This is a genomic window from Streptomyces sp. NPDC107517 (genome assembly GCF_055582645.1).
The window spans coordinates 173,015-226,982 of sequence record NZ_JBVJPM010000009.1; the positions used below are offsets into that span (position 1 = coordinate 173,015).

At 71.4% G+C, this 53,968-nt stretch carries 58 protein-coding genes and 1 pseudogene (2 of these 59 cut by a window edge); 21 read left to right on the forward strand and 38 right to left on the reverse strand.

The window, feature by feature from the left end:
- Window positions 1-323 carry the start of a xylulokinase gene (gene xylB / locus ACZ67T_RS21945; RefSeq protein WP_469986166.1) on the reverse strand. 1,117 nt of this gene lie to the left of the window's left edge, so the window shows 323 of its 1,440 coding nt (coding positions 1-323); the start codon lies at window positions 321-323; the stop codon falls past the left edge of the window.
- Between the two features lie 165 nt (window positions 324-488).
- Here xylB and xylA point away from each other — a divergent pair, with 165 nt between their 5' ends.
- Together xylA and ACZ67T_RS21955 are read left to right on the forward strand one after the other, a co-directional pair.
- Window positions 489-1,655 carry a xylose isomerase gene (gene xylA / locus ACZ67T_RS21950; protein ID WP_469986168.1) on the forward strand — a complete coding sequence of 389 codons (1,167 nt, stop codon included), beginning with the start codon at window positions 489-491 and terminating at the stop codon, window positions 1,653-1,655.
- Window positions 1,656-1,858: 203 nt separating this feature from the next.
- A complete protein-coding gene (locus ACZ67T_RS21955) occupies window positions 1,859-2,308 on the forward strand; it encodes a GNAT family N-acetyltransferase (protein ID WP_469986406.1) in 450 nt (149 codons plus the stop codon).
- A 31-nt stretch (window positions 2,309-2,339) separates the two neighbouring features.
- Here ACZ67T_RS21955 and ACZ67T_RS21960 read toward each other — a convergent pair whose 3' ends face one another.
- From ACZ67T_RS21960 to ACZ67T_RS21980, 5 genes are all read right to left on the reverse strand, one after another.
- Window positions 2,340-3,734, reverse strand: coding sequence for an NADP-dependent succinic semialdehyde dehydrogenase (locus ACZ67T_RS21960; protein ID WP_469986170.1), 1,395 nt, complete (start codon window positions 3,732-3,734; stop codon window positions 2,340-2,342).
- A 91-nt stretch (window positions 3,735-3,825) separates the two neighbouring features.
- A complete protein-coding gene (locus ACZ67T_RS21965; RefSeq protein ID WP_469986171.1) occupies window positions 3,826-4,290 on the reverse strand; it encodes an NUDIX hydrolase in 465 nt (154 codons plus the stop codon).
- A 183-nt stretch (window positions 4,291-4,473) separates the two neighbouring features.
- On the reverse strand, window positions 4,474-5,760 hold the full coding sequence (locus ACZ67T_RS21970) for a cation:proton antiporter (protein WP_469986172.1): 1,287 nt from the start codon (window positions 5,758-5,760) through the stop codon (window positions 4,474-4,476).
- A 4-nt stretch (window positions 5,761-5,764) separates the two neighbouring features.
- On the reverse strand, window positions 5,765-6,250 hold the full coding sequence (locus ACZ67T_RS21975) for a cation:proton antiporter regulatory subunit (RefSeq protein WP_234374240.1): 486 nt from the start codon (window positions 6,248-6,250) through the stop codon (window positions 5,765-5,767).
- Window positions 6,251-6,356: 106 nt separating this feature from the next.
- Complete coding sequence (locus tag ACZ67T_RS21980) at window positions 6,357-7,898, reverse strand: ATP-dependent DNA ligase (RefSeq protein WP_469986173.1); 1,542 nt, start codon at window positions 7,896-7,898, stop codon at window positions 6,357-6,359.
- A gap of 195 nt (window positions 7,899-8,093) precedes the next feature.
- Here ACZ67T_RS21980 and ACZ67T_RS21985 point away from each other — a divergent pair, with 195 nt between their 5' ends.
- From ACZ67T_RS21985 to ACZ67T_RS21995, 3 genes are all read left to right on the forward strand, one after another.
- Window positions 8,094-8,177 carry a putative leader peptide gene (locus tag ACZ67T_RS21985; protein WP_469986408.1) on the forward strand — a complete coding sequence of 28 codons (84 nt, stop codon included), beginning with the start codon at window positions 8,094-8,096 and terminating at the stop codon, window positions 8,175-8,177.
- Between the two features lie 234 nt (window positions 8,178-8,411).
- Entirely contained in the window at window positions 8,412-8,972 is a 561-nt protein-coding gene (gene ssuE, locus ACZ67T_RS21990) for an NADPH-dependent FMN reductase (RefSeq protein ID WP_469986174.1), read from the forward strand.
- A 69-nt stretch (window positions 8,973-9,041) separates the two neighbouring features.
- Window positions 9,042-10,187, forward strand: a complete 1,146-nt coding sequence (locus ACZ67T_RS21995) for an LLM class flavin-dependent oxidoreductase (RefSeq protein WP_469986176.1) — start codon at window positions 9,042-9,044, stop codon at window positions 10,185-10,187.
- 40 nt (window positions 10,188-10,227) lie between these two features.
- Here ACZ67T_RS21995 and ACZ67T_RS22000 read toward each other — a convergent pair whose 3' ends face one another.
- Together ACZ67T_RS22000 and ACZ67T_RS22005 are read right to left on the reverse strand one after the other, a co-directional pair.
- Window positions 10,228-11,751: an MFS transporter gene (locus tag ACZ67T_RS22000; RefSeq protein ID WP_469986177.1), complete on the reverse strand. Its 1,524-nt coding sequence runs from the start codon at window positions 11,749-11,751 to the stop codon at window positions 10,228-10,230.
- 174 nt (window positions 11,752-11,925) lie between these two features.
- Window positions 11,926-12,417 carry a glutathione peroxidase gene (locus ACZ67T_RS22005; protein WP_469986179.1) on the reverse strand — a complete coding sequence of 164 codons (492 nt, stop codon included), beginning with the start codon at window positions 12,415-12,417 and terminating at the stop codon, window positions 11,926-11,928.
- A 117-nt stretch (window positions 12,418-12,534) separates the two neighbouring features.
- Here ACZ67T_RS22005 and ACZ67T_RS22010 point away from each other — a divergent pair, with 117 nt between their 5' ends.
- On the forward strand, window positions 12,535-13,620 hold the full coding sequence (locus ACZ67T_RS22010; protein ID WP_469986410.1) for an S-(hydroxymethyl)mycothiol dehydrogenase: 1,086 nt from the start codon (window positions 12,535-12,537) through the stop codon (window positions 13,618-13,620).
- Window positions 13,620-14,252: an MBL fold metallo-hydrolase gene (locus ACZ67T_RS22015; RefSeq protein ID WP_469986181.1), complete on the forward strand. Its 633-nt coding sequence runs from the start codon at window positions 13,620-13,622 to the stop codon at window positions 14,250-14,252. Before ACZ67T_RS22010 ends, ACZ67T_RS22015 begins: the two co-directional genes overlap by 1 nt.
- An 83-nt stretch (window positions 14,253-14,335) precedes the next feature.
- Here ACZ67T_RS22015 and ACZ67T_RS22020 read toward each other — a convergent pair whose 3' ends face one another.
- The 3 genes from ACZ67T_RS22020 to ACZ67T_RS22030 form a co-directional block, all read right to left on the reverse strand.
- A complete protein-coding gene (locus ACZ67T_RS22020) occupies window positions 14,336-14,737 on the reverse strand; it encodes an ATP-binding protein (RefSeq protein WP_469986183.1) in 402 nt (133 codons plus the stop codon).
- A 5-nt stretch (window positions 14,738-14,742) separates the two neighbouring features.
- Complete coding sequence (locus tag ACZ67T_RS22025) at window positions 14,743-15,273, reverse strand: VanZ family protein (protein WP_469986411.1); 531 nt, start codon at window positions 15,271-15,273, stop codon at window positions 14,743-14,745.
- A 224-nt stretch (window positions 15,274-15,497) separates the two neighbouring features.
- Complete coding sequence (locus ACZ67T_RS22030; protein ID WP_469986184.1) at window positions 15,498-15,782, reverse strand: hypothetical protein; 285 nt, start codon at window positions 15,780-15,782, stop codon at window positions 15,498-15,500.
- A 145-nt stretch (window positions 15,783-15,927) separates the two neighbouring features.
- Between ACZ67T_RS22030 and ACZ67T_RS22035 the strand changes: the two genes are divergently transcribed.
- Entirely contained in the window at window positions 15,928-16,623 is a 696-nt protein-coding gene (locus ACZ67T_RS22035; RefSeq protein ID WP_469986185.1) for a DUF2470 domain-containing protein, read from the forward strand.
- Here ACZ67T_RS22035 and ACZ67T_RS22040 read toward each other — a convergent pair.
- Together ACZ67T_RS22040 and ACZ67T_RS22045 are read right to left on the reverse strand one after the other, a co-directional pair.
- Entirely contained in the window at window positions 16,604-16,903 is a 300-nt protein-coding gene (locus tag ACZ67T_RS22040) for a hypothetical protein (RefSeq protein WP_469986187.1), read from the reverse strand. The genes ACZ67T_RS22035 and ACZ67T_RS22040 overlap by 20 nt on opposite strands.
- Window positions 16,904-16,966: 63 nt before the next feature.
- Complete coding sequence (locus ACZ67T_RS22045) at window positions 16,967-18,055, reverse strand: acyltransferase family protein (RefSeq protein ID WP_469986188.1); 1,089 nt, start codon at window positions 18,053-18,055, stop codon at window positions 16,967-16,969.
- Window positions 18,056-18,162: 107 nt separating this feature from the next.
- On the opposite strand from ACZ67T_RS22045, the gene ACZ67T_RS22050 reads away from it, so the two are divergent.
- Entirely contained in the window at window positions 18,163-18,450 is a 288-nt protein-coding gene (locus ACZ67T_RS22050; protein WP_469986190.1) for a hypothetical protein, read from the forward strand.
- A 5-nt stretch (window positions 18,451-18,455) separates the two neighbouring features.
- Window positions 18,456-18,767, forward strand: coding sequence for an amidohydrolase family protein (locus tag ACZ67T_RS22055; protein ID WP_469986191.1), 312 nt, complete (start codon window positions 18,456-18,458; stop codon window positions 18,765-18,767).
- On the opposite strand, the gene ACZ67T_RS22060 is transcribed toward ACZ67T_RS22055, so the two are convergent.
- The 5 genes from ACZ67T_RS22060 to ACZ67T_RS22080 form a co-directional block, all read right to left on the reverse strand.
- The gene (locus ACZ67T_RS22060) at window positions 18,752-19,543 is read right to left on the reverse strand and encodes an SDR family NAD(P)-dependent oxidoreductase (protein ID WP_469986193.1); all 792 of its coding nucleotides are present in this window, start codon (window positions 19,541-19,543) and stop codon (window positions 18,752-18,754) included. The genes ACZ67T_RS22055 and ACZ67T_RS22060 overlap by 16 nt on opposite strands.
- Before the next feature lie 8 nt (window positions 19,544-19,551).
- A complete protein-coding gene (locus tag ACZ67T_RS22065; RefSeq protein ID WP_469986195.1) occupies window positions 19,552-20,214 on the reverse strand; it encodes a TetR/AcrR family transcriptional regulator in 663 nt (220 codons plus the stop codon).
- A 70-nt stretch (window positions 20,215-20,284) separates the two neighbouring features.
- A complete protein-coding gene (locus tag ACZ67T_RS22070) occupies window positions 20,285-21,307 on the reverse strand; it encodes a PhlD (protein WP_469986413.1) in 1,023 nt (340 codons plus the stop codon).
- Window positions 21,308-21,377: 70 nt separating this feature from the next.
- Window positions 21,378-22,223 carry an MmyB family transcriptional regulator gene (locus tag ACZ67T_RS22075; protein ID WP_469986197.1) on the reverse strand — a complete coding sequence of 282 codons (846 nt, stop codon included), beginning with the start codon at window positions 22,221-22,223 and terminating at the stop codon, window positions 21,378-21,380.
- A 511-nt stretch (window positions 22,224-22,734) separates the two neighbouring features.
- Entirely contained in the window at window positions 22,735-23,784 is a 1,050-nt protein-coding gene (locus ACZ67T_RS22080) for a hypothetical protein (RefSeq protein ID WP_469986198.1), read from the reverse strand.
- Window positions 23,785-24,013: 229 nt separating this feature from the next.
- On the opposite strand from ACZ67T_RS22080, the gene ACZ67T_RS22085 reads away from it, so the two are divergent.
- Entirely contained in the window at window positions 24,014-25,237 is a 1,224-nt protein-coding gene (locus ACZ67T_RS22085; protein WP_469986200.1) for an RNA-guided endonuclease InsQ/TnpB family protein, read from the forward strand.
- A gap of 115 nt (window positions 25,238-25,352) precedes the next feature.
- Here ACZ67T_RS22085 and ACZ67T_RS22090 read toward each other — a convergent pair whose 3' ends face one another.
- The gene (locus ACZ67T_RS22090; RefSeq protein WP_469986201.1) at window positions 25,353-26,564 is read right to left on the reverse strand and encodes a DUF4032 domain-containing protein; all 1,212 of its coding nucleotides are present in this window, start codon (window positions 26,562-26,564) and stop codon (window positions 25,353-25,355) included.
- 212 nt (window positions 26,565-26,776) lie between these two features.
- On the opposite strand from ACZ67T_RS22090, the pseudogene ACZ67T_RS22095 reads away from it, so the two are divergent.
- Window positions 26,777-27,641, forward strand: a pseudogene (locus ACZ67T_RS22095) (aminoglycoside phosphotransferase family protein).
- Here ACZ67T_RS22095 and ACZ67T_RS22100 read toward each other — a convergent pair.
- A complete protein-coding gene (locus ACZ67T_RS22100; protein ID WP_469986203.1) occupies window positions 27,609-28,535 on the reverse strand; it encodes a Gfo/Idh/MocA family protein in 927 nt (308 codons plus the stop codon). The pseudogene ACZ67T_RS22095 and the gene ACZ67T_RS22100 overlap by 33 nt on opposite strands.
- A complete protein-coding gene (locus ACZ67T_RS22105; protein WP_469986414.1) occupies window positions 28,532-29,458 on the reverse strand; it encodes a DMT family transporter in 927 nt (308 codons plus the stop codon). The genes ACZ67T_RS22100 and ACZ67T_RS22105 overlap by 4 nt, the downstream gene beginning before the upstream one ends.
- A gap of 127 nt (window positions 29,459-29,585) precedes the next feature.
- Here ACZ67T_RS22105 and ACZ67T_RS22110 point away from each other — a divergent pair, with 127 nt between their 5' ends.
- The 4 genes from ACZ67T_RS22110 (at window position 29,586) to ACZ67T_RS22125 (ending at window position 33,589) form a co-directional block, all read left to right on the forward strand.
- Window positions 29,586-30,479 carry a LysR substrate-binding domain-containing protein gene (locus tag ACZ67T_RS22110; protein WP_469986204.1) on the forward strand — a complete coding sequence of 298 codons (894 nt, stop codon included), beginning with the start codon at window positions 29,586-29,588 and terminating at the stop codon, window positions 30,477-30,479.
- A 212-nt stretch (window positions 30,480-30,691) separates the two neighbouring features.
- Window positions 30,692-32,161 carry an MFS transporter gene (locus ACZ67T_RS22115; RefSeq protein WP_469986205.1) on the forward strand — a complete coding sequence of 490 codons (1,470 nt, stop codon included), beginning with the start codon at window positions 30,692-30,694 and terminating at the stop codon, window positions 32,159-32,161.
- Between the two features lie 4 nt (window positions 32,162-32,165).
- Window positions 32,166-32,804, forward strand: coding sequence for a TetR/AcrR family transcriptional regulator (locus ACZ67T_RS22120; protein ID WP_469986207.1), 639 nt, complete (start codon window positions 32,166-32,168; stop codon window positions 32,802-32,804).
- Window positions 32,801-33,589, forward strand: a complete 789-nt coding sequence (locus tag ACZ67T_RS22125) for a nucleotidyltransferase domain-containing protein (protein WP_469986208.1) — start codon at window positions 32,801-32,803, stop codon at window positions 33,587-33,589. The genes ACZ67T_RS22120 and ACZ67T_RS22125 overlap by 4 nt, the downstream gene beginning before the upstream one ends.
- Window positions 33,590-33,647: 58 nt before the next feature.
- On the opposite strand, the gene ACZ67T_RS22130 is transcribed toward ACZ67T_RS22125, so the two are convergent.
- The 4 genes from ACZ67T_RS22130 to ACZ67T_RS22145 all read right to left on the reverse strand — a co-directional run bounded on the left by ACZ67T_RS22130 (window position 33,648) and on the right by ACZ67T_RS22145 (window position 37,726).
- Complete coding sequence (locus ACZ67T_RS22130) at window positions 33,648-34,427, reverse strand: arylamine N-acetyltransferase family protein (protein WP_469986209.1); 780 nt, start codon at window positions 34,425-34,427, stop codon at window positions 33,648-33,650.
- Window positions 34,428-34,536: 109 nt separating this feature from the next.
- Window positions 34,537-35,787: a cytochrome P450 family protein gene (locus ACZ67T_RS22135; RefSeq protein ID WP_469986210.1), complete on the reverse strand. Its 1,251-nt coding sequence runs from the start codon at window positions 35,785-35,787 to the stop codon at window positions 34,537-34,539.
- A 109-nt stretch (window positions 35,788-35,896) separates the two neighbouring features.
- Entirely contained in the window at window positions 35,897-36,127 is a 231-nt protein-coding gene (locus tag ACZ67T_RS22140) for a hypothetical protein (RefSeq protein WP_469986211.1), read from the reverse strand.
- Between the two features lie 117 nt (window positions 36,128-36,244).
- Complete coding sequence (locus ACZ67T_RS22145) at window positions 36,245-37,726, reverse strand: cytochrome P450 (RefSeq protein WP_469986213.1); 1,482 nt, start codon at window positions 37,724-37,726, stop codon at window positions 36,245-36,247.
- Between the two features lie 124 nt (window positions 37,727-37,850).
- Between ACZ67T_RS22145 and ACZ67T_RS22150 the strand changes: the two genes are divergently transcribed.
- Window positions 37,851-38,459, forward strand: coding sequence for a TetR/AcrR family transcriptional regulator (locus ACZ67T_RS22150; RefSeq protein WP_469986215.1), 609 nt, complete (start codon window positions 37,851-37,853; stop codon window positions 38,457-38,459).
- Window positions 38,460-38,478: 19 nt separating this feature from the next.
- On the opposite strand, the gene ACZ67T_RS22155 is transcribed toward ACZ67T_RS22150, so the two are convergent.
- The 3 genes from ACZ67T_RS22155 to ACZ67T_RS22165 all read right to left on the reverse strand — a co-directional run bounded on the left by ACZ67T_RS22155 (window position 38,479) and on the right by ACZ67T_RS22165 (window position 41,767).
- The gene (locus tag ACZ67T_RS22155; RefSeq protein ID WP_469986216.1) at window positions 38,479-39,948 is read right to left on the reverse strand and encodes a SulP family inorganic anion transporter; all 1,470 of its coding nucleotides are present in this window, start codon (window positions 39,946-39,948) and stop codon (window positions 38,479-38,481) included.
- Window positions 39,949-40,070: 122 nt separating this feature from the next.
- On the reverse strand, window positions 40,071-40,448 hold the full coding sequence (locus tag ACZ67T_RS22160) for a hypothetical protein (RefSeq protein WP_469986217.1): 378 nt from the start codon (window positions 40,446-40,448) through the stop codon (window positions 40,071-40,073).
- A gap of 149 nt (window positions 40,449-40,597) precedes the next feature.
- Window positions 40,598-41,767 (reverse strand): serine hydrolase domain-containing protein, encoded by a 1,170-nt coding sequence (locus tag ACZ67T_RS22165; RefSeq protein WP_469986218.1) that lies wholly within the window; start codon window positions 41,765-41,767, stop codon window positions 40,598-40,600.
- A 182-nt stretch (window positions 41,768-41,949) separates the two neighbouring features.
- Between ACZ67T_RS22165 and ACZ67T_RS22170 the strand changes: the two genes are divergently transcribed.
- Both ACZ67T_RS22170 and ACZ67T_RS22175 read left to right on the forward strand, forming a co-directional pair.
- Window positions 41,950-42,396 carry a MarR family winged helix-turn-helix transcriptional regulator gene (locus ACZ67T_RS22170; RefSeq protein ID WP_469986220.1) on the forward strand — a complete coding sequence of 149 codons (447 nt, stop codon included), beginning with the start codon at window positions 41,950-41,952 and terminating at the stop codon, window positions 42,394-42,396.
- Window positions 42,397-42,502: 106 nt separating this feature from the next.
- Entirely contained in the window at window positions 42,503-42,904 is a 402-nt protein-coding gene (locus tag ACZ67T_RS22175) for a hypothetical protein (RefSeq protein WP_469986222.1), read from the forward strand.
- A 62-nt stretch (window positions 42,905-42,966) separates the two neighbouring features.
- Here the strand turns inward: ACZ67T_RS22175 and ACZ67T_RS22180 are convergent, their stop codons facing one another.
- Together ACZ67T_RS22180 and ACZ67T_RS22185 are read right to left on the reverse strand one after the other, a co-directional pair.
- A complete protein-coding gene (locus tag ACZ67T_RS22180) occupies window positions 42,967-43,599 on the reverse strand; it encodes an LUD domain-containing protein (protein WP_469986223.1) in 633 nt (210 codons plus the stop codon).
- Window positions 43,596-44,063 (reverse strand): nuclear transport factor 2 family protein, encoded by a 468-nt coding sequence (locus tag ACZ67T_RS22185; protein ID WP_469986225.1) that lies wholly within the window; start codon window positions 44,061-44,063, stop codon window positions 43,596-43,598. Before ACZ67T_RS22185 ends, ACZ67T_RS22180 begins: the two co-directional genes overlap by 4 nt.
- 145 nt (window positions 44,064-44,208) lie before the next feature.
- Between ACZ67T_RS22185 and sigJ the strand changes: the two genes are divergently transcribed.
- Window positions 44,209-45,192 carry an RNA polymerase sigma factor SigJ gene (sigJ, locus tag ACZ67T_RS22190; RefSeq protein WP_469986226.1) on the forward strand — a complete coding sequence of 328 codons (984 nt, stop codon included), beginning with the start codon at window positions 44,209-44,211 and terminating at the stop codon, window positions 45,190-45,192.
- Here sigJ and ACZ67T_RS22195 read toward each other — a convergent pair.
- The 7 genes from ACZ67T_RS22195 to ACZ67T_RS22225 form a co-directional block, all read right to left on the reverse strand.
- On the reverse strand, window positions 45,154-46,638 hold the full coding sequence (locus tag ACZ67T_RS22195) for a sialate:H+ symport family MFS transporter (protein ID WP_469986228.1): 1,485 nt from the start codon (window positions 46,636-46,638) through the stop codon (window positions 45,154-45,156). The genes sigJ and ACZ67T_RS22195 overlap by 39 nt on opposite strands.
- A 94-nt stretch (window positions 46,639-46,732) precedes the next feature.
- Window positions 46,733-47,422, reverse strand: a complete 690-nt coding sequence (locus ACZ67T_RS22200; protein WP_469986230.1) for an N-acetylmannosamine-6-phosphate 2-epimerase — start codon at window positions 47,420-47,422, stop codon at window positions 46,733-46,735.
- Between the two features lie 22 nt (window positions 47,423-47,444).
- The gene (locus ACZ67T_RS22205) at window positions 47,445-48,374 is read right to left on the reverse strand and encodes an ROK family protein (protein WP_469986232.1); all 930 of its coding nucleotides are present in this window, start codon (window positions 48,372-48,374) and stop codon (window positions 47,445-47,447) included.
- Window positions 48,371-49,330 (reverse strand): dihydrodipicolinate synthase family protein, encoded by a 960-nt coding sequence (locus tag ACZ67T_RS22210; protein WP_469986233.1) that lies wholly within the window; start codon window positions 49,328-49,330, stop codon window positions 48,371-48,373. The genes ACZ67T_RS22205 and ACZ67T_RS22210 overlap by 4 nt, the downstream gene beginning before the upstream one ends.
- A gap of 517 nt (window positions 49,331-49,847) precedes the next feature.
- On the reverse strand, window positions 49,848-50,570 hold the full coding sequence (locus ACZ67T_RS22215; protein ID WP_469986235.1) for a FadR/GntR family transcriptional regulator: 723 nt from the start codon (window positions 50,568-50,570) through the stop codon (window positions 49,848-49,850).
- Window positions 50,571-50,682: 112 nt separating this feature from the next.
- Window positions 50,683-51,108, reverse strand: coding sequence for a nuclear transport factor 2 family protein (locus ACZ67T_RS22220; protein ID WP_469986236.1), 426 nt, complete (start codon window positions 51,106-51,108; stop codon window positions 50,683-50,685).
- Between the two features lie 29 nt (window positions 51,109-51,137).
- Window positions 51,138-51,962: a slipin family protein gene (locus tag ACZ67T_RS22225; protein ID WP_469986238.1), complete on the reverse strand. Its 825-nt coding sequence runs from the start codon at window positions 51,960-51,962 to the stop codon at window positions 51,138-51,140.
- Window positions 51,963-52,386: 424 nt separating this feature from the next.
- Here ACZ67T_RS22225 and ACZ67T_RS22230 point away from each other — a divergent pair, with 424 nt between their 5' ends.
- Window positions 52,387-53,202 carry a putative protein N(5)-glutamine methyltransferase gene (locus ACZ67T_RS22230; RefSeq protein WP_469986240.1) on the forward strand — a complete coding sequence of 272 codons (816 nt, stop codon included), beginning with the start codon at window positions 52,387-52,389 and terminating at the stop codon, window positions 53,200-53,202.
- Between the two features lie 46 nt (window positions 53,203-53,248).
- Here ACZ67T_RS22230 and ACZ67T_RS22235 read toward each other — a convergent pair whose 3' ends face one another.
- Window positions 53,249-53,968, reverse strand: the 3' portion of a protein-coding gene (locus ACZ67T_RS22235; RefSeq protein ID WP_469986416.1) for a PHP domain-containing protein. It continues 330 nt past the right edge of the window; the window shows 720 of its 1,050 coding nt (coding positions 331-1,050); its start codon lies beyond the right edge, outside the window — the gene reads right to left on this strand; it ends in the stop codon at window positions 53,249-53,251.

Below are 53,968 nucleotides of genomic sequence, written 5' to 3' on the forward strand. Positions count from 1 at the left end.
TGGGGCGCCGAGCGCACGTCGTTCCAGAGCAGCGCGGGACGTACCGGCCGACCCGCGGCGTCCAGGGTGACCAGTCCGTGCTGCTGACCGCCGACCGACACCGCGGAGGCCCGGTGGGCCGCTTCACCGCACTGGCGCAGCGCCTCGCACAGGGCGGTCCACCACTGCTCGGGGTCGCTCTCGCGGCCCTGGCCCGCGCTGACCGTGTGCGGCGCCTGCCCGCTCGCCACGACCGCGCCCGTGGCGGCGTCGACGACCAGGGCCTTCGTGGACTGCGTGGAGCTGTCCACCCCGACGACGAGTGGTCCATCGGCTGATGACATGCGGCTCTCCCGTTCCCGACAAGACGATTCCGTGGCTGTCCGAGGTGCATGTGCGACAGAGCGTTCACCCATGCTCTCCCGAGATGCCTCTTCCCAGCGACGTGTCCGCATACTAATTTGTAAAGTGCCATGACGAAATAGGCATGACTGACGAGGAGCCGCGACATGACGTACCGACCCACCCCCGACGACAAGTTCAGCTTCGGCCTGTGGACCGTCGGCTGGCAGGGGCGCGACCCGTTCGGCGACGCCACCCGCGCCGCCCTCGACCCGGCCGAGTCCGTGCGGCGTCTGGCCGACCTCGGCGCCTACGGAGTGACGTTCCACGACGACGACCTGATCCCCTTCGGGGCCTCGGACACCGAGCGCGAGTCGCACGTCAAGCGCTTCCGGCAGGCCCTCGACGCCACCGGCCTGATCGTCCCGATGGCCACCACGAACCTCTTCACGCACCCCGTCTTCAAGGACGGAGCGTTCACCGCGAACGACCGGGACGTGCGCCGGTACGCCCTGCGCAAGACCATCCGCAACATCGATCTCGCCGTCGAACTCGGCGCGAAGACGTACGTCGCCTGGGGCGGCCGCGAGGGCGCCGAGTCCGGCGCGGCCAAGGACGTACGCGCCGCGCTCGACCGGATGAAGGAGGCCTTCGACCTGCTCGGCGAGTACGTCGTTGAGCAGGGCTACGACCTGAAGTTCGCGATCGAGCCGAAGCCGAACGAGCCGCGCGGCGACATCCTCCTGCCCACCGTCGGCCACGCCCTCGCCTTCATCGAGCGCCTGGAGCGGCCCGAGATGTACGGCGTGAACCCGGAAGTGGGCCACGAGCAGATGGCGGGGCTCAACTTCGCGCACGGCATCGCCCAGGCACTGTGGGCGGGCAAGCTCTTCCACATCGACCTCAACGGCCAGACGGGCATCAAGTACGACCAGGACCTCCGCTTCGGCGCGGGCGACCTGCGCTCGGCGTTCTGGCTGGTCGACCTGCTGGAGACCGCCGGGTACGAGGGGCCGCGGCACTTCGACTTCAAGCCGCCGCGCACCGAGGACTACGACGGCGTGTGGGCGTCGGCCGAGGGATGCATGCGCAACTACCTGATCCTGCGCGAGCGTGCGGCCGCGTTCCGGGCCGACCCGGAGGTTCAGGAGGCGCTGCGCGCCTCGCGCCTCGACGAGCTGGTGCAGCCGACGGCGGCCGACGGCCTGTCGGGGCTGCTCGCCGACGAGTCCGCCTTCGAGGGCTTCGACGTGGAGGCGGCCGCCGCCCGCGGCATGGCCTTCGAGCGCCTCGACCAGCTGGCGATGGACCACCTGCTGGCGGCCCGCGGCTGACCGTCACGCGCGCGTAGTGCCCGGTTCGGCCCTCGCCAACTCCCGTGCGGGGGCCGAACCTCAGCCGTCACCCCAGGGCGGCGCACCGCGAGGCGCGTGGCCTCTGTGATACTTCGGCGATGGACATACGCACGATGGAGTACGCGGAACCACCTGGTCAGGAGGGTTTCGAGGCGTGTCGGCCGCCCGGCGTCCGGTGGGAGCTGAGGGCTGCCGGGCCCGCCGACGTGGAGCCGATCGCCGAGCTGCGTGCCGTTGTCATGCGACCGGACCTGGTACGCCTCGGCCGCTACGACGAGCACCGGGTCCGACAGCGGCTGCGCGACACCTTCTCCGAGCGGTACACCTGCGTCGTCCTGGCCGACGGCGCGTTCGCGGGCAGCGTCACGATGCGCCCGGCGCAGTCCGGGGGCCAGTGGATCGAGCACTTCTACCTCGCCCCGGAACAGCAGGGCCGGGGTCTCGGCACGGCCGTCCTGCGCGCACTGCTCGACCGGGCCGACGCGGCGGGCGAGACCGTACGCTTGGACGTCGTCCAGGGCAGCGCGGCCCGCCGCCTCTACGAGCGCCACGGCTTCACCCTCGAATCGGAGGACCCGATCGACGTGTTCATGGTGCGTGCCCCACGGGCCGTGCCACAGGCCCGCCCCTGATCCCTGGCGTCAAGGGCATGACGCGGACGGTTCAGGCCCCGACCCACACCGTGGTCATGTTGCAGAACTCGCGGATCCCGTGGGCCGAGAGCTCCCTGCCGTAGCCGGAGCGCTTGACGCCGCCGAACGGGAAGGCCGGGTGTGAGGCTGTCATCCCGTTGACGTAGACGCCGCCCGCCTCGATGTCGCGGGCGAAGCGGTCGATCTCCGCCGCGTCATGCGTCCACACGTTGGAACTCAGCCCGAACGGTGTGTCGTTGGCCAGGGCCACGGCCTCGTCCAGGTCGCCGACGCGGTACAGCGTGGCGACCGGGCCGAAGGTCTCCTCGCGGTGGATGCGCATGTCTTCCGTGATGTCGGTGACGACCGTCGGCTCGTAGTACCAACCGCTCTTGGCGTACGCCTCGGGGCGCCGGCCGCCGCACAGCACCGTCGCGCCGCACTCCACGGCATCGTCCACGAGTTCTTCCAGGTCGGCGCGGCCCTGCTCGCTGGCGAGCGGCCCGACGTCGGTGTTCTCGTCCATCGGGTCGCCCACCCGCAGGGCCCGCATCCCGGAGACGAACAGCTCGGCGAACTCGTCGTACACGTCCGCGTGCACGATGAACCGCTTCGCCGCGATGCACGACTGTCCGTTGTTCTGGGCCCGCGCCGTCACAGCGACCTTCGCGGCCTTCGCCACGTCGGCCGACGGCAGCACGACGAACGGGTCGCTGCCGCCCAGCTCGAGGACTGTCTTCTTGACCTCGTCGCCCGCGATCGAGGCGACGGAACGTCCCGCCGGCTCGCTGCCGGTCAGCGTCGCCGCCACGACCCGCTCATCGCGGAGTACGCCCTCGACCGCCCGCGAGCCGATGAGCAGCGTCTGGAAACACCCGTCGGGGAACCCGGCCCTGCGGAACAGGTCCTGGAGGTAGAGCGCGGTCTGCGGCACGTTCGACGCGTGCTTGAGCAGTCCCACGTTTCCTGCCATCAGGGCGGGCGCGGCGAACCGTACGACCTGCCACAGCGGGAAGTTCCACGGCATGACGGCGAGGACGATGCCCAGCGGCCGGTAGCGCACGTGGGCGCTGACCGCGCCGGAGTCCTCCACGTCCCGGGCCGAGGGGTGCTCGTCGGCGAGGAGCCCCTGAGCGTGCTCCGCGTACCAGCGCATGGCCTTCGCGCACTTCGCGGCCTCCGCGCGGGCCGCCACGACGGGCTTGCCCATCTCGGTGGTCATGACGCGTGCGATGTCGTCGCGGTCCGCGTCGAGCAGGTCCGCGGCGGTCTGGAGCAGCCGGGCCCGTTCGAAGAACGTGGTGGTGCGGTAGGTGCGGAACGTGCCGGCGGCGAGCAGGAGCCGGTGCTCGATCTCTTCGTCGGTCAGGGCGTCGTACGTCTTGAGCGTCTCGCCGTTCGCGGGGTTGACCGTCGCGATGGGCATGGGGGTGACCTCCTCTGCGCGGTGCTTCGACCTTGCCGCGCCACGTCGCGCCGCGCAACGCGGACGGACCGTGTACCCGGTGGCGCGGCCGTCAGACGTGCTCGGCGAGCCGGTCGAGGAAGACGGTCTGCGCCTGCACCACCAGGGGACGCGCCGTGTCGAGCCCGAGCCAGGCCGCGCGGTCCAGCTCGGGGAACTCGGCCATGCGACCCGAGCCCTTCGGCCACTCCATCGTGAACGTGCCGGGCACGAATCCGTCCAGGTCGAGGTCACCTTCCACGGCCCACACGGTGACGTGCTTGCCGCCGGACTGCACGATGTCGCCGAGCGGCACGGGCGTGCCGTCGGGCGGTGCGAGGCCCAGTTCCTCCCGGAACTCCCTGCGCGCCGCCGCCCACGGCTCCTCGTCGTCCTCGTACTCGCCCTTCGGCACGGTCCACGCCCCGGCCTCGCGCCGCTCCCAGAACGGGCCGCCCATGTGTCCGAGCAGCACCTCCGTACCGGCTGCCGTGCGCCGGAACAGGAGCAGGCCCGCGCTCTGCTTCTTGTACGCCATGGGACCAGTGTCGGCGCGCTGCATCCGTGCGGCCCTCCGAGTACGGGGAGGGGGCGCCGCGCCGGTGGAGCGCGAAGGTCACGAGGAGGCCGACCGCGAAGAACAGCGCCGCCCCCGCCCCAAGCTGAAGCCCCCCGCTCCGGGCGGCGACCGGGATGGCCGACGACCGGGCGGGTGGCCGGATCAGGACGAGGAGTTCGAGGCCCGCCCGGACTGCGCCTCCGCCTCGGGGACGACCGGATCCTGCGCGTCCCGCGGGGCGGGCACGATCGCCGGGCCCGCGGTGGCGGCGGCGGCCGGTGCGTCGCCGCGCTGTCGCCACCGCGACACGCGCACGGCCACTGGCTCGGTGAAGCGCGCCGTCAGCGGTCCGACGATGACGAGGATCAGGACGTACGCGGTCGCGAGCGGACCGAGCCTGGGCTCGATTCCGGCCGTGACCGCCAGGCCCGCGATGACGATGGAGAACTCGCCGCGCGCCACGAGAGCGCCGCCGGCACGCCAGCGGCCCTTGACGGAGATCTTCGCCCGCCGCGCCGCCCAGTAACCGGTCGCGATCTTCGTGCAGGCCGTGACGACCGCGAGAGCGAGCGCCGGGAGCAGGACCGGCGGAATGCTCGCCGGGTCGGTGTGCAGGCCGAAGAAGACGAAGAACACGGCGGCGAACAGGTCGCGCAGCGGCAGCAGCAGCGAGTGGGCGCCCTCGGCGACCTCACCGGACAGCGCGATGCCGACGAGGAACGCGCCGACCGCCGCCGACACCTGGAGCTGCTGCGCGATCCCCGCGACCAGGATCGTCAGGCCGAGCACCACCAGGAGCAGCTTCTCCGGGTCGTCGCTGGAGACGAACCGGGAGATGAGCCTCCCGTAGCGCACGGCGAGGAACAGGACGAGGCCCGCCGCACCGAGCGCGATGGCCAGGGTGACACCGCCCGCCGCCCAGCCGACACCGGCGAGCAGAGCCGTGATGATCGGCAGATAGACGGCCATCGCCAGGTCCTCGAGGACCAGGATGCTGAGGATCACCGGGGTCTCCCGGTTGCCGACCCGGCCGAGGTCGCCGAGCACCTTGGCGATCACGCCCGACGACGAGATCCACGTGACACCGGCGAGGACGACGGCCGCCACCGGGCCCCAGCCCATCAGCAGCGCGGCCGCGGCGCCCGGCAGCGCGTTGAACGCGCAGTCGACGAGGCCGGCCGGGTACTGCGTCTTGAGGTTGCTGACGAGATCGCTGGCCGTGTACTCCAGGCCCAGCATCAGCAGCAGCAGAATGACGCCGATCTCGGCGCCGATCGCCACGAACTCCTCGCTCGCGCCGAGCGGGAGCAGCCCACCCTCGCCGAATGCGAGGCCCGCCAGGAGGTAGAGGGGGATGGGTGAGAACCGGAACCGCCCGGCGAATCTGCCCAGGAGGCCGAGCGCGAGGATGATCGCCCCGAATTCGATGAGGAACACCGCGGAGTGCATCCGATCACTCCCTTCCGAGTATCGTCGCCGCCGCTTCCACACCCTCGCGGGTGCCGATGACGATCACGGTGTCCCCGCCGGCGAGCCGGAAGTCGGGGGTGGGCGACGGGATCGCCTCGGCGCGCCGCAGCACGGCCACGATCGAGGCGCCCGTCTCCGTGCGCAGCTGCGTCTCGCCGAGCAGGCGCCCGTTCCAGTGCGAGGTCGCGCCGATCTCGATGCGCTCGGCGACGAGGCCCAGATCGGTGGTGTGCAGCAGGTTCGGGCTGTGGTGGGACGGCATCAGCGCGTCGATCAGCGCGGCCGCCTCACCGGACGTCAGCTTCAGCGACAGGTCGCAGGCGTCCGGGTCGTCGGTCCGGTAGGCGCTCAGGGTGCGCCCGCCGTCCCGGTGCGCGACCACCGACACCTGGCGTTGGTCGCGGGTGGTCAGGTCGTACCGGAAGCCGATCCCCGGCAGTGGCGTGCGGCTCAGACGTGAAGCGGGCACAGCTCTCCCCTTGTCCGTGCTTGTCCTGGGTGATGCATGGCGCCTGCAGGTATCGGCGCCATGTGTCACCCTATCGGCCCCAATATTTGGCAAAGAAACGGTCTTGTCACGAGGCCTGGTGCGCGGCGAGCACCGTCTCGACCGTGTCCGCGTCCTCGGCCGTCTTGTCCTCGCGGTACCGCACCACGCGCGCGAAGCGCAGCGTGACGCCGGCCGGGTAACGGGTGGACTTCTGCAGGCCGTCGTAGGCGATCTCCACGACCAACTCGGGCCGCACCGTGACGACATGTCCGTCGTCGCTCGTGGCCAGCTCCCGCAGCCGCTCCGTCTGCCAGGCGAGCAGCACGTCCGTGAGCCCCTTGAACGTCTTGCCCAGCATCGCGAAGGAGCCGTCCGGCCTGCGCGCACCGAGGTGCAGATTCGACAGCCTGCCCGTCCGCCGGCCGTGCCCCCACTCCGCCGCGAGCACCACCAGGTCCAGCGTGTGCACGGGCTTCACCTTCAGCCAGGACGCGCCGCGCCGCCCGGCGCTGTACGGGGCGTCCAGCCCCTTCACAACAACGCCCTCATGGCCGCGCCGCAGGGCGTCGGCGAAGAATCCGTCGGCCGCCGCACGGGCCGCCGTGTCCTCCCCGTCCGGAACGACGAGGTGGCGCACCCGCATCACCTTCGGCACCAGCCGCGCCAGGCGCGCGTGCCGCTCGGCGAACGGCAGATCGAGCAGTTCGTCCCCGCCCGCGTACAAGACGTCGAAGAACACCGGAACCACGGGTACGGACCCGGTGGCCGTCACCACGTCCACCCGCGAACCCACACGGCCCGCGATCTCCTGGAACGGGCGCGGCCGGCCCTCCCCGTCGAGCGCGATGACCTCTCCGTCGAGGATGAAGCGGTCTCCGTCGAGCCCGGCGGCCACGGCCGTGACCTCGGGCAGCCGGTCGGTGATGTCGTCGAGCGTGCGCGTGTAGACGCGTACGACGTCGCCGTCGCGATGGACCTGTACGCGGATGCCGTCCAGCTTCTCCTCCACCGCGCACGCCCCGAGCTTGTCCACGGCCTCCCCGACCGAGGACGCGCTGTGCGCCAGCATCGGGAACACCGGGCGACCGACGGTCGGTCGGAACTCGCCCAGCGCGTCCGGGCCCTCGGCCAGCAGGGCCTGCGCCACCACCGGGAGCGACCCGGTCAGCATCACCGCGCGCCGCACCTCCTCCGGCGGCGCGCCGGTCGCCTGCGCCAGCCCCTCCAGAGCCACCGCGTCGAGCGCCCCCTGCCGCACCTCGCCGGTGAGCAGACCGAACAGGAACCGCTGCTCGTCCTCGGTCGCGGCGCCCATCAACTCCCCGACGAGACGGGTCCGTTCGGCCAGTGACCCGGACCCTGCCACATCGCCGAGGGCGGTCAGCGCGGCGTCGACGTCCTGGACCGTCAGCCCGGGCTGCGCGGCCGGCGCCACCGGGTCGCGCAGCACCCGCCACCCGATGCCGAGACGTCCCTGCGGGAGGCGTCCCGCCAGGTAAGGGATCACGATCGGTACGTCGTCCGGCTCCGCCGCCCGGAAGAGCTCGGCGAGCAGCGCGATCTTCCGCGACCGCGCCCTGGTGGCCGCGACCTCCTGGGACACCTGTGCGAGCCGGGAGAACAGCATGCAGCCATCGTGCACCGGGTCGCGGTGCGGCGCATGAGGGTACGGGTCCCGCCGATGAACAGCACTCACCAAGGCATTCCCGAAAGGGACTCGCCCTTCGTGTCTATTCCCTCTCATCGGAAATCCGTTCCGCGATGCGAGACCGGCACGGAGATTTCTTGACTGGCGCGACGTGCCCCTGGTTGGATCGGCGGCATGAACGCGAGACTGGACCTCACGCGGCGACGCCACGTCGACCTCGCGCGCGTCTCCAGCTCCTTCTGTTGCCGCGCCCTCTGACGAGCCACGCGCGCCCCGGCGACCAGGCCGCCTCCGCGGCGGCCGCCGACGTCGAACTTCCACCGTGCCGATCGAATTCCGCACGCCTTCCCACCGCACCGCACTGAATCGCACCGTGTATTCGGCATGCGTGAATTCCTGAATTTCGGCACTCCTGAGTTTCACGCGTTCGCGCCTTTCGCGATGCCCGCATTCCACGTGCGCGTGCCGAATTCCAGTACGAAGGGTCCCGTCATGGCCACTGTCCTCTCCATTTCCGGAAGTCCCTCCGCCGCCTCCCGCACGGCGCGACTCCTGCGCCACCTCGACGCGCGGCTCGCGGCGCAGGGCCACGACGTCATAGCGCTCGACGTCCGCACCCTGCCCGCCGAGGCCCTCCTCGGCGCGGACTTCACCCACCCGGCCATCGTCGAGGCGACCGAGCTCCTCGCCCGCGCCGACGGGGTCGTCGTCGCGACACCCGTCTACAAGGCCGCGTACTCCGGGCTCCTCAAGGCGCTCCTCGACCTGCTTCCGCAGTACGGACTCGACGGCAAGACCGTGCTGCCGCTCGCCACCGGCGGCACCACCGCCCATGTCCTCGCCCTCGACTACGCGCTGCGGCCCGTCCTCAACTCCATGGGCGCCGACCACATCGTCCAGGGGTGGTTCACCCTCGACAAGGACATCACCGTCGCCCCGGACGGCACGGTCGGCGTCGCGCCGGGGTCGGCCGAGGCGCTCGACCGCGTCGTCGACCAGTTCTCCGGCGCGCTCACGCGCACCGCGAGGCCCCTGCTCGCCGCGGCGAGCTGACCCGTCAACTGCCGCCCACTCAGGGCCTGTTGACAGCCTCTTGCAGTCCCTCGCGATCGGAGCCCGCCCGTGTCCCTCACCTTCCACTGGTTCCTGCCGACCAACGGCGACGGCCGCCACGTCGTCGGCGGTGGTCACGGCACACCCGTGACCGCGGCGGGCGGTGACCGGCCCCCGTCCATCGGCTATCTCACACAGATCGCCCGCGCCGCCGAGGACCTCGGCTTCGTCGGCGCGCTGACCCCCACTGGCGCCTGGTGCGAGGACGCGTGGCTGACCACCGCCATGCTCAGCCAGCAGACCGAGCGCCTGAAGTTCCTCGTGGCGTTCCGGCCCGGCTCCGTCTCGCCCACGCTCGCCGCGCAGATGGCGTCCACGTACCAGCGCCAGACCGGCGGCAGGCTTCTGCTGAACGTCGTGACGGGCGGCGAGAGCCGTGAGCAGCGCGCCTACGGAGATTTCCTCGACAAGGAATCCCGGTACACGCGCACCGGTGAATTCCTGGAGATCGTCCGGGGGTTGTGGGCCGGCGACACCGTCGATCTCGCGGGCGAACACCTCCAGGTGCAGGACGCCCGGCTCGCCCGGCTGCCCGACCCGGTTCCCGAGGTGTACTTCGGAGGCTCCTCGCCCGTCGCGGGGGAGATCGCGGCCCGGCACAGCGACGTCTACCTCACCTGGGGCGAGCCGCCCGCCCAGGTCGCCGAGAAGATCGCCTGGATCCGCGGCCTCGCCGAGAAGGAGGGACGCACCGTCCGCTTCGGGATCCGGCTGCATGTCATCACGCGCGACACTGCCGAGCAGGCCTGGGCGGAGGCCGACCGGCTGCTCCAAGGCTTCGACCCGGCCACCGTCAGATCGGTCCAGGAGGGGCTGGCGCGCAGCGAGTCCGAGGGCCAGCAGCGCATGCTGGCCCTGCACGGCGGAAGCTCCGACCGCCTGGAGATCCACCCGAACCTGTGGGCCGGCATCGGCCTCGTGCGCGGCGGCGCCGGAACCGCGCTGGTCGGCAGCCATGACGAGGTCGCCGACCGCGTCGAGGAGTACCACGGCCTTGGCATCGACGAGTTCGTACTCTCCGGATACCCGCATCTGGAGGAGGCGTACTGGTTCGGGGAGGGCGTCCTGCCACGGCTGCGAGCCCGCGGGCTCTGGACACACCCGCACCAGGAAGCGGCAGCCCCGGCGGCACCCCAGGTGCCGTTCGGGAGCTGAGCCGAGGCCGGGCCGCCATGCCCCGCCGCGCGGCGGCGAGCTACGGGATCTTCCCCGGGCCCCGCTTGCGCGGCCCGGGCTCCAACGCCGGTGCCGCCACGCCCAGATGCGAGCGGCACTGCGGCTTCGGAGCCTCCTCCAGCCGCGTCCGGACCGCCGCCGGACGAATGAACACGAAGGCTGTCGCCGACCCCAGCGCGAACAGCAGGGCGCACCCTATCGCCGCCCGGTGGAACGACGTGTTGACGGAGCCCGGCTGCGTGTACGCGTCCCCGGACAGACCGACCGCCAGCGGCAGCGCCGCCACCACCAGGAGCTGCGCGATCCGGGCCGCCGTGTTGTTGACGCCGCTGGCGAGCCCGGCGCGGCCCGGCTCGACCGACGCCAGGACCGTGGCCGTCAGAGGCGCGACGAACACGCTCATGCCCAGGCCGAGGACCGCCACCGCGGGCAGGACATCGGCCACGTACGACGAGCCGGGCTCGATCCGCAGCATGAGGAGCACGCCCACCGCCGCGATCAGCGGCCCGGCGACCAGCGGCGGCGTCGGCCCCACACGGCGCGCGAGATCGCCCGCACGGGGGGAGAGCAGCAGCATCAGGACGGTGATCGGCAGCGTCGCCACACCGGCCTCCAGCGCGCTGTAGCCGAGCGCGATCTGGAGCTGTACGGGCAGCAGGAACAGCATGCCGCCGATCCCCGCGTACAGGCACAGCGTCATCGCGTTGGCCGCGCTGAACAGCCGCGAGCGGAACAGTGAGGGCGGCAGCATCGGGTTCGCGCGCCGGTGCTCCAGGGCGACGAAGGCGACGCCGGCGGCGACACCGAGCACGGCGGGCAGCGCCGTCGACACGGCGGACGCGCCACCGGACGACCCGATGAGCGCGTAACTGACGCCCACCAGGCACAGGGCGGCGAGCATGGCCCCCGCCATGTCGAAGCGGGTCCCGGCGACCTCGGCCTCACGGCTCTCCGGGACGTGCCGCACCGCGATCAGCAGCACGACCACGGCCAGCGGCACATTGATGAGGAAGATCCACCGCCACCCGGGGCCGTCGATCAGATACCCGCCGAGGAACGGTCCGAGCGCCCCCGCCACACCCGTGAGCCCCGACCAGGCGCCCACGGCCCGCGACTGGTCCTCGGGGCAGAACGAGGACCGTACGAGGGCCAGCGACCCGGGGGTGAGGAGCGCACCGCCCACTCCTTGCAACGCGCGGGCTGCGATGAGTACACCCTGGTCGGGGGCGAGCCCGCACAGCGCCGACGCGATCGCGAACCAGGCCACGCCGAGCACGAGAGCACGCCGCCGCCCGATCCGGTCGCCGAGCGCGCCGCCCCACAGGAGCAGGGCGGACAGCGTCAGCATGTAGGCGTTCACGACCCACTGGAGGCTCGACAGGGAGGCGTCGAGGTCGCGGCCGATGGTCGGCAGGGCGACATTGACCACCGTGCCGTCGAGCATCGCCATCCCGGAGGCCAGGACGACACAGGCGAGGATCCAGCGACCCCTGGCGGAGGAGAGCCGGATTCCGGGGGTGGACTCGACGGGTTCGGGCGTCATCGCTGCCATTGTCGTGGACGCGGGGGAGCGGCGCGAGGCCGCGCCGCGGGCGAGCCGTTCCGCCGCGCCGCCATCGCGCCCGGCCCGCTCGGCCACGGAGCCCTCGACACACCCCGCGCCGACTGCTCGGAGCGGGGCATGACGGAGGCCGGCGAGCGGAGTACCGCGTCACCGCTACTTGGGAAGGTTGGCCTCGATCGCGGCGAGCACCTCGGGCGCGTCCGGCACGACCTGCGGCGAGAAGCGGGCGACGACCTCGCCCTCGGGGGAGAGCACGAACTTCTCGAAGTTCCAGCGGATGTCCCCGTCGTGGCCCTCCGCGTCCGCCGTGGTGACCAGTCGCTCGTACAGGGGGTGGCGCGCGTCGCCGTTCACCTCGACCTTCTCGGTCATCGGGAACGTCACGCCGTACGTCGCCGAGCAGAACTCGGCGATCTCCTCGGCGCTGCCGGGCTCCTGGCCCATGAACTGGTTGCAGGGGACCCCGAGCACGCTGAAGCCGCGGCCCGCGTACTCGGCGTGGAGCTGCTCCAGGGCCGCGTACTGCGGGGTGAGGCCGCACTTCGAGGCCACATTGACGATGAGGACGGCCTTGCCCTCGTACTGGGGGAGGTCGGCCGGGCCGCCCTGGAGGGCGGCGATCTCGACATTCTCGTAGACAGACATGCTCCGGATGCTAGCGACCCGTGCGGTCGCGCTCCTCGTCACCCCGGCCCCGGATCGGGGGCCCGTCTGTGAAGATGGCGAAGAACGATGCGACGAGCGAGTGGAGGGCTGATCGTCATGGCGCAGCAGGTGCGAGGCGTGATCGCGCGGGCCAAGGGAGAGCCGGTGCGGATCGAGACGATCGTCGTGCCGGATCCGGGGCCCGGGGAGGCCGTGGTCAAGATCCAGGCGTGCGGGGTCTGTCATACAGACCTGCACTACCGGGAGGGCGGCATCAACGACGAGTTCCCGTTCCTGCTCGGTCATGAGGCGGCCGGTGTCGTCGAGACGGTCGGTGAAGGCGTCACCGAGGTCGCGCCGGGCGACTTCGTGATCCTCAACTGGCGTGCCGTGTGCGGCCAGTGCCGCGCCTGCCTGCGCGGGCGCCCCCAGTACTGCTTCGACACGCACAACGCGAAGCAGAAGATGACGCTCCTCGACGGCACGGAGCTCTCGCCCGCGCTCGGGATCGGCGCGTTCGCCGACAAGACGCTCGTCGCCGCAGGGCAGTGCACCAAGGTCGACCCGGAGGCGTCGCCCGCCGCAGCGGGTCTGCTCGGCTGCGGCGTCATGGCCGGTCTCGGCGCCGCCCTCAACACCGGCAACGTGGGCCGTGGCGACTCCGTCGCCGTCATCGGCTGCGGCGGGGTCGGCGCGGCGGCCGTGACCGGCGCCCACCTCGCCGGTGCCGGGAAGATCATCGCCATCGACATCGACGACACGAAGCTGGCGACGGCCAGGAAGCTCGGCGCCACGCACACCGTCAACTCCCGCTCCACCGACCCGGTCGAGGCCGTACGCGAGCTGACCGGAGGGTTCGGCGCCGACGTCGTCATCGAGGCGGTCGGCCGCCCGGAGACCTACAAGCAGGCCTTCTACGCCCGCGACCTCGCCGGAACCGTCGTCCTCGTCGGCGTCCCCACGCCCGAGATGCAGCTCGAACTGCCTCTGCTCGACGTGTTCGGGCGCGGCGGCGCGCTCAAGTCGTCCTGGTACGGCGACTGTCTGCCCTCGCGCGACTTCCCGATGCTGATCGACCTCTACCGGCAGGGCCGGCTCGACCTCGACACGTTCGTGACCGAGACGATCGCCCTGGAGGACGTGGAGAAGGCGTTCGAGCGAATGCACCACGGCGACGTGCTGCGCTCGGTGGTGATCTTCTGATGGCGGGCGCGCGCATCGAACACCTCGTCACGTCCGGCACGTTCTCCCTCGACGGGGGCACTTGGGACGTCGACAACAACGTATGGATCGTCGGCGACGACAGCGAGGTCGTCGTGATCGACGCGGCGCACGACGCCGACGCGATCGCCGAGGCCGTGGGCGACCGGCGCCTCGTCGCCGTCGTGTGCACCCACGCGCACGACGACCACATCGACGCGGCACCCGCGCTCGCCGAGCGCACCGGGGCGCCCATCCTCCTGCACCCCGCGGACACGGAGCTGTGGAAGCAGAAGCACCCCGACCGCACGCCTGACGGAGAACTCGCCGACGGTCAGCAACTTGCCGTGGCGGGCGTGGAGTTGACCGTGCTGCACACGCCGGGGCACTGCCACGGCGCGGTCAGCCTGTACGCGCCGGAACTCGGCGCCGTCTTCACGGGGGACACCCTGTTCGCGGGTGGCCCGGGTGCGACGGGGCGGTCGTTCAGCGACTTCCCCACCATCGTCGAGTCGATCAGGGAGCGGCTCCTCACGCTGCCGCCGGAGACCGTCGTACGGACGGGGCACGGCGACAGCACGACGATCGGGGCGGAGGCGCCCCACCTGGAGGAGTGGATCGCCAGGGGGCACTGAGCCGGGCGATCAGGCCGGATGATCCGGCCGGTCGATCACGCCGGGCGGCAGACGGAGCGCTGCCGCCCGGAAGGGCCCGGTCATCAGGGGTGGGCGAGTACGGCGCGAACCGTCTTTCCGCCGTAGGGGTCGCTCACCACGCACATACGGCGCGACAGCGCGTCGACGAGCGAGATGCCGCGGCCCGACTCCGCGGAGACCGAATGCGGCCTGAGGCGCGGGTGGTGCGGGCTGTCGTCGTGGACCGAGACAGTCAGCTCGTCCGCGTCGAGGCACAGACTCATCCGGCAGTGACTGCCCTTGATCCGGGTGGCGTTGGCGACCAGCTCCGAGACGACGAGCACCGCGTCGTGTGCGCCGCCGGGGCTCCGTCCCGCAAGAAAGTCCTGGGTGAGGCGGCGGGCCCAGCGGGCCGAGCCCGAGCCCTGCGGCAACAGGTACTCCACGCGTGCGGGTCGCCGTACGGCGCGCTTGAGCGCACGCATGACGATCACTTCCTTCCGTTGCCTGTGGCGCCGGGTGTTCCCCGGTAACGAGCCCCATTCCCCGGGAACCTGATCGCCAAGCGGCTACGGCCCGACGGCTGTGCGAGGGCGTGGTAGCTGTGCCCGATGCGGCGCCCGAGCAGGAAGTAGGCGATCAGGGCGCCCGTCGTATTCAGGATCACGTCGTCCACATCGAAGGCGCGCCCCTCGACGATCGCGCCCTGCGCCAGCTCCACGAGCGCCATCACGAGCACCGTCACCGCGAGCACCCGCATCATGCGGCCCTTGCGCGCCACAAGCACCGGAAGCAGCAGCCCGAAGGGCGCGCCGAGCAGCAGATTCCCGCCGATCTGCTTGCATGCGCCGAGGAACGTGTACGACTCGGCGTACTGGCGCAGGGAGTGCCCCGGCCGCATGTTGGACCCCGCGACGTCCGCCGACGCCGGGGACGGCGTCAGGGTCAGCCGGGCGAGGACCGCGGAGAAGGCCACGAGCGCCAAGAAGGCGAAGCCGGCGATGAGCGCCCGGGCGAGGATCCGCCCCCACGGCACCGGCTTACGTGTCGCCGGCTTGCGTGCCACCGGCTTCCGTGGCACCCGCTTTCTCGCCACCTGCTTCTGTGCCGCGCCCTTGCGTTCCGCGCCCTTGCGTTCCTGGCCCTTGCGTTCCTGGCCCTTTCTCCGACGTGCCGCAGTCTTTGGGGTCATGGAGGCCGGTTGCCCTCGCGCGCCCCGGCCAATCCGGCTCGGGGCCGTTCGCGTCAGCTCGTCGTCCCCGGAGGATGCGTCAGGGAGTCCAGGAAGCGCTGCAGCGCGGGCGGTCCCTCGCCGCAGCGGCCGCGCTCGACGTGCGGTATCGACAGCTTCCCCAGGCGCAGGTCCTGGGCCTCCATGGCCTGCGCCAAGTGCAGTCGTTCCAGGGCACGTTCGGCGGCTGTCTGACGTACGTACTCGACCACCGTCACGCCCAGGTGGTCCGCGTGCGAGCGGACCGCGTCGTACTCGTCCGGCGTGAAGAGGTCCCGCAGAAGGGCAGTACCGTCCATGGCGGCATGATGCCGCTCCCGGCCGACCCGTGTGGGCGTATGGCATATTCACCGCCCGATCGCGTGGCGTTCGGCGCCATCGCGCGTACTGGCCTCCTCCGCAAATCTCCGATAACTTAGGCAAGGCTTACCTAAGGAGATTCGGATGGGTGTCCGACAGATCAGTACCGCCGCTCCCACCGCGGCGGCACGCGCGCGATCCATGCTCGCCACCGCCTGGTCGTGCGAAGTGACGACGGACATCGGGCGGGAGGACCTCGTCGGATCCCATCGCGTCACCGATGAGGGCGAGGTACGGATCCAGCCGCCGGCCGACAGCCTCCTGTCCGCGGCCGTGCTCTGCGCGCCCCGCGGTGAGCCGACCGCGCTCATCGAGTTCGCGGACGCCGCGCCGGTACCCGTCAGGGACCGGATCCGCGCACGTCTGTGGCTGTCCGGGACGCTCGAACCCGACGGCGAGCAGTTCGTGCTCAGGCCCGTCCGCGCCGTGCTCCAGACGCGTACCGGCCGCACGGGCATCGATCTCGACGAACTCGCCGAGACCGCGCCCGACCCACTCACCGCGGCGGAACCCCGCCTGCTCACCCATCTCGCCGACTGCCACCCCGAAGCCGTCGAGCAGCTCACCCGGCTCGTCGACGTGGACAGCCTGCACGGCGTCGTCCGGGTCCAGCCCCTGGCTGTCGACCGGCACGGACTCACCCTCCGGCTCGAACGCATCCGCGGCCAGGCCGACGTGCGCCTCCCGTTCCACACGCCCGCCGACGACCTGGGACAGCTGAACGAGCGCATGCACGCCCTGCTTTCGTCCGCGCAGGCGGTCAGCCGCCGTCGCAGGTGAGGTCGGCGGCGCGCATGAATCCGAGGGGCGCGCCGTTGTCCGTGCGCGAGACCCGCCACAGCTCGTCCGCGCCCTGCCGCGTGCCGTTGACCGGGACGCCCGGGTCCAGATGGCCGACGATGTCCGTCCACGGGTTGTTGCCCGCGTAGATCGGGGCGTCCTCATGCGTCGCGAAACACGTGCCGCCCGCGTGCGCCGTGCCGCCGAGCACGGGCACCGAGGCGAGCAGCAGGGCCGCGGTCAGCAGCAGGCGGAAGCGGCGGAAGCGGGTGCGGATCACGAGGGGTGCCTCTCTGGGGGCCGGCTGAAAGTCCGCCTGAAAGGTGAGGCGACCCGGCACAGGCTAGGGGCGCAGGACACGCTCGCCGGGGACGCCGGTCACCGGCGGTTCGGCTTCCCGTACCGGTTCCGTACGCCGGAACGCCCATGGCACGCGAGGCTCCACGGCGAACCGGAAGACCCACCGCACGGGAGCCGTACACAGAAGAGTGATGACGGTGACCGCCGTGGCCGTCACCGCCAGCTCGCCCGCCGGAGTGTGCAGCCATGGGTGGTCGTACCAGCCCCAGAAGCGCGACGACTTGATGAGGAAGCCGTGCAGCAGGTACGCGTACAGCGTTCCCGTGCCCAGTGTCGTGAACAGTGTCTTCCGTCCTGGCACCCAGGCCAGGAAGCAGGCGCTGAGGACGACGGCGAGGGCGAACAGGGCCGGGGTCGTGACCAGTCCCGCCCAAGCGGGGGCGCCGAGGCCGGTGACGCTGCCCCGGTGGTAGAACCAGCCCGCGTCGAACCAGGGCGCCACCGCGTACGCGGCGATCAGCGCCGCGGCCGCCACGGGCAGCGCCCACAGCCGGGCCCGCCGTGTGCGCAGCCGCTCGAAGTGCTCGGGCCGCAGTGTCAGCCCGAGGACGAAGAACGGCAGGAAACCCACCACCCGTTGGAGCCCAAGGTCACCGCCCGCGTCGGGCGCCGTCGACATGAACACGGCCAGCGCCAGGGCGACGGGCACCGGGTGACGCAGTTGCAGCCAGAGGGGCGTGGTGAGCCGCCAGATGAACAGCGCGACCAGGAACCACATCAGATACCAGGGGTCGAGCAGGCTGATCGGATATTCCGGATCGTCCTGCGCCCACCGGTAGAACAGCGTGTACCCGACCTCGAACAGCACGTACGGCACCACGACCCCGCCGACAAGGCGGCGCAGCCGGCCGGGCGCCATGTCGAAACTCCGGGAGAAATAGCCGGAGATGAGAGCGAACGCCGGCATGTGGAAGGCGTACACGCCGAGATACACCGCCGTCACGGTGCGGCTCCCGTACGTCAGTGGTTCCCACGCGTGCCCGCATGCCACGAGCACGATCGTCAGGTATTTCGCATTGTCGAAGTACGGGTCCCGTGCTCCCTGGGTGCCCGGTCCCTGCCGCCTGTCCATCGTTCCCCTTGAGCCCCTCGCGGTGCATGACCCATGGTGCCCTGCCCGAAAGGAACCGTTTCATGACACACTCCCGGGTGCCCTTTCCGACCCTTCGGAAGGTCAGGATGAGCCGCAGAAGGCTGATCACGGCGGCGCGCGTGATGGCCGGTCGCGGCGGTCGCTGTGTCGAGGACGGTGCCGTTCTCACGGACGGCGACGCCGTGGTCGCGGCCGGGAGACGCTCCGACGTCGAGGCCTTGGCGGACGAGCGGGACGAGCGCATCGCGCTGCCGGGCACCACCGTGCTCCCCGGACTCGTAGGCGCACACGTCCACCTCGTCTTCGACGCGGGTACGGACCCGGTCGGGCCGTGTTCGGGGCCCAGCGCGCCGAGAGGCCGTTCGGCCAGGTGAGGACCATGGCGGAACGCGGGGTTCGGCTCATCGCCGGTACCGACGCGGGGGTGCAGCGCGCCGGGTTCGACGGCCTGAGCCGGAACCTGACGTTCTTCGAGCACATCGGGATGCCGGTGTCGTGCGTCATCGACATGGCCACCACGGAGGCCGCCGACGCGCTGGGCGTCGGCGGCCGTGCGGGTCTCCTCGCCCCGGGGCGCCCGGCAGACCTGACCGCCGTGGGCGGCGACCCGCGCGCCGGCCTCGAGGCTCTCCCGGAGCTGGGGTTCGTCATGAGCCGAGGAGAGCTGATCCCGCCTCAGCGCGCGGTGTAGGCGCCGTCCACGAGGTGGTAGCTGCCGTGCACGAAGGAGGCGCGGTCGGAGAGCAGGAACGCGATCAGTTCGGCGACCTCCTCGGCGTGACCGAGGCGGCCCGCCGGGTGCAGCGCCGTCAGCGCGTCGTACGCGTCCTGGTCCATCTGCCGCAGCAGCGGGGTGTCGATGAAGCCGGGGCCGACCGCGTTCACGCGGATGCCCTTCGCCGCGTACTCGGTGGCCGCGGTCTTCGTCAGGCCGACGACACCGTGCTTCGCGGCGACGTAGGCGGGGGAGCCGGCGAAGCCGACCGAGCCGAGGATCGACGCGACGTTCACGATGGCGCCGCCCTTGCCGGACGCCTCGATGGCGGGCAGTTCGTGGCGCATCGAGTAGAAGACGCCGTCGAGGTTCGTGCGGACGACGCGGTTCCAGACATCGATGTCGTATGCGCCGGTGGGGGCGCTCTCGCCACCGATCCCGGCATTGTTGACGGCCAGTTCGAGGCCGCCGAAGGTGTCGACGGAGAACTTCACCGCGGCCTCGACCGACTCCGGCTTCGTGACGTCCACGGCGACGGCCGCGGCGATGATGCCCTCGGCCTTCAGCTCGGCGGCGGCCTTCTCGGCGCCGTCGGCGTTGTGGTCGGCGATCACGACGTTCGCGCCGCCACGGCCCAGGCGGCGGGCGGTGGCGAGACCGATGCCGGAGGCGGAGCCGGTGACAAGGGCGGTCCTGCCGGCGAACTCGGTCGCGTAGTCGCTGACGGGTGCCGGGGTGTTCGTACTGCTCATGGTGCTGTTCACTCTCTGGTTGAGATGTGGGGGGCCGACGCGAGGGCGGCCTCCCCGGTCAGGGCGTCGTAGGCCTGCCCCACCAGGTCTGCGAGATCTGTGTCGTGCCCGCCGCCGCGGGCCCACTGGCGCAGGGCGGCGGTGAGCACGCCGGCCGCGGCGCCGACGACGACGGCCGGGCGCAGATCCCGGTCCCGGTCGGTGCCGAGCCGGTCGGCGATGATGCGCACGGACTCGTCCTGGGCGTCCACCCGCAGGCGTTCGTACGCGGCGAAGAGCGCCGGCTCCGTGTCGAGGGCCGCGAGCAGGGCCCGCATGTGCGGCCTGTGGTGCGGTGCGGACGGCTCCGCCAGCCACTGCTCGACGGCTCTGCGGTAGGCGAGCATCGGGGGCTCGCTCGCGGGGCGCGCGCGCAGGGCCGCGTTGATCCGGTCCGCGTCGCTGCGGGTGAAGTCGAGGGCGGCGTCCTCCTTGCCGCCGAAGTGGCGGCTGAAGGTGCGGCGCGTGACGTCGGCGCGGTCGGCGATGGCCTCCACGGTGACGGCGCCCAGACCCCGCTCCAGCACGAGCCCGACGGCCGCGGCGGCGAGCGCTTCCCGGGTCTGCCGGGCCTTGCGCTGCCGACGGTCCTCGACGGGTTCTGTGAGGGGAGCGGGGTCCTTCGCCTTCATGTCTTCGAGCGTACACCAATGATGTCCCAATGGGACATGTGTCTCGATGAGACACGAAGGGTGGAGTGTGTCAGGCGTGCCAGTGGCCGTGGAGGGCGGCGGTGGTGAAGCCGGGCCCGTAGGCGACGGCGACGCCTTTGGTTCCGGCGGCGGGAGGCGCGGTGTGGGTGCGCTCCAGGACCCGGAGAATGCTGACGCCACCGAGGTTGCCCTCCTCGGAGAGCGTGTCCGTGGAGTGCCGGGCGTCCTGGGGAGTGAGGCCGAGGGCGGTGGCGGTGTCGGTGATGATGCGGGGACTGCCGGGGTGGATGACGGCGAAGCCCGGAGCGCGGGTGCCTACCCAGTTCCGGAGCACGGGCAGTACGTCGTCTGTGGCCGCGAGGGCCTTTTTGGTGGAGTCGAAGTGCAGACCGTCGGCGTCGATCCGGCCGCTGTACCGGTCGAGGCTGTCCGGCAGGATGTACTCGAAACTGTCGTCGATCGCGAGACCGGGCACCAGCGGCTCACCGCTGACGACGGTCGCTGCGGCCGAGTCGCCGAACAACGACTTGTAGATCATCGATTCGAGGCTGGTGTCGTTGTGGTTGTACACGCTGGAGATCGTCTCCGCCGCCACCACCAGGACCTTGCTCCCGGGGCGTGCCGCGACTAGGTCGGCCGCCCGGATGAGGGCTTGGATGCCACCCGAGCAGGCCAATGTCGTGAGCGCGATGCGGCGTACGGTCGGCCGTAGCCCGAGGCGGGCGATGAGATGGGCGTCGAGGTTGGGGACGGACCAGCCCGTGGAATGGGTGGTGACGATGGCATCGATGTCTTCGTGCGCCACGCCTGAGCTGTCAAGAGCCGTCAGTGCGGCCTGTTCCGCCATGGCGAGGGCATCATCGAAGGCCGCCTCGGCGCGCTCGCGTACTCCGGCCGAACCCGAGACCGTAGGCGAGTCCAGGGGGCGGGTGAAGTACCGCGTGCGCACTCCGCAGTTGGCGAGGACGCGCAGGATCACCGTGAGTCGGGGGTGGCCCGGGTGGCGGTTGCGGATGTCGTCGGTTATGTCCTCCGTGGTCACCTTGTGAGCTCCGAGGACGGTTCGGGGCATCGAGACGAAAGCGGGCACGGTGTCTCCCACAGGGCTGGGTCGGGATGTGGGGGGTGCCGCACAAGGTACTTCACCCGGCTTCGCTCGGCCCGAGTGGACGGTGCCGGAGCATCGGCGTACGCATGTGGGAGCGGCGTGTGCCGGGGTGGAAGACGAGGATGATGAGTCGAGCGCCCGGAGCGGTCATGGGCTGCGCCGCGCACATCGTCAACCAGCCGGGACCATGTACCGCGTGCATGAGAGGGCGTTCGTCCCCGTCCGGATGGATGGAGGCGCCGCCAGACTCGTAGATGGGCGTGGCCTGGGGGTCTGCGAGAACCTCCTTCTCGATCTGGCGCAACGTTTCGTCGTGCGGCCTGGAAACGAGGGCCGCACGAAGTTGCGGCATCACCAGCGGAGCCCAGGCCGTGTGCCAGTTCGTCAAGGACTTACGGCCGTCTGGATCCAGGAGCATCCAGCGCATCGTGTTCTCCGGTACCCGACTGCCGGGGAAGAGGTCGGCGAAGGCCTGGTTCCAAGCGAGGAGATCCCAGGACGCGTCCGTTACGTACGCCATGTGGCCGATGCTGTCGACCGCCTCCTGCCACACCCCGGGCACCTCCTTTCCGGAGGAGGGGTGGAGCGGCCCCGGTGGGTCCCGGAGTAGCGCGTACCGGCAAAGAAGCACCCATTCCTGCTCGTTGAGGCCGAAGAGCTGGGCGACGTCGTGCAGCAGTTCCGTCGGCGGGTTTGGGTAACTCCCCGATTCCAGCCGGTGATACGTCCCCAGGGTGCGGTGGAGCAGTTGGTCCACCTGGTGCTGGGAGAGGCCAGGGGCGCGCCGGCCCTGGCCCGTGGGGCGGGTGAACCCGTGGGATTCGGGGGCTATCAGGGCGCGCCGTTCACGGAGCAGGGCGCGGAGCGCCGTCTTGTTCATGGTGGGTAATCCCTTGAGGTCCACGCCGAGTTGAGCGAGTGCAGTCTAATTACTCCTATCACCTTTGGTAATAAACATTGCCCGAAGAAAACGATCAGCCGGGGGGTCATGATGGAACCCGTGGGGTCGGCGACCTGCTGGTTTGAACGCCAGGGGCCGCGCGGCCACGCCGATGGGACACCTGGACCGGGACACTCGAAAATGGCTGAATTTCCCGGTGTTGGGTATCCATCGAACCCTCGGATCCGTTTCGGGAACAGTGCCAGGCCAGTTGTCATCTTCCGATCCATGTGACCGGAAAGTGCATCGCTTGGCCCAGTTCGGGCACTCCTCCCGGCCAGATCAAGGGCTCACTGGCTGCGGCCGGTGCCGTCACTCGCCATTACGTAGCGGCCACGGTACCGGCCGCCCGCGCACGCCCAACTGCGCAGGCCCAGCCGCGCAACAGCTGCCGCGTACGCGGGCCGGCCGCAGGGCGGGGCCGGTGAACCGACCCCGCCGCACAGCGCACTCACCAGTCTCCGTCCTCCACCGGCTTGCCCGCGTCCCCCAGAGGCTTGACCTGGTGCGCGCCCGGCGCCTGCCACGGCTCGTGGTCGTCGCCGAGCCACTCACCCGCGGGCTTCACCGCCCCCAGCGTGTCCGTCGGCGCGAGGTCCTCCGCGCTCTCGTCGTAGTAGTCGAACCAGGGCAGTCCCGCCCTCGTGTACGCGGCCCGGTCCACCGGCGACGGCGGCGGCTCCTCGCCCGTGATGCGGTGCCAGTCCGGCGGCGTCACGAGGTGCACGAACACCCGGCCCGCGGCCGTTTCGGCCCAGTCGGACGCGGGCCGGTCGTCCCGGAACACCTGCTGGCGCATCGTGCCGCCCGCGCCCAGACCCATCGAACGCGCCGCCTGAGCCTGCGGTGCGGCACCCGGAGCGGCCGGCATCGGCGCCGCCCCGTAACCGCCGGACGGCCCCATCCACTGCATGCCTCCGGGAGCAGGCGGCACCGCTCGCGCGGCAGCCTCCCGCTTACGGGCCTCCTCCGCGCGCCAGGCCCCCAGCGCGGGCTCGCTCAGAGTGAAGGCCTGGAGCTGGATCCCGCCCCAGGTCTCCTCGCCCGTGACCTGGCCCTCGACCGTGGCACCGAGCCCCAGGGGCAGCGCCACGAACTGCCGTACCGTGCCCTTCCCGGACTTGATGCCGTCGAGCCACGGCTGACGAGGCAGCACCACGTAGTTCTGCGGATCCCGGGACAGCCGGCTGCTCCACGGCAGCCCCGATATGGCGCACACCTTGCCCACGCCCACCTGGAGCGCGGCCGGTTCGTCCGTTCCCGCGAAGCTCAGCCACATCGCCTCGCGCAGATACATCGGCAGCATCACTCCGCCACGCGCCCGCCACTGAGGCGGCACCGAGTCCGCGTAGTCCTCGACCCGCCGCACGGGGAACTCGCCGAGCCCCGGCGGCAGCGGATGCGTTCCGGTCTCCGGCAGGCGCAGCGTGCGCACGAACCGCACCCGCGCACCGCCCGGCAGAACCAGACTGTTCCCGTCGACCCGCACACTCCCGGTCATGATCGTCTCCCCTCGTCGGCGCGTCTTCCTCGGTGCTACCGGGATTCATTCGCAGTGCTCCGGCCTTCACGGCTCTGCTGAGGAGGCCGGGGGTAAAGCGAATCCTATGGTTGCAACGCGGAGCGTCGGGGTGGCGTTCCAGCGGAGCTGGACCCTGCTTCGTGACGGTGATGGATCGCTCGCATGTTCCCGGTGACGACGTGGGTTCGACTTGCCTAGTGTGATCGTCATGCAGCTCCGGTACGCCTTCAGGTTGTACCCCGACGCCGCTCAGCAGGCCGCGCTGGCCCGGGCGTTCGGGTGTGCCCGTGTCGTGTTCAACGACGCGGTCCGCGCCCGGGAAGACGCCCGTAAGGCCGGGCAGCCGTTCCCCACGGCCGGCGAGCTGTCCACTCGCCTGATCACTCAGGCGAAGCAGACCGCTGCGCGGTCCTGGCTGGGTGAGGTCTCCGCCGTCGTCCTCCAGCAGTCACTGCGGGACGTCGAGACCGCCTACCGCAACTTCTTCGCCTCCCTCAAGGGCACACGCAAGGGACCAAAGATCGGCCGTCCGCGCTTCAAGTCCCGCAAGGACACACGGCAGTCGATCCGGTTCACCGCCAACGCCCGCTGGAGCATCACCGGCAGCGGCCGTCTGAACCTGCCGAAGATCGGGGCGGTGAAGGTGAAGTGGTCCCGCACGCTGCCCGCCACCCCCACCTCCGTCACCGTCGTCAAGGACGCGGCCGGGCGGTACTTCGCCTCCTTCGTCATCGACACCGACCCCACCGCCGACCAGGCGCGGATGCCCGCAACCGACCGCACCATCGGCATCGACCTCGGCCTCACCCACTTCGCGGTCCTGTCCGACAGCACGAAAATCGACTCCCCACGGTTCCTGCGCCGCGCGGAGAAGAAACTGAAGAAGGCCCAACGCGAGCTGTCCCGCAAACAGAAAGGAAGCAAGAACCGGGCCAAGGCCCGCCTGCGGGTCGCCCGCGCCCACGCCAAGGTCACCGACGCACGCCGCGAGTTCCACCACCAGCTCTCCACGCGACTGATCTGCGAGAACCAAGGGATCGCCGTGGAAGACCTGTCGGTGGCAGGACTGGCCCGCACGAAGCTGGCCAAGTCCGTGCACGATGCCGGCTGGTCCTCGTTCCTCAGCATGCTGGAGTACAAGGCGGAGCGGTACGGTCGGACGCTGGTCAAGATCGGCCGGTTCGAACCGACCTCCCAGACCTGCTCCGCCTGCGGCGTCAAGGACGGACCCAAACCCCTCAACGTCCGGGAGTGGACCTGTACGGCCTGCGGCACGGTCCACGACCGGGACATCAACGCCGCGATCAACGTGAAGACGGCCGCCGGACTGGCGGTATCGGCCTGCAGAGCGCCGGTAAGACCAGAATCCGTTCTGGCACAGCGCGAAGAAACAGGAAGCCACGGATTCCCGACCGAACCCTGTGTCGCGTAGCGGCACAGCAATGATCGAGAAGGCCGGAATCCTCGGGCTTCAGCCCGAGGAGCAAGTCAACACGATGGGTTCGCGCCACCGGTTCCGTCCCCGGCGATCTTCATAGCGGGCGCTGTCAGGGCCGCGACCGGCCGGCGATGTTCTTGACGTAGTCCTCGACCGCAGCGTCGAGCCCGATGTCGTGCTGCGCCCGCTCGGACAGGTACCAGCGGTGTTCGAGCAGTTCGTGGTAGAGCTCGGCCGCGTCCGTCCGGTCCGGCACGTGGTCGCGCACGGCGCGTACGGTCGGACGGAAGACGTCGCGTACCCATCGGTGCGCGAGGACCTCGGCGCGCGCCCCCAACGGATCGCCCGGCGCGTAGTCGTCCTGCGTGGCCATCCAGCTCTCCAAGTCGTTCAGGAGACGACGGGCCTGGTTCTCCTCGGCGTCCATGCCCGTGAGGCGCAGGAGTTGACGCTGGTGGTGGCCCGCGTCCACGACCTTCGGCACGAACGTGACCGTGTCCCCCTGTTCCGCGTGCGAGATCTGCATCTCCGCGACGTCGAAGCCGAGGTCGTTGAGACGGCGGATGCGGCGCTCCATGTAGTGATGCTTGCCCGCCGGGTAGACGGAGGTGCGCGTCAGCTCCGTCCAGAGCGCGTCGTACCGCTCCCCGATCTCCGTGCCGAACGCGATCGGGTCGATGGACGGATGCAGCGCGCCCGACGCCTCCAGGTCGAGCATCTCGCCGCTGATGTTGACGCGGGCGAGCTCGATGTCGTATGACCGTTGCCCGTCGCTGAGCCGGGGGTGCAGTTCCCCGGTCTCGGCGTCCACGAGGTAGGCGGCGTACGCGCCCGCGTCCCTGCGGAACAGGGTGTTGGACAGCGAGCAGTCTCCCCACGCGAACCCCGCCAGATGCAGCCGCACGAGGAGTACGGCGAGGGCGTCCATGAGGCGGTGCACGGTGCCGGGGCGCATCGTCGTCTCGAACATGGAGCGGTAGGGGAGCGAGCCGCCCAGGTGGCGGGTGATGAGGACGGGTTCGAGAGGCGCGCCGTCGGCGTCCGTTCGGCCGGTGACCACGGCGAGGGGGTCGACCGCGGGGATCGCGAGCCGGTCGAGGGTACGCAGGAGCTCGTACTCGCGCAGCGCGGGCCGCTCGGCGAGTTCCTTCACGGCGACGATCTCGCTGCCCGCGCGGGCGTAGCGCACGACATGGCGCGAGATGCCACGGGGGAGCGGCACCAGATATTCGTCCGGCCACTGCTCCAGGGGGACATGCCAGGGGAGTTCGAGAAGGAGGGCCGGGTGTTCGGGGTTGGTGGCGCTGATCTGCAAGGTCATACGGTCATAGTCCCTGGGTCGCGCGGCGGGTCCTGGGTGATCGGACCCCGAAGGGGCGGCCCGGGTCAAGACCGGGGCGCGACCCGCTCTCGGCAGGCGCGGGTGCCGAATTCCCGTTGAGGCCCTCCGGCCCGCGCCCTAGGGTGCGGGCCATGCTGCCCCTCGTGGAAGCCGACGCACGATGGGACGCCGTGGTCCCCGACGAAGCGGTCATGCGGCGGGGAGCGGACGACCTCTGCGCCCGGCTCGGCCTCACCGGCATCCCGCTCACGCGCTACGAAGCGGGCACTCAGCCCGTCTACGCCGTCGGCGACGAGCACGTCCTGAAGCTGTTCCCGGCAGCCGCGGCGGAGGACGGCGTCACCGAGGCCCGGGTTCTCGCCCAGCTCGAAGGCAGGCTCCCCGTCCCCACCCCCGAGGTCCGCTCGGCGGGCACGTACGAGAACGGGTGGCACTACATCCTGATGTCCCGGCTGCCTGGTGAAGACCTTGCCGTGGCCTGGCCCGCCGGCATCCCGCGCGCCGACCAGGACCGCATCGTCGGCGAGGCGGGGGAGTGCCTCGCCGCACTGCATGCCCTCGACCCCACGCCCCTCGCCGGCGCGGTGGGCCCGCAGGACTGGGACATTCGTGCGCAAGCAGCGTGCGGGCGCCTTACGGCAGCAGCGCGAACACGGCCTCGCAGAGGGCTGGTTGGAGCATGTCTCCGCCTTCCTCGACTCCGTCACGCTGCCGTGCGGGCCCGAACGCGTCCTGCTGCACACGGAGTTCATGCGCCAGCACCTCGTCGTCGGCCCCCACAACCGCAAGCTGACCGGGCTCCTCGACTTCGAGCCCGCCATGATCGGCGACCCGGCGTACGACTTCGTGGCTGTCGGCCTGTTCGTCACCCGGGCCGACCCGCGCCTGATGACCCGCTTCACCGAGGCCTACGGCCGCGCGTTCGCGCCCCGCACGGTGATGGCGTACACACTCCTGCACGTGTACAGCGATCTGCCCTGGTACCTGCGGGAACTGCCCGCGCCGCCGGTGGCGACGCTCGACTCACTCGCCGGGGCCTGGTTCGCCGCCGGGTGACGCGAGGCGGGCCTCAGCCGTGGCGAGGATCTCCGTGACACGCAACGCGAACGCGGCGTCGCAGGCGTGCGGCCGTCCCGTGCGCACCGACTCCAGGAGCGCGTCGATGGCCGCCCCGAACGCGTCGACCGACTCACCGCCCGTCGGCATCGACGCGATGCCGGACTCCCCGCGCAGCTCCACGGCGACGCCCGCCGCCTTCGCCGGAGTGGTCAGGCTCAGCGCCGCCGTGGCGGAGGCGCCCGAGGCGTGCGCGAGGACCAGATGCACGGTGTCCGCCGGGCCTCGCGCGGCCGCCACGGACGTGACGTCCCCGAGCACCGGAAGCAGTACGGACAGGGCGTGCGGGCCGACGTCCCACAGGGCGCCGCGCCCGACCCGCCACGGTGACGCGGTCAGCTCCGAGGTGTCGCCTGGGGTGTACAGGGACCCGTACCAGTCGGCCCGACCCGTGAACCAGTTGCCCTCGGCGGCCTGTTGGGCCAGCCAGTCGGACGTGATGGTCGCGAAGCGCAGGGTGAAGAACACGACGGACGCGACCCCCGCGGCCCGTACGGCGTCCACGACCTCCCTGGCCGCGGGCACCGACGTGGCCAGTGGCTTGTCGAGGAGAAGATGACAGCCCGCGGCGGCGGCCCGCGCGGCGAGCGGGGCCTGTACGTCCGGCGGCACCGCGAACGCCACCGCGTCGCACGCCGCGAACAGTTCGTCGACGTCCTCGAAGACCCGTGCCCCATGGGTGGCGGCGACCTCGGCAGCGGCCTCGGGCCTGCGCCCCCAGACACCCACGAGATCCGTCCCCGGGTGGGCGCGCAGAGCGGCGGCGTGCGTGTTCGAGGCCCAGGCGCCGGTGCCGACGAGCCCGACGCGAAGGGTGGTGGCAGCAGAAGTCATGGTCGGCAGTATGGCTGGCGTGCGGCGGAGGGAACAGGAACGGTCGCCGTCCCGGAGGCCTCACGAGCTCCCTGCCGGGCCGAGATCTTTCGCGTCATCCCCACGCCGGCCAGCACGACCGCCATCCCCGCCACCACTCGCGCCGACAGGTCCTCGTCGAGTACGAAGGCGCCCAGCGCCACCGAGACGACCGGCAGGAGATAGCCGACCGTCGCCGCGCTCGTCGGGCCCTCGTCCGCGATCAGACGGTAGTTGAGGTGGAACGTCACGCCCGTGCCGAAGATCCCGAGGATCGCGACCGAGACGACGCCCGTCAGGTCGACATCGGAGGTGGGCGAATCGCCGAAGGGCAGCGCCAGCACGCTGAGTGCCGTCGCGGTCGTCAACTGTGCCGAGGACAGGGCGATCGGCTGGACCCCGGGCCCGGTGAGCTTGCGCCCCATGTACGCGAACGCCACCGCGTAGCTCGCCGCGGCCGCGAGCAGGGCGAGCGAGCCCCAGCTCGCGAGGCCCGCTCGCTGCCACGGCGCGAAGATCAGCAACGTACCGGCGAGGCCGAGCAGCAGACCTGTCAGCCGCAGTGGTCGCAGGCCGCGCTCCGACCCGAGGGCGACGCCGATCAGTAGTGACCACAAGGGAGTTGTGGCGTTGAGTACGCCGGCGACGCCCGAGTCCACGGTCCGCTCGCCGACGCCGAAGAGGGCGAACGGGACCGCGTTGCAGAAGAACGCGGCGACCACGAGGCGGCCCCACGTGCGGCGGTCGCGGGGCAGCCGCTGTCCGGTCGCCCGGCTCAGCGTGAACAGGACGCCCGCGCCGAGCGCGCACCGCACCACGACGATGTGCACCGGTGAAAACCCGTGCTGAAGCGCCAGCTTGATCCACAGGAACCCGGAGCCCCAAAGAAGCGCGAGCACCCCCATCCGCACCGCCGCGCCGCGTCCACCGAACACCTCGCACCTCCCACTCGTCGTCCTGGCTTCGTACGCTCCCTCACCCGACTCAACAGGACAAGTGAAAAGTCCTGGACCCACTGTTAACCTCTCCTACATGCTCGATGTGCGACGTATGCAGGTCCTGCGCGCCGTGGTCACCAGCGGCTCGGTCACCGCCGCGGCGGCGAACCTCGGCTACACGCCGTCCGCCATCAGCCAGCAGGTCGCCGCCCTGGAGAAACAGGCGGGCACGGCGCTCCTCGAACGCGTCGGCAGAGGAGTGCAGGCCACAGAGGCGGGGCGGCTGCTCACGCAGTATGCGGACGCCATCAGCCGCCAGGTCGCCGAGGCCGAGACCGCACTCGCCGACCTGCGTGACGGCCGCACCGGCACACTCGCCGTGCGCTACTTCGCCACCGCCGGAGCCGCGCTCGTGGCGCCCGCCGTGGCGCGCCTGCGCGAGCGGCACCCCGGCGTGCGCGTCGACCTGAGAGTGACCGACCCCGAGGATCCGCTGCCCGAGGTGCGCCAGGGGCGGGCCGACGTGGCCGTCGTGGTGCGCACGCGTGACGTGCCGCCCATCGGGATCCGCATGAGCCACCTGGCCGACGACCCCTACCGTGCCGTCCTGCCCAAGAACCATCCGCTCACGGAACGGCGTGTCATCGACCTCGCCGAACTCGCCGACGAACCCTGGGTCGACACCGAGGGTGTCGCGGGCCCCTGTCACGAGATTGTCCGCGACGCCTGTGCCGCCGCCGGATTCAGCCCTGATTTCTCGGTCGCGAGCCAGGACTACGCGACTGCCCAGGGCTTTGTCGCGGCCGGAATGGGCATCGGCCTCATGCCTCTGATGGGCCTCAGGAACCGGCACCCCGACGTCGTCCTGCGCAAGGTCCGTAAACCGGAGCCGATGCGGGTGATCTGTGCGGCCACCCGCGACACGGCCCCCACGCAGCCCGCCCTCCATGGGTTCGTCGAGGCGGTGCGGGAGGCGGCGAAGGGCTGAGGGCCGGGTTCGGGGGCCGGGTTGAGGGTGTGGGTGGAACATGCGGGGGATTGCACCTGGTATGCAGGGATTTGTTCGTGTGTTCTGGTCAGGTGTGAGCACTCTGGTGAATACTGATTCACCATGTAGGTGAATAGGAATTCACCACACCTCCCGCCCCCGCCCTCGAGGCGTCCACCGGAGCGCTCATGGAGCCCGCGATAAACCCCGACATGAAAACCGACATACGCCCCGAAATGGCTCCTCCGTCCGGCCTGCGCGGCCGGCTGACGATCCCGGTCCTCGCCTTCGGCGGCATCCTCATGGCCGTCATGCAGACCGTCGTGGTCCCGCTGCTGCCCGACCTGCCCCGGCTGACCGGAGCCTCGCCCGGCGCGGTCTCCTGGACGGTCACCGCGACCCTCCTCGCCGGCGCCGTCCTCACCCCCGTGCTCGGCAGGGCGGGCGACATGTACGGCAAGCGGCGCGTGCTCCTGCTCGCGCTGGGGCTGATGACCGGCGGCTCGGTGCTGTGCGCGCTCACCTCCGACATCCGCGTCCTGATCGCGGCCCGCGCGCTCCAGGGCGCGGCCGCCGCGGTCGTTCCGCTCTCCATCAGCATCCTGCGCGACGAACTCCCGCCCCACCGCACGGGATCCGCGGTCGCCCTCATGAGCTCGACCGTCGGGATCGGCGCCGCGCTCGGCCTGCCGCTCGCCGCCCTGATCGTCCAGTACGCGAACTGGCACGTCATGTTCTGGGCGACCAGCGCCCTCGGAGCGCTCGGCCTCGCGCTCGCCTGCTGGGCCGTGCGCGAGTCGCCCGTACGCGAACCGGGCCGGTTCGACACGCTCGGCGCGGCCGGGCTCGCCGGCGGCCTCGTCTGCCTGCTGCTCGCCGTGTCACAGGGCGGCCAGTGGGGCTGGGGCACCGTCCGCGTGGTCGGCCTGTTCGCCGGCGCCGTCGTGATCCTCGCGCTGTGGTCGTGGCAGCAGCTGCGGGCCGACCGACCGTTGGTGGATCTCCGGCTCGCCGTGGGCCGCCGCGTCGGCCTGCCGCACCTCGCCGCCCTGCTCGCCGGATTCGCCTTCTACGCCAATTCGCTCGTCACAGCGCAGCTGGTCCAGGCGCCCAGGTCCAGCGGTTACGGGCTCGGCCTCTCCATCGTGCAGACCGGCCTGTGCCTGCTGCCCAACGGCGTGATCATGCTGCTCCTGTCACCGGTGTCGGCCCGCGTCTCCGCGGCGCGCGGCCCCCGCGTGAGCCTCGCCATCGGCGGCGCCGCGATGGCGCTCGGCTATGTCGTCCGCATCGCGGACAGCCGCGATCTGTGGGTGATCGTCCTGGGTGCCGCGATCGTGTCGACCGGCACCACGTTCGCGTACTCGGCGCTGCCCACCCTCATCCTGCGGGCCGTGCCCGCGGGTCAGACCGCGTCCGCGAACGGCGTGAACGTCCTGATGCGGACCATCGGCCAGGCCGTCTCCAGCGCCGCCGTCGCAGCGATCCTCGTCCACCACGCCACCGGTGCCGGCTTCCCCGCGCTGCGCGGCTACCAGATGGCCTTCCTCATGGCCGGTGCGGTCGCCCTCACGGTGATAGTGGCCGCGTTCACCGTCCCGGCCGACGCGGCGGACAATGGAGAGCGCAAGTCCGACGGCGGCACGACCGGACGGACGGAGAAGGCCCTCGAAGGAGCGTGACCCCGTGACGAGCCCGGCCCCGACGGCATCCGCCGAGTCGGAATCCACCTCCGGTGTGAGAGACGGCCACCGGTCGGGGCCGGCGCGCCGTGACGCAGAGGCGACCAAGACGGCGATCATCCGCGCCTGCCGCCACCTCCTCGCCCGGCACGCGCACACCGACATCACCCTCAAGGCCGTCGCCGAGCGCGCCGGGGTCAGCGCCCCGCTGATCCTGAAGTACTTCGGCAACAAGGACGCCCTGTTCTCCCAGGTCATGAACTTCGAGGCGGACGTGGAGACCTTCCTCGACGCGCCTTTGGACGACCTCGGCCGGCACATGGTGCGCCACCTCCTCACCGGCCAGTCCGAGCGCGGCACCGACCCCATCCTGCGCATCGTGTTCGCCCCGCTCCACGGCGAGCAGGGCGACATCCTGCGCGCCAACTTCCGTGGGCAGGTCAGCGACCGCCTCGCCGAGCGCCTGCACGGACCGGATGCGGGCCTGCGCGCCGAGCTTGCCGTCTCCCTGCTCCTCGGTCTCGGCGTCATGTACGGAATCGCACGCGGCCCCCATGTGCGCTCCGCCTCGGTCGAAGAGATCACCGAACGCTACGGACCAGCGGTACAAGCCCAGTTGACTCCTGGCACACTGACCGGATGACTACAGCGGAGGCACATCCGGCGGCCACGGCCGACCTGCTCGACCGCTTTCTGACCGGGCTGCGCGAGGCACTGCCCGCCCCGTTCTCGCTGTGGGCGCACGGGTCGCTCGCCGGCGGGGACTACCAGGAAGGGCGCAGCGACCTCGACCTGATCGTCGTCGTCCCGCACCCGCTCAAGCCGGACGAGGAGGAACGGCTCGCCACGCTGCACGAGGGAATCGACGCGGAACTGCCCCTCGCGGCCCACCTCCACTGCTCCTACCTGCCGCACGGGGACCTCGACGACCCTGACCGTGCGCACTTCACCTGGGCCCACCGGGAGGCATACGCCCGCACGGTCACGCCCATCACCCGTCGCGAACTCCACACCTACGGCCTCGTGCTCCATGGAGACCCCATCGCGGGCACCCTGCCGCCGGTGGACGACCGCAGGCTCAGGGAGTACATCCTCACCGACCTGGCCGGCTACTGGCGGCCCAGGACCGGGCGCCCCGAGTTGTGGCGGGAGAATGTCTGGGTCGACCTGGGACTGATGGTCCTGGCCCGGGCCACGGTCACCCTGCGCGACGGAACTCTTGTCAGCAAGGCCGAGGCACTCGCCGTCCTCACCGAACTGGGCGCGCCCGCCGAGGTCGTGGCGGACATCGAACGCCGACGGTACGAGGCCGGCCCGGCCGACACCGCTCCCGATCCCGGATGGCTCGCGCGCCGCGCGGAGTTGACCCTCGACTGGCTCGTCCCCGCACTCGACCGCACCGTCGCCGAGCACACCGCCGACAGCTGAGAACCGGGCAGCCGCAGAGCCCGGCGGGCCGCAGAGGTGGACAGCCGCAGGGTTGGATTCAGGCGGCCGGGTCCGGAGGCACCCGGTCGAGCTCGATGCCGAACGCGTCGCGGTACGTGTCAAGCACCTCCCGGTCGGACGCGAGCTCCCTGCTGTGGCGCTCGCCGCCGGCCGTCGTCTTCAGCGTGCGTCCGCTCAGGGTCAGCCGGCCCTCGTCCGTGACCAGCGAGCAGACCAGCGACCGCGTGAACGCCGACTGCGGCGACGTGGAGTTGTACCAGCACCCGACCTCGAAGTCGCGCAGCTCGCGCGGCCGTTGTTCGAGGAGGTACTCCGGTACCCCGTCCTTGGACACAAGGAGGTCGCCCTCCTTCGTCTCGGCGATCCGGAAGACGCCGCCCGGATCCCGCTGCTCCCCCCGCTCGCCGAGGTCGAGCGGGAAGTGGCTGTGCGCCCCGAAACCGACGTCCGCGAGGAGATCGGCCCCGTCGGCGGTGCGGACCCGGAGGGCAAGATGGTCGTACGGGATGCCGAGATGCCCGCCCTTGCCGTACACCCGGCCCTGGTGCAGCGACACCTCGAAGCCCAGCGCGGTGAGCAGCGCCGCGAACCCGCCGTTGAGCTCGTAACAGAAGCCGCCGCGGTGACGGTCCACGAGCTTGGCGACGACCGCGTCCTCATCGATGGAGATGTCCTCGCCCAGGTGGATCGAGAGGTTCTCGAACGGGACCGTCCGCTGGTGCGCGAGGTGCAAGGTGCGCAGTGCCTGCGCGGTCGGCGCCGCAGGGCGCGGCGTCGCGATGCGGCGGAGATAGGCGTCGGTGCGTGAGGCGTCCATAGGGTCAGTCTGCGGGGCCGGGCGGACTTGGGCCACGGGCGGAAGGACCGTATCGGCCCAGGTCGCGCGGCCTAGGACCAGCGGACCAGGAACCCCCGCGAGCCGTCCCTCAGACCGCCGAGGCCACCGGCCGCAGGTGCACCGGGAGTTGGTCGACGCTGTTGCCCACGAAGCCCGCCTTCCGCGCGAGCTCCGTGTCGGGCGCGGCGAGATCGAGACCGGGGAAACGGGTGAACAGGCGCTCCAGGGCGACGGTCGCCTCCAATCGGGCCAGCGGCGCCCCCAGGCAGTAGTGCGGGCCGTGGCCGAGCGAGATGTGGCGGGCGGCCGAGGCACGGGTGACGTCGAACCGGTCGGCGTCCGGGCCGTGCGCGCTCCGGTCACGCCCCGCCGCCGAGTAGCCCGCGAGCACCGGAGTGCCCCGGGGGATCACCGTGCCGTCCACCGTCAGATCACACTTCGGGTAGCGGAACGGGAAGTAGCTGACAGGGCTGTCCCAACGCAGGGTCTCCTCGACCACGTCGGACCAGGACGCCCCGCCCGACAGGACGAGGTCGAGCTGGTCGCGGTGGGCGCACAGGGCGCGCACGGCGTTCGTGACCAGGTTCAGCGTCGTCTCGTGCCCGGCGACGATCATCAGGAGCAGGGTGCCGATCAGCTCCTGCTCGCTCAGCCGGTCGCCGTCCTCCTCGCGCGCCGCGATCAGCGCGCTCGTCAGGTCGTCGCCCGGCCGGCTCGCCCGGGACGCGGCGACCGCCGCGAGGACGGACACCAGCTCACGGTTGGCGGCCACCGCCTCGCGCGGGCCGATGTCGGTGGCCACGACCCGGCCCGACAGATGGTGCAGCCGTCCCCTGAACTCCTCGTCCACACCGAGCAGTTCACAGATCACGCTCATCGGGAGCGGCAGCGCGAAATGCCGCCGCAGCTCCACGACGTCCTCGCCCTCGGCCACGGCTGCCTCCAGCCCGTCGAGCAGCTCGCCGGTCAGCTCCTCGACGCGCGGCCGCAGCTCCTCGACGCGGCGCGCCGTGAACGCCCGGCTCACCAGCGACCGCAGCCGCCGGTGGTCCTCGTCGTCCGCGGTCGTCATGCCCTGGACGGTCGCGAACGTCATGAGCGGCCAGCCGTCGGGTATGCGGCCCTCGTGCAGCGCGGTGAAGTGCCGGGCGCTCTTGGCGACATCGGGGTGCGCGAGGAAGTCCTTGAGGGCTTCGTGGCCGAGGACCACCATGCCCTCGACGTCACCGGGCAGCACGACCGGGGCGACGACGCCCTGGTCGAGCAGTCGCGCGTTCGCCGTGTGCGGGCAGCCACCGGCCGGGTCGATGCGGTGCGGGACCACGGGTGGGATCGTCAACGAGCTCTCCTGACCGGTCGCGGGAATGCGGGGGGACACGGGCAGTGGATGCACGCACGTCACCTACGGACGAACACACATACCTCGCCCACGGACGAGTACACCTACCTCACGTATGAACGCGCTTCTCCGTTCCCAAGTCGTAGAGCTTCTCCAGCAGCCACGCCTCGTTTCCCGCGAGTCCCGCCCTGTCCAGGGCCTCGTCGGCCTCCGCGATCGGCAGGGCGAGCAGCGAGGCGGCGGTCCCCGGCTCACAACCGGTCAGTGCGGCGCGCGCGGTGTGCAGCAGGCGCAGGCAGGCCTGGGCCGCGGCGAGTTCGGCACTCCTGGTCGCGTTCATATCGATGGGCCCCTCAGCTCGGCGAAGACGTGGATGTACAGACATGTGCCTCCACTCTTGCGCACGGGTCTGACAATTCGCCTTCGACGCGAGAGCCGAGGGGCCCAGCCGTCGAACTCAGCCCGCTGTACGGACCTTCGCCCGGCGTCCCAGGTTGAGCCGCAGGGCCTCGGGCATCAGCGTCAGGCGTTCCGCGACGCGCAGGCGGTAGCCCGGTTCGGGGTGCAGGTCGTAGCGCCGCAGCAGCAGGCCGAGTACCAATGTCGCCTCGTGCAGGGCGAATTGGCGGCCGATGCACGCCCGCGCACCGGTGCCGAACGGCTTGAAGACATGAGGGGCGCGCGAACGCACGGCCGCCGGAGCGAAGCGGTCCGGGTCGAAGGCCTCCGGGTCGTCACCCCACGCCTCCGGGTCGCGGTGCAGGAGTGCGGTCAGGACCAGTGCCCAAGCTCCCCTGCGCATCGGGTGGACCCCGCCGAGCGTCGTGTCGACGGTGGCCTCGCGGGCGAACGCCGGAGCCGTCGGCCACAGCCTCAGGGACTCGTCGAGAACCCGGCGCAGATAGCGGAGCTTGGCCACCTGCTCGTACGCGGGTTCGTCCGCGTCGCCCCACACCCGCTCCACCTCTTCGCGGGCCTTCGCGAGGACGTCGGGGTGGTGCGCCAGATAGTGCAGCGCGAACGACAGTGCGCCCGACGTCGTCTCGTGTCCGGCGACGAGGAAGGTGATGACCTGGCGCCGTATGTTCTCGGGGGAGATCCGCTCCCCGGTGTCGGGGTGGGCGACCTCCAGCATGCGGTCGAGCAGGTCGCCCTGCCCGTCGGTGCGTGATCCGGACGCGGCCCGCCGCGCGGCGACGACGTCGTCCACGGTCCGGTTGAGGTACGCCATGTCCGCGGCGTTGCGCCGTTCCGCGCCCCGCAGGAGCAGGGGTGCGAGCGCCGGTGGCACCACGTTGCGGCGCTGCGCGAACGACAGCGTGCCGACCATGGCCGTCACGAACGGGTGGGGCCGCTCCCGCTCGAACGACCCGAAGTCATGGCCGAAACCGGTCCGCGCGATCGTCTCCAGGGTCAGCTTCGTCATGTCGCCGGGCACGTCCACGGCCTCGCCCGCCGTCTCCCGGGCGTCCCATGACGCCATCAGGCGCCGCGCGACGTCCAGCATCAGCGGGTGGTAGCCCTCCATCGCGTCGCGGCCGAAGCCGGGAGCGAGTACGTCGTGGGCCAGCTGCCAGTTGGGCTCGTGGTTGTACGCGGTGAACAGGCCGTCACCTGCCACCGGCCGCAGATTGGCGACGCCCAGGCCGACGTGCTTGGCGAAGCGCGACTCGTCGGCCATGTCGGCGGCGAACCGCGTGCCCCAGACGAACACGATCTCGTTGCCGAAGGCCTTGCGGCGGAAGACGGGCCCGAGCTCCTTGCCGATCCGCATGGAGTCCTGCACCGGCGTGCGCACATGCGCGCCGAGGAGGTCGCCGACGAACGGCACCCGTCGCGGCGGGTGCGGAATCCGGTCGAGTCCGGGCCAGCCGAGCTCGGCGCTGCGAAAGCCCTTCGGCGCTGTCGAATCCGTCGCCGGCTGCGTCAACTGAGCCATGATCCCCACCTGCTGGACGTAGAGAGTGCGTGTACCCGAGCCGCTGTTATACGTGGGTTCAATACGCTTCCCAGTGTGGTCCCGCTATTGAATTCACGTCAAGTAATGCGGGTAAAGTGCTGTCATGGCCGCCAGGGAGCAGGAGCGCACGCGCCGCCGGCTGAGCACGGAGGAGCGCCGGGAACAGCTGCTCGGCGTGGGTGCGCGGCTCTTCGCGCAGAGCACGTACGACGACGTCTGGATCGAGCAGGTCGCCGAGATCGCCGGCGTCTCGCGCGGGCTGCTCTACCACTACTTCCCGACGAAACGGGACTTCTTCGCCGCCGTCGTCCAGCGCGAGAGCGAGCGGATGCTGCGCCTGACCGCGGCCGTCCCCGGGATCCCCGTGCGCGAGCAGATCGCCGTGGGCCTGGACACGTTCCTCGGTTATGTGGAGGCGCACGGCGAGGGCTTCCGCGCCTTTCACCGCGCCGAGGCCGCGGGTGACCCGGCCGTGCGCGAGGTGTACCGGCAGGGCCTGGCCGCGCAGGAGCGCCAGATCGTCGAGGCGCTCGCCGCCGACCCCGACAGCTCCCACATCGACGGCGAATCCCCCGTGCTCCGGCTCGCCGTCCGCGGCTGGCTGGCCTTCATGGTGGCCGTGTGCCTGGAGTGGCTCGACGAGCCGGAGCTGTCACGGGATCAGGTGCGCGACCTGTGCGCGCGGGCCCTGCTCGGCGCGATCACGCCGTAGCGCGCCGCACGGGCCGGTCTCAGCCCCCCGGAGTCGCCCGGCCCGGAGTGACCTTGACGGGCTCCGTGTCTGCGCCGCTGTGCCGGTCCGCCCAGTTCCGCAGCGCCGTCCCGAACGCGTGGTCGAGGTGGTGGAGACCGGACAGGTCGAGCACGACGGGCCGGTCCTGCGGCAGCGCCTCCAGGCTGTCGAGGATCTTCGGCAGCCGCAGGAAGGTCGCGTTGCCCGTCAGATACACCTGGATCGGTCCCGCGCCCTTGTCTATGACGTCGAGCCGCACGTGCGAGGCCTCCCACGCCGTCTTCGCCACCGCGAGCGCCAGCCCGATGAGCACGCCCTCGAACATGCTGACCGCGACGATCGACACCGCCGTGACGAGCAGCACCAGCGCCTCGCCCCGGTGTTCACGCCACAGCCCCGCGATCTGCCGTACGGGGATGAGCTTGCAGCCCGCGTGGACCAGGACGGCGGCGAGCGCCGCGACCGGGATGACACCGAGCGCGGCGGGCAGCAGCGCCGCGAACAGCAGGAGCCACACTCCGTGCAGGATCCGGGACGCCTTGGTGCGGGCGCCCGCCTGGACGTTGGCGGAACTGCGCACGATCACCGCCGTCATCGGCAGTGCGCCGAGCAGCCCGCACACGGTGTTGCCGGTGCCCTGCGCGATGAGTTCCTTGTCGTACGATGTGCGCGGCCCGTCGTGCATCCGGTCGACGGCGGCCGCGCTGAACAGGCTTTCCGCGGAGGCGATGAGGGTGAACGCGAGGACGGTGCCGATCACCCCGACGCTCGCGAGCTGTTCGAACGCGTCGGCGCCGGGCGGCTGCACCGTCTGGAGCAGACCCTGCACCTCGACGCGCGCGACGGGCAGCCCGAACCCGGCGACCGCGAGCGTCGCGAGCCCCACCGCGGCGAGCGGCGCGGGCACCACCTGGGCCGCCCTGGGCAGCCGTTTCCAGCCGAGCAGTACGACGATCGTGCCCACGCCGAGGGCGAGCGCGGTGAGCGCCTTCGGCGAGGAGGCCGAGTCGATCAACAGGCCGGGCAGCCCGGCGAGTTTGTCCGACCCCGACGCGGGCGCCGGCGTGTCGGCCATCGCGTAGAGCTGCCCGGCGATCAGCACGAGACCGATCCCGGCGAGCATGCCCTCGACGACCGCTACGGAGATCGCCCGGAACCAGCGGCCCAGGCGCAGGCTGCCCATGAGGAGCTGGAGCAGCCCTGCCCCGAGCACGACGACACCGAGCACCGGCAGGCCGTACGCCTGCACGGCCTCGTACACGAGGACGGTGAGCCCGGCCGCGGGCCCGCTCACCTGAAGACTGCTGCCGGGCATGGACCCGGCAACCAGACCCCCCACGACGCCGGTGACGAGGCCGAGTTCGGCCGGGACGCCGGATGCCACGGCCACGCCCACGCACAGCGGCAGGGCGACCAGGAACACGACGAGAGACGCGGCGAAGTCTTGCCGCGGTACCAAACGCTTCACGAGCGCATACCTCCAGCGCGCCCCGTGCGGGGCGCGTAGTCCTACACGTGCGGAGTGTCACGGGAGGCGGGCAGGACGGTGCGCGGAAGACCCGCGGGAACTGCTCCTGCCCCCGGGAGCTCTCAGCAGCGGAAGACCTGGAGTATGACGGGGAGGGAGTCGGCGGCCCGTCTCGGCTGGCGGTGCGGGGACCGCTCGCCGGCGCCTGCCGTCGGCGCGACGCCGGGCTCGCCGGCCTGGACCTGCCACGGGCACGCGGCCCCGCGCACGGTGCCGTCGGGCACGTACTCCTCGGCGCGGTGCCGGTCGCGGGGCAGATAGTGGTGGGACGAACTCGAGGGCAGGTCGAGGTCGTCGCAGGTGGCGACCGGGCCGCCGGTGTGTGCCACCGACTCGTGGGCGGACGCGGACGGGGCGCTCCTGACCAGGAGTTGGAGGACGAGCATGCCGACGGTGAGGGCCATCAGGCAGACCCTCGCTGTCGTCGTGCCCCGTGCCATCCGGTCGGCTCCCTGGTCGCGTCGCCTCGTCATCCTCTTGGGCAGTCAGCAGATTAGCCTGGCGAACTGCCCATGTGGTTACCGTAAGGTTGCGCGGCGGTAAGGGCGCGCGGGACGGCGCGTGGTGGCCGATCTCCGGCGGTCGGATGTCAGCCGAGAGCGTCGTACACGGCGCTGATCAGGGCCATCTTCCGCGGGTCGTCGGCGATGTGAGGGCCCATCCGGTTCATCACATAGCCCATCGCGACACCCGACTCGGGGTCGGCCGACCCGAAGGAACCGCCGAAACCGTCGTGTCCCACCGCGCGTGGGTTCGGCCCGTACGATCCGTTCGGCCCGCTCAGCCAGAGGCCGAGGCCCAGCTCCGTCTCGTGCGTGAACCCGGCGCCCAGGACCAGGTCGCGACAGCTGCCCTGCCCCTCGCGGATCCGCTCGGCGGCCTCCGGGGACAGGATCTGCCGGTCCCCGGACCGGCCCTTGCCCGCGACGATTCCGTACAGCGCGGCGACGGCGCGCGCCGTGCCGTGACCGTTGGCGGCCGGGATCTCGGCGGCGCGCCAAGCCGGGGTGTTGGCCTCGGACGCGCCCGCGATCGGATTGGTCAGCGCGGCGAGGGCGGCCGGCGCCAACTGGGCGAAGATCGCGGACTGTTCGCTGTCGGCCTGCGCGCGCGGGTGCACCATCTCCGCCGCGCGGCCCGCCTCCTTGTCCGGTAGTCCGATCGTGAAGTCGATGCCGAGCGGGCCCGTCACCTCGCGCTCCAGGAACGCGCCCGGCAGCAGCCCGCTGACGCGCCGGACGACCTCGCCGACCAGGAACCCGTACGTCAGCGCGTGGTATCCGGAGACCGTGCCGGGCTCCCACCAGGGCTCCTGTGCCGCGAGCCGGGACGTGGTGAGCTCCCAGTCGAAGAGCTGCTCCAGGGAGTGCGGCTCGCGCAGCCCGGCCAGCCCGGCGCGGTGCGACAGCAGATGGCGTACGAGCACGCCGTCCTTGCCGGCCGCGGCGAACTCCGGCCAGTACGTGGCGACCGGCGCGTCCGGGTCGAGCAGGCCACGGTCGATGAGGATGTGGGCGCACAGGGCGGTCGGCCCCTTGGTCGTCGACCACACGTTGGCGACCGTGTCGCGCTCCCACGCGCGCGTGCGGGCCGCGTCGGCCCAGCCGCCCCACAGGTCGACGACGGGCGTGCCGTCGATCAGGACGGTGACGGCCGCGCCCAGTTCGCCGCGCTCGTCGAAGTTCTCCTCGAAGGCGGCGCGGACGGCGTCGAAGCGCGCGTCGCAGTGTCCTTGGATGCCGGGCGCGTACTGGGTCATGGCGTCTCCGTGGGCCGAAGCGTTCAGGCGGGGTGAGTCGGGATGGGTCCGCAGGAGGTGAACATACCGACTGGTCGGACCAGCGGGAAGAGGGGTGACGGCGGATGGATCGCCCACGGCGACCCGTCAGGAGGAATGGGGTGAAATTGCAAGGCTGCCTGCCGACCTTCTACGGTGAGGCCATGCAGCGAGAAACCGCGGACGAGCCGCTCGCAGAACAGGTGGCCGCCGATCTGTCGGCCGTCGTCGGACGGCTGCTCAGGCGACTGCGCACCGCGTCGCCCGACAGCCTCCTCACCCCGACACAGCGGACCGTACTGGCGCGCCTCGACGGCGAAGGCCCCGCCACCACGGCCGCCCTCGCGCGCGCCGAGTACGTGCGGCCCCAGTCGATGCGGATCACCCTGGCAGCCCTGGAGGAACAGGACTTCGTCGCGCGCACACCCGACCCGCACGACGGCCGTCAGTCGGTCGTCGCCATCACGGAGAGCGGCCGGCACACCCTCGCCTCGGTCCGCGCCGCCAAGCACAGTTGGCTCGTCCAGGCCCTGGCCGGCGAGCTCGACGAGGCCGAACTGCGCACGCTCGCCGAGGCCACCGCCCTCATGGAGCGACTGGTGGAGAAGTGAGCGGGGCGGGGAACGGGTGCCCCGCCTCCCGAAGTTGATCTACGTATGGCATTCTCCTCCCCGAGCGTCGGGGGGCACCGGCCCGCCGGCAAGGGGAGGGGACACCATGAAGACCCGAAGCACCGTGATCAGAGCGCTCGCCACCGGTGCCTGCGCGATCGGCCTCGTCGCCGGCCTCCAGGGCCAGGCCTGGGCCGGAACGGTCACCATCTACGCGCCCAGCGGCGCCGGCAACGCCACCTGGAACGCCGATCCTGACGGCTCGATCCCCGGCGACGCGATCCGCGCCTGCGATACGAAGTCGGACGGCTGGGGCATCGAGACCGCGCTCGACTACGACTACGACGGCATCATGGACCGGCGCGTCGACACCCGCGGCCATACGGCCGGCTACTGCAGCGGGTGGAAGGGCGGAGACCTCAAGGAGGGCAGGACCGTCCGCATGTACGTCACCCCGGTCAGCGGATCGAGCTACGGTCCCTCGACGTACATCGACGTCACGGCCTGACATCCCACGCGCCCGCAGCCTCCCCCGGCGTCAGCTGGGGGAGGCCACGTCAAGCGCACGGTTCAGAACCCGATCGCCTCGCGGAGCAGCAGGACGAAACCCTGGCCGATGCGGGGTTGCGCGTTGAGGACCAGGAGTTGGTTGACGGCGCTGGGCTGTCCGTAGACCTCCTGGGCCCGGGCGGATTCCAGGGGGAGGGCGTGTTCCTCGAGGCGGCGCAGCGCCATGGGCAGGTCGGGCACCACCTTCTGCGCGCCGACGATCCAGATCGCGCGCCCGGCGCCTCCGGCGTAGGCGGGCAACTGGCTTCCGGAGGCCGAGGCGACCACGAGGGAGCCGGTCTCGGTGAGCGCGGCGACGCTGCCCACGACGACATCGGGGACGGCGATCAGGCGCCGGATGTCGTCGGCCTCGGTGGCCCGGTCCATGGTCAGCGCGCGGGGTTTGACGGCCGCCCGGTACCGGCCGCTGGTGTTGATGTCGTCGTCGATGCCGGACAGCCGCAGCGTCTCGCTGGCCACGGTGAACACACTTGCGTCCTTGGGGATCAGCTCCTGCACCCGGTTCCGCGCGCCCGCGGCGTCATCGAGGACCTCGACGGTGAAGCCGTGCGCCGCCAGCGCGCCGGCCGTCCGCTCCAAGCGGTCCGCGGACGCCGGGCCGGTGAACTGTGTGGCGGGAGTCGAGACGGTCATCGTGCCTCCTGGGTCGTGTGGGGGTCCCATGCCGGCGCGGAGCCCGTCAGCGGGGTGGTGTCGAGGTACCGGATCTCGTAGACCCGCTCGGAGAACTTCCAGCCTTCGTCGGTGCGGCGGTAACGGTCGTGGTAGATGGCGTAGTTGAGGCCCTGGAAACCGCTCTGCACGCGAGCGATCTCCTGCATGTAGGCGCGGCCGGTCGCGGTGTCGCCGTCGATCCGGATCACGCCCGGATGCGTGTTCTGCACAAAGAAGTCCCACTGGGCCTGGAGCCGCTCGCCCCCGGTGCGGATCTCCTCCCGGCCGTTCATCTCGATGGGGACGTCGGGCATCCGCAACACGCCGTCCTTCGTGAACAGGGACGCGAGGCGGGCTCGGTCGCGCATCATCGCCGCGTCGGTGAACTCACCGCGCAGCGCCTCGATCTCGACGCGGTCGGCGATCGCTTGAAAGTCGGTCATCGGCTTCCTCCGTTCCGTATACCTCGTACGACAAGGCAGCCCTCCGGAATGTGAGGCGACGCGAACGGCGTCACATTCCGGAGGGCTGTCCCGTCAAAGAGATGGAGGGCAGTCACGAGGCAGAGGCAAGGGAGTGCGCGACACCATGGCCAACCGATCCGAGACGGCACACGGTCATCGGCCCGATCCGGGCCTGGCCGCGATCATGAGCGAGCGGCGCCAGCTGATCAATCTGGCGTACCGGCTCCTCGGCTCGCTGGCCGACGCCGAGGACGTCGTGCAGGAGACGTACGTCCGCTGGTACGCCATGGACCGGCCGCAACGGGACGCCATCGCATCGCCCGGCGCCTGGCTGACGACGGTCGCGAGCCGTATCTGCCTCAATCTGCTGGGCTCCGCCCGTGCGCGCAGGGAACGGTACGTGGGCGAGTGGATCCCCGAGCCGCTTCCCGAACGCCGGGAGTGGACCGACGGCGTCACGGCGGACCCGGCGGACCGGATCACCCTCGACGAGTCGGTCGACATGGCCTTTCTCGTCGTACTGGAATCCATGACGCCGGCCGAACGCGTCGCCTTCATCCTTCACGACGTCTTCCGCTACGCGTTCGCGGAGGTGGCCGAGATCGTCGGCCGTACGCCGGCGGCCTGCCGCCAACTGGCCTCCTCGGCCCGCCGCCGCATCCGCGCTTCCCAGGCTCCGGCCGGGCCGACGACCGCGCAGGCCGGCATCGTCCGGGAGTTCAAGCAGGCCTGGGCGGCGAAGGACGTGAGCGCCCTCGTGGGCCTGCTCGACCCCGACGCCACCGTGATCGCGGACGGCGGGGGTCTGGTCGGCGCCCTGCGGCGGCCGATCACGGGTCGCGAACGGGTCGCCCACGCCTCTCTCAATGTCGCTCGCCTCGCACCCGACCAGACCCTGTTGGAGCGCACGGTCAACGGCCGGCCCGGCCTGGTCGCCCAGCAGGACGGCGTCACGGTCACCGTGTTCGCGTTCCGCGTCGCCGGTGACCGGATCACCCACATCTGGGCGGTACGCAATCCGGAGAAGCTCAGCCCTTGGAGACAGCGTGACGGTGGCGGGGCCCGTGCGTCAGTGGGACGCCGCGGGGACCTGCCCGTCGGACGGTGACGTAGCCGCCTCCGGCGCCGCTTCGGCGAGGTGGTCGACGGTGCCGTCCGGGTCGGTGAGGCGGTTCAGGCGGCCCGGTACGTCGAAGCCGACCAGAAGGACCACGATCACCGTGCCCGCAAAGGTCAGCACGGCCAGGGCGCGTCCCAGGTCCATGCCCGCCGCGAGATGCGCGCCGAGCACCGGCGCGACCGCCCCGCCGAGCGCGCCCACGTTGTACGTGAACCCCAGCGCGGCGGCGCGGTTCTCGGTGGGGAAGTGGCCGCCGATGTACCGGGGCAGCAGCCCGGAGATGCCGAAGCTGGTCGCCTGGAGCACGAAGAGCAGGACGCCGAGCAGGAAAAGGTTGTCGCGGACCGCGAACACCGGGAAGACGAAGACCAGGGAGGCGAGCAGCGTCAGCGCGTACGCCTTCTTCGTGCCCATCCAGTCACCGGCGAAGCCCGCGAGCCAGCAGCCCGCCATCGTGCCGAAGCCCGCGAAGTACAGGGCGTCGGTGACCTGTTCCGGCGAGTAGCCCAGCTCGGTCTTGAGGTACGTCGGCAGCAGCGCCTGGATCGGCCACGAGTACAGGAACGCGAAGAAGATCGTCACGATCATCGACACATAGAGAAGCCAGCTCTTGCGCCCGCCCAGCTGCACGGCGAACGCGATCAGCGCCACCGCGGCCACGGCGGACAGCACGGGCACGAGCCCGTCGCCGACGGGCGTGAAGATCGCGAACAGCGACACCGTGGCGGCCACGGCGAGGACGCTGTTCACCGTCGCCCTGGCGGGCGTCGCGAACAGCGGCCGGAACGGGTTCGGCCGCGCCTTCTGCGACTGCTTGCCGACCGATTCGTTCCAGTCCGCCGCCTCCGGCAGCGCCCGCCGCATCCACAGCGCGACAATGATCGGGACCAGGCCCACATAGAACATCCAGCGCCAGCCCAGCGTGGGCACGACCCAGTTGTAGACCTGTGCGGCGAGCACCGAGCCCATCGAGAAGCCCGAGATCAGGAACCCGCTGGCCCGGTTGCGCACCCGTGTGGGCCAGCTCTCCATGACATACGTGGCGCTGGCGCTGTACTCGCCGGCCATGCCCATCCCGATCGCGAGGCGTGCCACGAACAGGCTCGTGTAGTCCCAGGCGAAGCCGCACGCGAACGTGCCCAGGGAGTACAGCAGGATGCTGAGGACCATCGAGAGCTTGCGGCCGTACCGGTCGCCGAGCGCGCCCAGGACGGCTCCGCCGAGCCAGCGCGTGATGAACGCGCCGGATATCAGGCTCGCGGCCTGCACGGTGGTCAGGCCGAACTCCGAGCTGATCTCGGTCAGCACGAGGGTGATCAGGACGAAGTCGAACCCGTCGAGGACGTAGCCGATCCAGGCGGCGAAGAACGCCTTCCATTGGGGGCGGCTCACCTCGCGGTACCAGGGGAGCGGTGGCTTGGCTGTGGTGTGCACGATTACTCCAGGATGCCGGAAGGACTCGCCGTCGAGTCCCGTCTGCGGTGTGGGGGGTGCGGTACGGCCTGAGTGGGGGTTGAGCGGGAACTGCTCACCGGGGGAGTGCGGCCGCGAAACGCGAGGTCAGCGCGGTGGGTGCGGTGATCGCGGTGCCGACGACGAGGCTGTGGGCGCCCCGCGCGAGCGCCAGCGCGGCCTCTTCGGGGGTGCTGATACGGCCTTCGGCGACGACCGGGACGTCCACCGCGGCCGAGAGCGCGGCGACCAGTTCGAGGTCGGGGCCGTCCTGGCGGGGGGAGCCGGGAATGTAGCCGGACAGCGTCGTGGACACGAGGTCGGCGCCGGCGGCGGCTGCGGCGACGCCCTCGTCGAGGGTCGCCACATCGGCCATCACCAAGGCCCCGGCGGTGTGCACCGCGGCCACGATGTCGGCGAACGTGCCGCCGTCGGGCCGGAGGCGCGCGGTCGCGTCGGCCGCGACGATGTGGGCGCCCGCCTCGGCGACGGCCAGGGCGTGGCGGACGGTCGGCGTGATGTAGACGCCCCTGTCGCCGTCCTTCCACAGTCCGATGAGCGGCAGGTCGACGGCGGCGGAGATCGCGGCGACGACCTCGGGTTCGTTGGCCCGGATCCCGGCCGCCCCGCCGGCCGCGGCGGCCCGCGCCAGCCGCACGAGGGTGTCGGTGTCACGCATGGGATCGCCGGGCGGCGCCTGACAGGAGACGATCAGCCGGCCCTTGAGCAGGTCGGCGACGGGGGACGAGGGCGCGGGGTCGTTCATCGAGGTCTCCAGGGAGGGGTGTTCAGGACTGCGGTGGCGCGTGCAGCGGCACCTGGGAGGGCAGACGCGCGGCGCCGACGACGGCGGAGTCGGCCCCGAAGAGGGGCCTGGAGGGCCGGAGCCGAGCCAGCGGCCGCATGAGTTCGGCGGCGAACGCCTCGGTCAGCGCGTCCCAGTAGAGCGGCCCGATGTGCGGCACTCCGCCGCCGACGACGACCCGGTCCGGCCCGATCGTGTTCGCGAGACCGCCAAGGACCCGGCCCGCGGCGACCGCGCCCGTCACGATGGCGCGCACGGCGGGCTCCTCACCCGAGGCGGCCCGCTCGGCCACGGTCTCCAGGCGTTCCACGGGCCGGCCCGTGAGTCGCCGGTACAGCGCGGCGATCCCGGGCCCCGAGGCGACGGCTTCGAGGTGTCCCGTGCCGCCGCAGGTGCACGGCAGCCCCGCCGCTTCCGGACTCGGCACATGGCCGAGGTGGCCCGCGATGCCCGCGGTTCCGTGCACCATGCGCCCTCCGACGGCCACCGCGCCGCCGACACCGGTGCCGATCGCCGCGTAGACGAGTGACGCGCCCGTGCCGGCGGCGGCCAGTTCGGGGGCCGCCGTCGCGCGTACGTCGTTGTCGCACGCCACCGGGAGTCCCGTACGGGCGGCCAGACCGGCGGCGAGCGCCGTGCCCGCCCAGCCGCGGATCGAGTCGGTGGCGCTGGTGACGGTGCCCGTCACCGGGTCGATCACCCCGGCCGCGGCGACCCCGAGGACGCCGGGGCCGGCGCCGCCGTCGACCGAACGGGCCGCGTCGGCGAGCGCGTCGAGCACGGCCTCGGGTCCGTCGGCCGCGGGCGTGGCCCGCGTGTGCCGGGCGAGGACCGTGCCGTCCGGGGCGACGAGCGCGGCGGCGATCTTCGTGCCTCCGAGGTCGAGGCCGATCGCCGGACTCGTGACCGTCATCGGACCGGCGTGAGCCCGGCGGCCCGCAGGTGCCGCGCGACCTCGGCGACGGACTCCGCGCCGAGCTGGATCTGCGGGAACGCCGTGTCGCCGCACTCGATGACCCCGAGCAGTCGCAGCGCCGCCTTGAACGAACCGAGTGCGGACGAGCTGCGCCCCATGTCGGCCTCGGGGCCGACGTCGACCATGCCGAACAGCGCGACGAGACGCTCCTGCTCCTTGGCGGCGAGCGCCCAGTCGCCGGCCAGCGCGGCGTCGTAGAGGCGCACATATCCGGCGGGATCGACGTTGCCGATCCCGGGCACGACGCCGTCCGCGCCCGCCAGCAGGGCGCAGTCCACGGTGAGCTCGGATCCGGTCAGGACGGAGAAGTGCTGGGCGGGCCCGTCAGTGCGGCCGTCGCGGCCGCCCAGCTCGACGATGAGCCGGCGCAGCCCGCCCTCGTCGCCGCTGCTGTCCTTCAGGCCGGCGAGCGTGCCGTCCTCGGCGAGCTCCCGCACCAGTGACGCGGGGAGCTTGCTGTGGACGGCTACCGGGATGTCGTACGCGAACAGCGGCAGGTCCACGCTCGCGCGCAGGGTGCGGAAGTGGCCCGCGATCTCCTTGGGGTGGGTGCGCGTGTAGAAGGGCGCGGTGGCGACCAGGGCGTCGGCGCCGAGCTCGGCGGCCACGCGCGCGTGGGCGATGACGCGCGCCGTCGTCGTGTCGATGACACCGGCGAGCACGGGAACCCGGCCCGCCGCCGCCTCCACGACGGTCCGCAGGGTGACGGCACGCTGCTCGTCGGTCAGATAGGCGACCTCGCTGGTCGAGCCGAGGGCGAACAGTCCGTGCACGCCGCCCGCGACGAGGTGCTCGACGAGACGGGCGAGGGACGCGGTGTCCACCTGGCCCGTCGCGTCGAGGGGGGTGCAGACGGGCGGGACGACTCCGCGAAGGGGTGCGTTCAGGGGCATGGCGGCGCTCCGGGTTCTCTTCGGTTCAGAGGGGGTAGGGCGTCAGACATAAGACGTCCTACGTCCTGCGCCACCTTAAGTCGCACCCCGCGGGGGTGGTCAAGGGGTAGAGGTCACATTCCCGCGACGGTCACCCGGTCGCAGGGATTGTGTGGTCACGCGCGTGTCACCACGCCGCCCGCATCCGCCGTCCAGCCAGTCCAGGGCGAACGCGGCGTACGTCATGTACTGGCAGTCGCCGCGCTCGCACAGCAGGCCCACGCGTCCGTCCGGCAGCCGGGGCAGGGGGAGCAGGCGGCCGTGTCGGGGCCGACGACCTTCTTCACGGGCCATGTCCTGCCGTTGTCGCAGGACATCCCTGGAATCCGTCTCCCCGGGTGGCGAGGTACTGGGAGGTCAACTGGCCCCGGTGGACCGGATGTCGGCAACCGACGTCAGATGTCCGTACGAAAGAGAGGGCAGCCGACGTCAGATGCCTGATTCTGGTTGAGGGAACTGGGGGCGCCGCAGGGCACGGTCAAGAGCGCGTGCGGGCCTCGGAGATGCGTCGCCGGACCGGCGCGTAGTGCTCGCCGATGGCCTGGACGAACGCCGCCGCGTCGCCCGCGCGGGCCGCCGTCACGATGCTGTGGTGCGCGGCGACGGTCTCCGCCTGCTCGGTGTGCGTGAAGCCGTCGATCTGCGGGGCCACGATGGAGTACACATCCCAGAACGCCATCGAGAGCTGGCCCATCAGGTCATTGCCGAGCGGCGCGACGAGCAGGGCGTGGAACGCGCGGTCGGCGTCGATGAGCCCCTGGCCGTCACCGCCGACGCCGGCGTCGCTCATCCGGGTCACCAGGCGTTCCAGCGCGTCGAGTTGCTCGTCGCTGAGCGACGCGACGATCCGCTCGGCCATGCCGCGCTCGAACAGCTCACGCACGTCGACGAGGTCGGCGAGCACCTGCACGTCGTCGTCGGGGCTCAGCAGCCCGCGGAACGTCAGGCTCTCGACCAGCGCGGACAGACTGAGGTGTCCCACGTACGTGCCGTGGCCGTGCCTGACCTCGACGATGTCGAGCGCGTGCAGGATCTTGACCGCCTCGCGGACGCTGGACCGGCTCGCGCCGAGCGCCTCGCACAACTCCGTCTCGGTGGGCAGCGGATCGCCGGGGTGCAGCCGGTTCTCGAGGATGTACCGCTTGATGCCGTCGGCGACTTCCTGTCGGAGCAGCGGCCGGACCGGCCTGGTACCGGGCATGCGCGGTCTCCCCACCTCTGGACGAACCTGGACCCGCCGACCGGGCCGCTTCCACGCTACCAAGGCGTCGGACATCAGATGTCCTCGGTCGGAGGGGCCGGCACCCCGCCCCTCAGGGTGTCCTGCCGTTCTCGGCTCCCAGGAAAAACGCCCCCTCGGACTCCTGCCGGCCACTGGTCCGGTGCCAGTAGTCCCGCGTCTCGACGGCGAGCCCGTCACCGCGGAAACGCACGAACACGCAGCCCGCCAGCGTCGAGACCTCGCCGCTCTCCTCGGCCACCACCCGGAACTCGGCCACGGCCTGTCCGTCGGGCCCGACCGTCGGAGGCCCGAACCGTACGTCGAGCGGGCGCTCGTCCTCGAACGACCAGCGCAGATAGTCGGCGAGAGCCGCCCGGCCCCGGTGCGGCGCCCTGAACGGCATCGAGCGGTGCTCGCAGTCCTCCGTGTAGAGGGCGAGGAGCGCCGGAACATCGTGCCGCGCCCACCCCCGCTCCCAGGTTTCGACGAACCGCCGTGCCGCGTCAGCTGTGTCCATGTCGGTGCGAACGCGCCCCCGTGGCGCCGTCATTCCTCGGGGCTCGCCGGCTTCTCGCGTTCGCCCTGCTCGACGGCGGGCGTTCCGGGAGCGTTCTGCTGAGCCCGTTCCAGGAAGCGCAGCAGCTCGACCGGGAACGGAAGCACGAGGGTCGAGTTCTTCTCTGCCGCGACGGCCACCACGGTCTGCAGGAGCCTCAGTTGGAGCGCCGCGGGCTGTTCGGACATCTGCGCGGCGGCCTCGGCGAGCTTCTTGGAGGCCTGGAGTTCGGCGTCCGCGTTGATGACGCGGGCGCGCCGCTCACGGTCGGCCTCGGCCTGCCGTGCCATGGACCGCTTCATCGTCTCGGGCAGCGATACGTCCTTGATCTCGACGCGGTCGATCTGTACGCCCCAGCCGATGGCCGGGCTGTCGATCATCAGCTCGAGGCCCTGGTTGAGCTTTTCGCGGTTGGAGAGCAGGTCGTCCAGGTCGCTCTTGCCGATGATCGAGCGCAGAGAGGTCTGGGCCATCTGTGAGACGGCGAACCGGTAGTCCTCGACCTGCACGATCGCGCTCGCGGCGTCGACGACCTTGAAGTAGATGACGGCGTCGACCCGGACGGTGACGTTGTCGCGGGTGATGCCGTCCTGGGCGGGCACCGGCATGGTCACGATCTGCATGTTGACCTTGTACAGCCGGTCGATACCGGGGACGACGGTGGTGAACCCCGGTCCACGGATCGCGCCGTGCAGCCGGCCCAGGCGGAAGACCACGCCTCGCTCGTACTGCTTGACCACGCGGGCCGCAGCGGCGGCGTAGACGGCGCCGAACGAGGCGGCCGCGGCGGCGGCCGTGAGCAGTTCCGCCAGCATGGCGACCCCCTGTCTTCCGAGTCGTCCGGCTCGATGTGCGGAGGCCGGCCCGGGGTACGGAAGCCGGCGACGGTGTTCGTGAGCAGGTCGGTGTGCCTAAATCCACGATATGCCCGAAATCTTCAAATGGGTCAGGGGTGCGGAACGGTCACGGAGCGTGACCGTGTCCGGCCCTCCGATGCGCGGCGAACGGGCCCGTCCCGCGGCCTGCGGGCGACTCGCCCCGGCCCCAACTCCCGTCCGTGCCAGGGCGACGGCTGGGGTAGTGTTACCGCTCCCAGCAGCGCTTCGGCCGAGGAGGTGAGCCCCATTACCGCTGTGTCAGGTCGGGTGCTCCCTTCACAGACCCCCGCGGTCCGCCGGACGTAGGTGGCCGCAGGTCATCGGGAGCCCCATCGGCATCCCGAAAGGTCACGCTTCATACATGTCGGTTCACCCGTCACCCCCGTCACACCACGACCACCCCGCCGCCGTCGCCAGGCTGCGTGCGGCGGGCTGTGTCTTCGCCGAGGAAGAGGCGGACATCCTCCTCTCGACGGCTCGTACCCCGGACGAACTCGCCGCGATGGTCGAGCGCCGCGTGGAGGGCCTGCCCCTCGAACATGTCGTCGGCTGGGCGGAGTTCTGCGGTCTGCGTATCACGCTCGACCCCGGTGTCTTCGTCCCGCGGCGCCGCACCGAGTTCCTCGCCCGCCAGGCGGCCGCCCTCGCGCCCGCCGGGGCCGTCGTCCTCGATCTGTGCTGCGGCAGCGGGGCGGTGGCCGCGGCGCTCGCCACCCACGCCGACCCCGCCGAACTCCACGCCGCCGATCTGGACCCGGCGGCCGTGCGCTGCGCCCACCGGAACGTGTCACCGTTCGGCGGCGAGGTCCACGAGGGCGACCTGTACGCGCCCCTGCCCCCGGGGCTCAGGGGCCGCGTCGACATCTTGGCCGCCAACGGCCCGTACGTTCCCACCGGCGACGTGGCACTGCTCCCGCCCGAGGCCCGCGACCACGAGCGGCGCATGGCGCTCGACGGAGGCGCCGACGGGCTCGACATCATGCGCCGCGTCGCGGCCGGGGCGCCTCAGTGGCTCGCCCCGGGCGGGCACCTCTTCGTGGAGACCAGCGAACAGCAGGCAGACGAGGCCGTCGCCGCGGTTGTCCGCGGCGGTCTGTCGGCCCGGGTCGTGACGGACGACGACCTGTACGCCACCGTGGTCATCGGCACGAAGCCGGGTGCGGCGAGGGAAGGGTAGCGAGCGTGCGCGGCGGCGTGGGGACGTGGTGCTCCGCGTCCCGCTCCTACCCCGCCCGGCTCGGGGCCCGGCGCGTGCGTGTCCAGGCGAGGAGTTCGTCGGCCGGCCAGGTGTTCACCACGCGGTCGGCCGGTACCTCGCACTCCTCGGCGCGGGCGCAGCCGAGGTGCTGCCAGTCCAGCTGGCCCGGTGCGTGCGCGTCCGTGTCGACGGAGAACAGCGTGCCCGCCGCCACGGCCTCGCGCAGGAGCCGACGCGGCGGGTCGAGGCGTTCGGGGCGGCTGTTGATCTCGACCGCGGTGCCGGACTCCGCGCACGCCGCGAACACGGCTTTCGCGTCGAACTGCGACTCGGGGCGGCCCCGTCCGACCTTGTTCCGTCCCGTCACGAGCCGTCCCGTGCAGTGTCCGAGCACGTCGGCGAGCGGGTTCGTCACGGCGGCCACCATTCGGCGCGTCATCGCGGGCGCGTCCATGCGCAGCTTGGAGTGGACCGACACGACGACCAGGTCGAGCCGGTCGAGGAGTTCGGGCTCCTGGTCGAGGGAGCCGTCGGCGAGGATGTCGCACTCGATGCCGGTGAGCAGCCGGAAGGGTGCCCAGCGCTCGTTCAACTCCGCCACTACGGCCAGCTGTTCACGTAACCGTTCCGGCGACAGGCCGCGTGCCACCGTCAGGCGGGGAGAGTGGTCGGTCAGCACCGCCCACTCGTGACCGAGGGCGATCGCGGCTCGGCCCATCTCCTCGACGGTGCTGCCGCCGTCCGA

Bases quoted from the DNA above. Each gene is read 5' to 3' on its own strand.
- ACZ67T_RS22205 (WP_469986232.1), bottom strand. From the start codon at position 48,374: ATGACGGTCACGAGTCCGGCGATCGGCCTCGACCTCGGAGGCACGAAG.
- ACZ67T_RS22185 (WP_469986225.1), bottom strand. From the start codon at position 44,063: ATGACCGACTTTCAAGCGATCGCCGACCGCGTCGAGATCGAGGCGCTG.
- ACZ67T_RS22170 (WP_469986220.1), top strand. From the start codon at position 41,950: ATGCAGCGAGAAACCGCGGACGAGCCGCTCGCAGAACAGGTGGCCGCC.
- ACZ67T_RS22150 (WP_469986215.1), top strand. From the start codon at position 37,851: ATGGCCGCCAGGGAGCAGGAGCGCACGCGCCGCCGGCTGAGCACGGAG.
- ACZ67T_RS22015 (WP_469986181.1), top strand. From the start codon at position 13,620: ATGGCGGGCGCGCGCATCGAACACCTCGTCACGTCCGGCACGTTCTCC.
- ACZ67T_RS22165 (WP_469986218.1), bottom strand. From the start codon at position 41,767: ATGACCCAGTACGCGCCCGGCATCCAAGGACACTGCGACGCGCGCTTC.
- ACZ67T_RS21970 (WP_469986172.1), bottom strand. From the start codon at position 5,760: ATGCACTCCGCGGTGTTCCTCATCGAATTCGGGGCGATCATCCTCGCG.
- ACZ67T_RS22000 (WP_469986177.1), bottom strand. From the start codon at position 11,751: ATGACGCCCGAACCCGTCGAGTCCACCCCCGGAATCCGGCTCTCCTCC.
- ACZ67T_RS22140 (WP_469986211.1), bottom strand. From the start codon at position 36,127: ATGAACGCGACCAGGAGTGCCGAACTCGCCGCGGCCCAGGCCTGCCTG.
- ACZ67T_RS22145 (WP_469986213.1), bottom strand. From the start codon at position 37,726: ATGGCTCAGTTGACGCAGCCGGCGACGGATTCGACAGCGCCGAAGGGC.
- ACZ67T_RS22100 (WP_469986203.1), bottom strand. From the start codon at position 28,535: ATGACTTCTGCTGCCACCACCCTTCGCGTCGGGCTCGTCGGCACCGGC.
- ACZ67T_RS21965 (WP_469986171.1), bottom strand. From the start codon at position 4,290: ATGGCGTACAAGAAGCAGAGCGCGGGCCTGCTCCTGTTCCGGCGCACG.
- ACZ67T_RS22045 (WP_469986188.1), bottom strand. From the start codon at position 18,055: ATGGACAGGCGGCAGGGACCGGGCACCCAGGGAGCACGGGACCCGTAC.
- ACZ67T_RS22070 (WP_469986413.1), bottom strand. From the start codon at position 21,307: ATGCCCCGAACCGTCCTCGGAGCTCACAAGGTGACCACGGAGGACATA.
- ACZ67T_RS22180 (WP_469986223.1), bottom strand. From the start codon at position 43,599: ATGACCGTCTCGACTCCCGCCACACAGTTCACCGGCCCGGCGTCCGCG.
- ACZ67T_RS22055 (WP_469986191.1), top strand. From the start codon at position 18,456: ATGGCGGAACGCGGGGTTCGGCTCATCGCCGGTACCGACGCGGGGGTG.
- ACZ67T_RS22220 (WP_469986236.1), bottom strand. From the start codon at position 51,108: ATGGACACAGCTGACGCGGCACGGCGGTTCGTCGAAACCTGGGAGCGG.
- ACZ67T_RS22005 (WP_469986179.1), bottom strand. From the start codon at position 12,417: ATGTCTGTCTACGAGAATGTCGAGATCGCCGCCCTCCAGGGCGGCCCG.
- ACZ67T_RS22110 (WP_469986204.1), top strand. From the start codon at position 29,586: ATGCTCGATGTGCGACGTATGCAGGTCCTGCGCGCCGTGGTCACCAGC.
- ACZ67T_RS22130 (WP_469986209.1), bottom strand. From the start codon at position 34,427: ATGGACGCCTCACGCACCGACGCCTATCTCCGCCGCATCGCGACGCCG.
- ACZ67T_RS22105 (WP_469986414.1), bottom strand. From the start codon at position 29,458: ATGGGGGTGCTCGCGCTTCTTTGGGGCTCCGGGTTCCTGTGGATCAAG.
- ACZ67T_RS22035 (WP_469986185.1), top strand. From the start codon at position 15,928: ATGGGTGTCCGACAGATCAGTACCGCCGCTCCCACCGCGGCGGCACGC.
- ACZ67T_RS22215 (WP_469986235.1), bottom strand. From the start codon at position 50,570: ATGCCCGGTACCAGGCCGGTCCGGCCGCTGCTCCGACAGGAAGTCGCC.
- ACZ67T_RS22020 (WP_469986183.1), bottom strand. From the start codon at position 14,737: ATGCGTGCGCTCAAGCGCGCCGTACGGCGACCCGCACGCGTGGAGTAC.
- ACZ67T_RS21985 (WP_469986408.1), top strand. From the start codon at position 8,094: ATGAACGCGAGACTGGACCTCACGCGGCGACGCCACGTCGACCTCGCG.
- ACZ67T_RS22010 (WP_469986410.1), top strand. From the start codon at position 12,535: ATGGCGCAGCAGGTGCGAGGCGTGATCGCGCGGGCCAAGGGAGAGCCG.
- ACZ67T_RS22075 (WP_469986197.1), bottom strand. From the start codon at position 22,223: ATGAACAAGACGGCGCTCCGCGCCCTGCTCCGTGAACGGCGCGCCCTG.
- ACZ67T_RS22175 (WP_469986222.1), top strand. From the start codon at position 42,503: ATGAAGACCCGAAGCACCGTGATCAGAGCGCTCGCCACCGGTGCCTGC.
- ACZ67T_RS22115 (WP_469986205.1), top strand. From the start codon at position 30,692: ATGAAAACCGACATACGCCCCGAAATGGCTCCTCCGTCCGGCCTGCGC.
- xylA (WP_469986168.1), top strand. From the start codon at position 489: ATGACGTACCGACCCACCCCCGACGACAAGTTCAGCTTCGGCCTGTGG.
- ACZ67T_RS22050 (WP_469986190.1), top strand. From the start codon at position 18,163: ATGAGCCGCAGAAGGCTGATCACGGCGGCGCGCGTGATGGCCGGTCGC.
- ACZ67T_RS22160 (WP_469986217.1), bottom strand. From the start codon at position 40,448: ATGGCACGGGGCACGACGACAGCGAGGGTCTGCCTGATGGCCCTCACC.
- ACZ67T_RS22085 (WP_469986200.1), top strand. From the start codon at position 24,014: ATGCAGCTCCGGTACGCCTTCAGGTTGTACCCCGACGCCGCTCAGCAG.
- ACZ67T_RS22210 (WP_469986233.1), bottom strand. From the start codon at position 49,330: ATGCCCCTGAACGCACCCCTTCGCGGAGTCGTCCCGCCCGTCTGCACC.
- ACZ67T_RS22080 (WP_469986198.1), bottom strand. From the start codon at position 23,784: ATGACCGGGAGTGTGCGGGTCGACGGGAACAGTCTGGTTCTGCCGGGC.
- ACZ67T_RS22125 (WP_469986208.1), top strand. From the start codon at position 32,801: ATGACTACAGCGGAGGCACATCCGGCGGCCACGGCCGACCTGCTCGAC.
- ACZ67T_RS22225 (WP_469986238.1), bottom strand. From the start codon at position 51,962: ATGCTGGCGGAACTGCTCACGGCCGCCGCCGCGGCCGCCTCGTTCGGC.
- ACZ67T_RS22065 (WP_469986195.1), bottom strand. From the start codon at position 20,214: ATGAAGGCGAAGGACCCCGCTCCCCTCACAGAACCCGTCGAGGACCGT.
- ACZ67T_RS22200 (WP_469986230.1), bottom strand. From the start codon at position 47,422: ATGAACGACCCCGCGCCCTCGTCCCCCGTCGCCGACCTGCTCAAGGGC.
- ACZ67T_RS22090 (WP_469986201.1), bottom strand. From the start codon at position 26,564: ATGACCTTGCAGATCAGCGCCACCAACCCCGAACACCCGGCCCTCCTT.
- ACZ67T_RS22030 (WP_469986184.1), bottom strand. From the start codon at position 15,782: ATGGACGGTACTGCCCTTCTGCGGGACCTCTTCACGCCGGACGAGTAC.
- ACZ67T_RS21960 (WP_469986170.1), bottom strand. From the start codon at position 3,734: ATGCCCATCGCGACGGTCAACCCCGCGAACGGCGAGACGCTCAAGACG.
- ACZ67T_RS22060 (WP_469986193.1), bottom strand. From the start codon at position 19,543: ATGAGCAGTACGAACACCCCGGCACCCGTCAGCGACTACGCGACCGAG.
- ACZ67T_RS22230 (WP_469986240.1), top strand. From the start codon at position 52,387: ATGTCGGTTCACCCGTCACCCCCGTCACACCACGACCACCCCGCCGCC.
- ssuE (WP_469986174.1), top strand. From the start codon at position 8,412: ATGGCCACTGTCCTCTCCATTTCCGGAAGTCCCTCCGCCGCCTCCCGC.
- sigJ (WP_469986226.1), top strand. From the start codon at position 44,209: ATGGCCAACCGATCCGAGACGGCACACGGTCATCGGCCCGATCCGGGC.
- ACZ67T_RS21980 (WP_469986173.1), bottom strand. From the start codon at position 7,898: ATGCTGTTCTCCCGGCTCGCACAGGTGTCCCAGGAGGTCGCGGCCACC.